The 55,465-nt window shown below is 64.3% G+C and carries 57 protein-coding genes and 1 tRNA gene (2 of these 58 only partly in view); 45 read left to right on the top strand and 13 right to left on the bottom strand.

Annotated features, from left to right (window positions below; all coding sequences use genetic code 11):
- A protein-coding gene (locus AB4Y82_RS10400; RefSeq protein ID WP_441603019.1) for an MASE1 domain-containing protein crosses the window boundary here: on the top strand, positions 1–1,561 show its 3' portion. Its footprint begins 35 nt before the window's first position; 1,561 of the gene's 1,596 nt are visible here — the last part of the coding sequence; its start codon lies off the left edge, out of view; the stop codon is at positions 1,559–1,561.
- Between the two features lie 31 nt (positions 1,562–1,592).
- Here AB4Y82_RS10400 and AB4Y82_RS10395 read toward each other — a convergent pair whose 3' ends face one another.
- The 3 genes from AB4Y82_RS10395 to AB4Y82_RS10385 form a co-directional block, all read right to left on the bottom strand.
- Positions 1,593–2,054, bottom strand: a complete 462-nt coding sequence (locus tag AB4Y82_RS10395; RefSeq protein ID WP_441611265.1) for a hypothetical protein — start codon at positions 2,052–2,054, stop codon at positions 1,593–1,595.
- Between the two features lie 446 nt (positions 2,055–2,500).
- Positions 2,501–2,713, bottom strand: a complete 213-nt coding sequence (locus tag AB4Y82_RS10390) for a hypothetical protein (protein ID WP_441603017.1) — start codon at positions 2,711–2,713, stop codon at positions 2,501–2,503.
- A gap of 196 nt (positions 2,714–2,909) precedes the next feature.
- Positions 2,910–3,224, bottom strand: coding sequence for a HigA family addiction module antitoxin (locus AB4Y82_RS10385; RefSeq protein WP_441603016.1), 315 nt, complete (start codon positions 3,222–3,224; stop codon positions 2,910–2,912).
- A gap of 1,097 nt (positions 3,225–4,321) precedes the next feature.
- Here AB4Y82_RS10385 and AB4Y82_RS10380 point away from each other — a divergent pair.
- The 3 genes from AB4Y82_RS10380 to AB4Y82_RS10370 all read left to right on the top strand — a co-directional run bounded on the left by AB4Y82_RS10380 (position 4,322) and on the right by AB4Y82_RS10370 (position 6,166).
- The gene (locus AB4Y82_RS10380) at positions 4,322–5,209 is read left to right on the top strand and encodes an ATP-binding protein (protein WP_441603015.1); all 888 of its coding nucleotides are present in this window, start codon (positions 4,322–4,324) and stop codon (positions 5,207–5,209) included.
- A gap of 10 nt (positions 5,210–5,219) precedes the next feature.
- Complete coding sequence (locus AB4Y82_RS10375) at positions 5,220–5,522, top strand: STAS-like domain-containing protein (RefSeq protein ID WP_441603014.1); 303 nt, start codon at positions 5,220–5,222, stop codon at positions 5,520–5,522.
- Positions 5,523–5,770: 248 nt separating this feature from the next.
- Positions 5,771–6,166, top strand: a complete 396-nt coding sequence (locus AB4Y82_RS10370) for a hypothetical protein (protein WP_441603013.1) — start codon at positions 5,771–5,773, stop codon at positions 6,164–6,166.
- Between the two features lie 148 nt (positions 6,167–6,314).
- Here AB4Y82_RS10370 and AB4Y82_RS10365 read toward each other — a convergent pair.
- From AB4Y82_RS10365 to ftsY, 5 genes are all read right to left on the bottom strand, one after another.
- Positions 6,315–6,390: transfer RNA gene (locus AB4Y82_RS10365), tRNA-Phe, on the bottom strand.
- 63 nt (positions 6,391–6,453) lie between these two features.
- Entirely contained in the window at positions 6,454–6,732 is a 279-nt protein-coding gene (locus AB4Y82_RS10360) for an oxidative damage protection protein (protein ID WP_441603012.1), read from the bottom strand.
- A 24-nt stretch (positions 6,733–6,756) separates the two neighbouring features.
- Complete coding sequence (gene mutY, locus AB4Y82_RS10355) at positions 6,757–7,788, bottom strand: A/G-specific adenine glycosylase (RefSeq protein ID WP_441603011.1); 1,032 nt, start codon at positions 7,786–7,788, stop codon at positions 6,757–6,759.
- On the bottom strand, positions 7,785–8,879 hold the full coding sequence (locus AB4Y82_RS10350; protein WP_441603010.1) for an AsmA family protein: 1,095 nt from the start codon (positions 8,877–8,879) through the stop codon (positions 7,785–7,787). The genes mutY and AB4Y82_RS10350 overlap by 4 nt, the downstream gene beginning before the upstream one ends.
- A gap of 13 nt (positions 8,880–8,892) precedes the next feature.
- Positions 8,893–10,044, bottom strand: coding sequence for a signal recognition particle-docking protein FtsY (ftsY, locus tag AB4Y82_RS10345; RefSeq protein WP_441603009.1), 1,152 nt, complete (start codon positions 10,042–10,044; stop codon positions 8,893–8,895).
- A gap of 74 nt (positions 10,045–10,118) precedes the next feature.
- On the opposite strand from ftsY, the gene rsmD reads away from it, so the two are divergent.
- The 7 genes from rsmD to AB4Y82_RS10310 all read left to right on the top strand — a co-directional run bounded on the left by rsmD (position 10,119) and on the right by AB4Y82_RS10310 (position 16,367).
- On the top strand, positions 10,119–10,679 hold the full coding sequence (gene rsmD / locus AB4Y82_RS10340) for a 16S rRNA (guanine(966)-N(2))-methyltransferase RsmD (RefSeq protein ID WP_441603156.1): 561 nt from the start codon (positions 10,119–10,121) through the stop codon (positions 10,677–10,679).
- A 203-nt stretch (positions 10,680–10,882) separates the two neighbouring features.
- A complete protein-coding gene (gene coaD, locus AB4Y82_RS10335) occupies positions 10,883–11,401 on the top strand; it encodes a pantetheine-phosphate adenylyltransferase (RefSeq protein ID WP_121883249.1) in 519 nt (172 codons plus the stop codon).
- Positions 11,402–11,653: 252 nt separating this feature from the next.
- Complete coding sequence (locus AB4Y82_RS10330; protein WP_441603008.1) at positions 11,654–12,148, top strand: hypothetical protein; 495 nt, start codon at positions 11,654–11,656, stop codon at positions 12,146–12,148.
- A 141-nt stretch (positions 12,149–12,289) separates the two neighbouring features.
- A complete protein-coding gene (locus AB4Y82_RS10325; protein WP_441603007.1) occupies positions 12,290–12,586 on the top strand; it encodes a YfhL family 4Fe-4S dicluster ferredoxin in 297 nt (98 codons plus the stop codon).
- Positions 12,583–14,310, top strand: a complete 1,728-nt coding sequence (gene ggt, locus AB4Y82_RS10320; protein ID WP_441603006.1) for a gamma-glutamyltransferase — start codon at positions 12,583–12,585, stop codon at positions 14,308–14,310. The genes AB4Y82_RS10325 and ggt overlap by 4 nt, the downstream gene beginning before the upstream one ends.
- A 159-nt stretch (positions 14,311–14,469) precedes the next feature.
- Positions 14,470–15,321: an MBL fold metallo-hydrolase gene (locus tag AB4Y82_RS10315; protein ID WP_441603005.1), complete on the top strand. Its 852-nt coding sequence runs from the start codon at positions 14,470–14,472 to the stop codon at positions 15,319–15,321.
- 29 nt (positions 15,322–15,350) lie between these two features.
- On the top strand, positions 15,351–16,367 hold the full coding sequence (locus AB4Y82_RS10310; RefSeq protein WP_441611264.1) for a TMEM43 family protein: 1,017 nt from the start codon (positions 15,351–15,353) through the stop codon (positions 16,365–16,367).
- A 779-nt stretch (positions 16,368–17,146) separates the two neighbouring features.
- Here AB4Y82_RS10310 and AB4Y82_RS10305 read toward each other — a convergent pair.
- The 5 genes from AB4Y82_RS10305 to AB4Y82_RS10285 form a co-directional block, all read right to left on the bottom strand.
- Positions 17,147–18,403, bottom strand: a complete 1,257-nt coding sequence (locus tag AB4Y82_RS10305; RefSeq protein WP_441603003.1) for an EAL and HDOD domain-containing protein — start codon at positions 18,401–18,403, stop codon at positions 17,147–17,149.
- A gap of 95 nt (positions 18,404–18,498) precedes the next feature.
- A complete protein-coding gene (locus AB4Y82_RS10300; RefSeq protein WP_441603002.1) occupies positions 18,499–18,945 on the bottom strand; it encodes a flagella synthesis protein FlgN in 447 nt (148 codons plus the stop codon).
- Entirely contained in the window at positions 18,942–19,265 is a 324-nt protein-coding gene (gene flgM / locus AB4Y82_RS10295; protein WP_441603001.1) for a flagellar biosynthesis anti-sigma factor FlgM, read from the bottom strand. Before flgM ends, AB4Y82_RS10300 begins: the two co-directional genes overlap by 4 nt.
- Before the next feature lie 83 nt (positions 19,266–19,348).
- On the bottom strand, positions 19,349–20,038 hold the full coding sequence (flgA, locus tag AB4Y82_RS10290; protein WP_441603000.1) for a flagellar basal body P-ring formation chaperone FlgA: 690 nt from the start codon (positions 20,036–20,038) through the stop codon (positions 19,349–19,351).
- Entirely contained in the window at positions 20,035–21,342 is a 1,308-nt protein-coding gene (locus AB4Y82_RS10285) for a methyl-accepting chemotaxis protein (RefSeq protein ID WP_441602999.1), read from the bottom strand. The genes flgA and AB4Y82_RS10285 overlap by 4 nt, the downstream gene beginning before the upstream one ends.
- Before the next feature lie 160 nt (positions 21,343–21,502).
- Here AB4Y82_RS10285 and AB4Y82_RS10280 point away from each other — a divergent pair, with 160 nt between their 5' ends.
- The 34 genes from AB4Y82_RS10280 to flhA form a co-directional block, all read left to right on the top strand.
- Positions 21,503–22,432, top strand: a complete 930-nt coding sequence (locus AB4Y82_RS10280; protein ID WP_441611263.1) for a chemotaxis protein — start codon at positions 21,503–21,505, stop codon at positions 22,430–22,432.
- A gap of 963 nt (positions 22,433–23,395) precedes the next feature.
- Complete coding sequence (flgB, locus tag AB4Y82_RS10275) at positions 23,396–23,797, top strand: flagellar basal body rod protein FlgB (protein ID WP_441602997.1); 402 nt, start codon at positions 23,396–23,398, stop codon at positions 23,795–23,797.
- Positions 23,797–24,225: a flagellar basal body rod protein FlgC gene (gene flgC / locus AB4Y82_RS10270; RefSeq protein ID WP_441602996.1), complete on the top strand. Its 429-nt coding sequence runs from the start codon at positions 23,797–23,799 to the stop codon at positions 24,223–24,225. Before flgB ends, flgC begins: the two co-directional genes overlap by 1 nt.
- 16 nt (positions 24,226–24,241) lie before the next feature.
- Positions 24,242–24,946 (top strand): flagellar hook assembly protein FlgD, encoded by a 705-nt coding sequence (locus tag AB4Y82_RS10265; RefSeq protein WP_441602995.1) that lies wholly within the window; start codon positions 24,242–24,244, stop codon positions 24,944–24,946.
- Between the two features lie 34 nt (positions 24,947–24,980).
- The gene (gene flgE, locus AB4Y82_RS10260) at positions 24,981–26,198 is read left to right on the top strand and encodes a flagellar hook protein FlgE (protein ID WP_441602994.1); all 1,218 of its coding nucleotides are present in this window, start codon (positions 24,981–24,983) and stop codon (positions 26,196–26,198) included.
- Between the two features lie 6 nt (positions 26,199–26,204).
- On the top strand, positions 26,205–26,945 hold the full coding sequence (flgF, locus tag AB4Y82_RS10255; RefSeq protein ID WP_441602993.1) for a flagellar basal-body rod protein FlgF: 741 nt from the start codon (positions 26,205–26,207) through the stop codon (positions 26,943–26,945).
- Between the two features lie 23 nt (positions 26,946–26,968).
- Entirely contained in the window at positions 26,969–27,754 is a 786-nt protein-coding gene (gene flgG, locus AB4Y82_RS10250) for a flagellar basal-body rod protein FlgG (RefSeq protein ID WP_046973171.1), read from the top strand.
- Between the two features lie 8 nt (positions 27,755–27,762).
- Entirely contained in the window at positions 27,763–28,446 is a 684-nt protein-coding gene (flgH, locus tag AB4Y82_RS10245) for a flagellar basal body L-ring protein FlgH (protein WP_441602992.1), read from the top strand.
- Entirely contained in the window at positions 28,446–29,615 is a 1,170-nt protein-coding gene (locus tag AB4Y82_RS10240) for a flagellar basal body P-ring protein FlgI (RefSeq protein WP_441602991.1), read from the top strand. The genes flgH and AB4Y82_RS10240 overlap by 1 nt, the downstream gene beginning before the upstream one ends.
- Before the next feature lie 13 nt (positions 29,616–29,628).
- Positions 29,629–30,615 carry a flagellar assembly peptidoglycan hydrolase FlgJ gene (flgJ, locus tag AB4Y82_RS10235; protein WP_441602990.1) on the top strand — a complete coding sequence of 329 codons (987 nt, stop codon included), beginning with the start codon at positions 29,629–29,631 and terminating at the stop codon, positions 30,613–30,615.
- 17 nt (positions 30,616–30,632) lie between these two features.
- Entirely contained in the window at positions 30,633–32,507 is a 1,875-nt protein-coding gene (gene flgK, locus AB4Y82_RS10230) for a flagellar hook-associated protein FlgK (protein WP_441602989.1), read from the top strand.
- A 6-nt stretch (positions 32,508–32,513) separates the two neighbouring features.
- Positions 32,514–33,743: a flagellar hook-associated protein FlgL gene (gene flgL, locus AB4Y82_RS10225; RefSeq protein ID WP_441611262.1), complete on the top strand. Its 1,230-nt coding sequence runs from the start codon at positions 32,514–32,516 to the stop codon at positions 33,741–33,743.
- Positions 33,744–34,000: 257 nt separating this feature from the next.
- Positions 34,001–35,428 carry a flagellin N-terminal helical domain-containing protein gene (locus AB4Y82_RS10220; protein ID WP_441602987.1) on the top strand — a complete coding sequence of 476 codons (1,428 nt, stop codon included), beginning with the start codon at positions 34,001–34,003 and terminating at the stop codon, positions 35,426–35,428.
- 195 nt (positions 35,429–35,623) lie between these two features.
- Positions 35,624–37,108, top strand: coding sequence for a flagellar filament capping protein FliD (gene fliD / locus AB4Y82_RS10215; RefSeq protein WP_441602986.1), 1,485 nt, complete (start codon positions 35,624–35,626; stop codon positions 37,106–37,108).
- Positions 37,109–37,124: 16 nt separating this feature from the next.
- Positions 37,125–37,556 carry a flagellar export chaperone FliS gene (gene fliS / locus AB4Y82_RS10210; RefSeq protein WP_441602985.1) on the top strand — a complete coding sequence of 144 codons (432 nt, stop codon included), beginning with the start codon at positions 37,125–37,127 and terminating at the stop codon, positions 37,554–37,556.
- A gap of 2 nt (positions 37,557–37,558) precedes the next feature.
- Complete coding sequence (locus tag AB4Y82_RS10205) at positions 37,559–37,852, top strand: flagellar protein FliT (protein ID WP_441611261.1); 294 nt, start codon at positions 37,559–37,561, stop codon at positions 37,850–37,852.
- A 78-nt stretch (positions 37,853–37,930) separates the two neighbouring features.
- Positions 37,931–38,488, top strand: a complete 558-nt coding sequence (locus AB4Y82_RS10200; RefSeq protein WP_441602983.1) for a PilZ domain-containing protein — start codon at positions 37,931–37,933, stop codon at positions 38,486–38,488.
- A 360-nt stretch (positions 38,489–38,848) separates the two neighbouring features.
- On the top strand, positions 38,849–40,270 hold the full coding sequence (locus tag AB4Y82_RS10195) for a sigma-54 dependent transcriptional regulator (RefSeq protein WP_441603155.1): 1,422 nt from the start codon (positions 38,849–38,851) through the stop codon (positions 40,268–40,270).
- 206 nt (positions 40,271–40,476) lie between these two features.
- Positions 40,477–40,800: a flagellar hook-basal body complex protein FliE gene (gene fliE, locus AB4Y82_RS10190; protein WP_441602982.1), complete on the top strand. Its 324-nt coding sequence runs from the start codon at positions 40,477–40,479 to the stop codon at positions 40,798–40,800.
- Positions 40,801–40,848: 48 nt separating this feature from the next.
- Entirely contained in the window at positions 40,849–42,552 is a 1,704-nt protein-coding gene (gene fliF / locus AB4Y82_RS10185) for a flagellar basal-body MS-ring/collar protein FliF (protein ID WP_441602981.1), read from the top strand.
- Between the two features lie 123 nt (positions 42,553–42,675).
- Positions 42,676–43,671: a flagellar motor switch protein FliG gene (gene fliG / locus AB4Y82_RS10180; protein WP_441603154.1), complete on the top strand. Its 996-nt coding sequence runs from the start codon at positions 42,676–42,678 to the stop codon at positions 43,669–43,671.
- On the top strand, positions 43,668–44,315 hold the full coding sequence (locus AB4Y82_RS10175) for a flagellar assembly protein FliH (protein WP_441602980.1): 648 nt from the start codon (positions 43,668–43,670) through the stop codon (positions 44,313–44,315). Before fliG ends, AB4Y82_RS10175 begins: the two co-directional genes overlap by 4 nt.
- Complete coding sequence (gene fliI / locus AB4Y82_RS10170) at positions 44,312–45,673, top strand: flagellar protein export ATPase FliI (RefSeq protein WP_441602979.1); 1,362 nt, start codon at positions 44,312–44,314, stop codon at positions 45,671–45,673. The genes AB4Y82_RS10175 and fliI overlap by 4 nt, the downstream gene beginning before the upstream one ends.
- Positions 45,670–46,104 carry a flagellar export protein FliJ gene (gene fliJ / locus AB4Y82_RS10165; protein ID WP_441602978.1) on the top strand — a complete coding sequence of 145 codons (435 nt, stop codon included), beginning with the start codon at positions 45,670–45,672 and terminating at the stop codon, positions 46,102–46,104. The genes fliI and fliJ overlap by 4 nt, the downstream gene beginning before the upstream one ends.
- A 34-nt stretch (positions 46,105–46,138) precedes the next feature.
- A complete protein-coding gene (locus AB4Y82_RS10160; protein WP_441602977.1) occupies positions 46,139–47,323 on the top strand; it encodes a flagellar hook-length control protein FliK in 1,185 nt (394 codons plus the stop codon).
- Between the two features lie 948 nt (positions 47,324–48,271).
- Positions 48,272–48,772 (top strand): flagellar basal body-associated FliL family protein, encoded by a 501-nt coding sequence (locus AB4Y82_RS10155; RefSeq protein WP_441602976.1) that lies wholly within the window; start codon positions 48,272–48,274, stop codon positions 48,770–48,772.
- Positions 48,773–48,785: 13 nt separating this feature from the next.
- A complete protein-coding gene (fliM, locus tag AB4Y82_RS10150; RefSeq protein ID WP_441602975.1) occupies positions 48,786–49,802 on the top strand; it encodes a flagellar motor switch protein FliM in 1,017 nt (338 codons plus the stop codon).
- Positions 49,799–50,137, top strand: coding sequence for a flagellar motor switch protein FliN (gene fliN, locus AB4Y82_RS10145; protein ID WP_441602974.1), 339 nt, complete (start codon positions 49,799–49,801; stop codon positions 50,135–50,137). The genes fliM and fliN overlap by 4 nt, the downstream gene beginning before the upstream one ends.
- A gap of 5 nt (positions 50,138–50,142) precedes the next feature.
- Positions 50,143–50,511, top strand: a complete 369-nt coding sequence (gene fliO, locus AB4Y82_RS10140) for a flagellar biosynthetic protein FliO (RefSeq protein ID WP_441602973.1) — start codon at positions 50,143–50,145, stop codon at positions 50,509–50,511.
- Positions 50,511–51,302 (top strand): flagellar type III secretion system pore protein FliP, encoded by a 792-nt coding sequence (fliP, locus tag AB4Y82_RS10135; protein WP_441602972.1) that lies wholly within the window; start codon positions 50,511–50,513, stop codon positions 51,300–51,302. Before fliO ends, fliP begins: the two co-directional genes overlap by 1 nt.
- Complete coding sequence (gene fliQ, locus AB4Y82_RS10130; RefSeq protein ID WP_046973101.1) at positions 51,299–51,568, top strand: flagellar biosynthesis protein FliQ; 270 nt, start codon at positions 51,299–51,301, stop codon at positions 51,566–51,568. Before fliP ends, fliQ begins: the two co-directional genes overlap by 4 nt.
- Positions 51,565–52,335 (top strand): flagellar biosynthetic protein FliR, encoded by a 771-nt coding sequence (gene fliR, locus AB4Y82_RS10125; protein ID WP_441602971.1) that lies wholly within the window; start codon positions 51,565–51,567, stop codon positions 52,333–52,335. The genes fliQ and fliR overlap by 4 nt, the downstream gene beginning before the upstream one ends.
- Before the next feature lie 10 nt (positions 52,336–52,345).
- Positions 52,346–53,482, top strand: a complete 1,137-nt coding sequence (gene flhB / locus AB4Y82_RS10120; protein ID WP_441602970.1) for a flagellar biosynthesis protein FlhB — start codon at positions 52,346–52,348, stop codon at positions 53,480–53,482.
- A 10-nt stretch (positions 53,483–53,492) separates the two neighbouring features.
- Positions 53,493–55,465: the 5' portion of a flagellar biosynthesis protein FlhA gene (flhA, locus tag AB4Y82_RS10115; protein ID WP_441602969.1), read on the top strand. Its footprint extends 118 nt past the window's final position; the window shows 1,973 of its 2,091 coding nt (coding positions 1–1,973); the start codon lies at positions 53,493–53,495; its stop codon lies beyond the right edge, outside the window.

Below are 55,465 nucleotides of genomic sequence, written 5' to 3'. Positions count from 1 at the left end.
CCGCATTGGCATCGCTGCGTCCTATGGGCTGTTGATCGCCCTTACTCGCCAGGTCACCATCACTCACTTCGTGCTGGGTGCCGGCATCCATCTGGCCGTGCTTCTGCTGGTGCGCTATCGCGACTGGCCGGCCCTGATCGTCGGTGAAACCCTGGCCTTGCTGCCCACGAGCATTGCGTGCGTGGGCGACTACGGTGTGCTGTGGGCCGTGCTGTTTACCATTCCCGGCCTGGTTTTCATGGCGCCGTTCGTCTACGTCCTGCGCGAACGCTGGCCCGTCCTGGCCGCCAGGGGCTCGCTCAACATGGGGTCACTGCTCGGGGCTGCGCTGGTGTTGTCCTTCGTGATGACCGCATGCAACCTGGCGACCATTTACTCGATCACGCTGCCGCCGGACTATCACCTGCAGGTGGATAAGCTGGCGACCAAGTGGGTGCTGGGCAACTACCTCGGCATCCTGGCGGTTACCCCGACCGTGTTGCTCGCATACCAGCTGTTGAGTGGTGCTGGCTGGCGCCAGCTGGGCACCCGACTGCTCGACAGTCGCGCGGTGCTCGACAGCATTTTCCTGGTAGTGCCCGCGCTGTTGTTGCTGGTGTGGATAGGCCTTGAGGCACCGCGCGTCCGACAGATTGCCCAGGTCGCCATGTTCCTGCCCATCGTGTGGCTGGCCATGCGCCATGGCTGGCAGGGTGCGGCCATCGGCGGCACGGCATCGAGCCTGGCCGTGATGGCCTTGATGCCAGCCGCCGACGATCAGCAGACCATGCAGGCAGAGGCGATCGTTGCCTTGGCGATCTCCTCGATGCTGCTGCTGGGCGCGCGCATCGGCGCATTGCACCAGCACGCTGAGCAAGAGCGCATGGATGTGCGCATGGCCTTGGCGCTGGCCCAGCGCAACGTGCATATCGGCGAGATGCAGCTACGCACGACGTCACTCGCGCTGGAGCAGATTCGCGAGACGGTGCAGGCCAGCTTCTCGATGATGATGGGGCGCCTGCGCCACCTGCAGCCGACCATCGAAGACCGCAGCTATCACCGCCAGGCGCTGGTGGCACAGGATCAGTTGTTCCGCCTCGCCGACAGCCTTTATCCGGTGTCGTGGCGCGAGCGTGGCTTGCCGGCCGCCCTGCGCGAAGGCGCCATACCGCGTGCGCTGGATGAAACGGGCGTGGGTTACTGGTGTGACCTGCGTGGCCCGCTGAGTCGGCTATCGCAGACCCTGCATTTGGCCATCTATCGCCTCGTGGTCGAGGTCGTGGCCGATGCCTGCGCCAAGCGCAACCTCAGCGAAGTGGTCGTTCGCGTGCGCTGCGGTGAAAAGCTGGGGCGTCGCTGGGTGCTGATCAGCATCATTTTTCGCGATACCGCCGAAACGTCTTCGCAGGTGCGTTGGGACGAACTGCTGCCCCGCGTGATGCGTTCGACCAGCGGCATGGGCTGGGCGGGAATTCGTGATCGCGCCATGACCTTTGAAGGTGATGCCCGCGAACATCAGATCGCCAATGGCCGCCGGGTCAGCCTGCTGATGCTCGACCCGATCACGATCAGCGGCATTTGACACGCCGCTGATCGCTGGGTTTTCCCGCACTTTACTGAATGTGCGTGCTGCAGACTTCCGGGTTGCAGGTGCTGGCTGCGGCCTTCAGCTGCAGGGTGCCGTCGCTCAGCGGCGTGGCAGTCACCGTCGTGGCGGTGTCCTGGTAGACCGTGGCCGGAGCCGTGGTCGGGGTGGCCGTGGTGACTACAGCCGGGCCCTGCTGCGGTGTGGTGACCAACTGCGAGAAGCGACCCATCGGCAGCGTGATGAACTGGCCGCCCGCCGAGCCGACGGCGCCGAGCACGTTGCCGTTCGCATCATTGATCTGCACGAACTGGATGCCGCCAATGGTGAATACATAGGCGTGGAAGTTCGGATTGCTGCTGACGTCGGACGCATTGGGCCACGACTGGCCGAGGCCGGTGGCGGGCGGCTGGTCGGCGAAGGCAGCTCCAGACGTAGCCAGAGCGAGCACGCCAAAGAGGCATGCGCGACGCGAGAGGGCTTTCAACATAACGGACCCCTTTGTTGGTGATGTGCTCAGACATTGAGCAACGGTGGCGAATGTAGCACCAAGTTTGTCGCATCCCCCGTGACTAGTGGCCGATTCGGCACAACACTTGCCGGTAGCGCGAAAACGGAACAATGCCAGGCATGCGCTTGAGTGGACGACCGCAGATGCGGTCGGCACGCTTCTTCGTTCTGTCGAGGCTGATGGCATAAAAGATCGCGGTTAAAATGTGAACTTAGTCACATTTTGTCGCCCGACGGGCACGCTGGGCAAATGACTGCGAAGACATCTTTTAACCGGACGACTGAAGCGCCGATGCAATCCCTAATGGATGCTTCCGTCAGAACAGTTCGACAAAGCGCTCCCAACTGATGACCGCGCCAAACTCACGGACGAACTTGTCGTGACTGGTTTCGATCTGGGCTGAGCCACATTCCGGGCGTACTCCCCTAAGGGGCGGGCGCTCCGTGGAAGTTCAGCATGCTCTCGAGCCTATCCGCGACCCACTCCTGCTCGTGAGCAGGCGCGCCATCGAGAATGGTGTCCGCCTCGCCGGCAAAGGCAGGCCAGAAGTCCGCAGGATCGGGATGGGTATCGAGAAGCCCAGGAAGATAGGCCTCAATGCGGTTCAGAGCTTTCTGGAGCTGGGCGCGAGTGTCCATGGGCGAAACGTATTCCGCGTCCTTCTCACAACTTGAGACCGGAAACTCTCACCGATGGTGCCGACGCGTTGGCCGTGCTTTCACTGAGGCACATCAGAATTCGAGAGCAAATGAGAGCAAACGTGGCGGAGGTAGTTAATTCGAACAATGGCGGCGGGACTTAACCACCTCCGCTCCATTTGTCGTGCGTCTGTCGTTAATCAACAAGAGGACGATAAGCGCGCACGACAGGCTTCGCCCTTTCCAAATCGTACCGCGCCTGAAGTGCCAGCCAGTAGAAGGCAGTGGTGTCGAAAGCGAGGGAAAGGCGGATGGCGATCTTTGGAGTGATCGGGTGAGTGTCGGCGATGAAGGCTTTGATGTGGTGGGCAGGTATGCCGGCGCGACGCGCGAGTTGGGCGGGGTTGAGTGCGTTGGGGATCAGGTAGGCGTGCAGCAGGATGTCGCCGGGGGCTCGCAGCGGTTGCGAGGGGTCGACTTCCGAGTGCGGGGTGAGCTGGATCAGTTCCATGGTGGTTCCTCCCTGTCGGACACGGCCGCGCAGCGGATAGGCGCTTACAGCGCTCCGTGTCAGTGAATGCTTGGCAGCTTCGTCGGTGATCGTCCGAATGCGGCGCATCGCCATGCCGGCCGATGCGCCCTAACGGCGATCATCGGAGGCGTGTGGTGTTCACTCGAGGCTCGTCACCGAGCAGGCGGGCGTATTGCTGCAGGCAGTAGACGGCTGTGCCCAGGCTGGCGGTGACGGCCGCGGGAAGCGGCCACTGCAGTGGTCTTCCGGGGAATTCCCGCGCCTGTGCTTGGCGGCACTGCTCGCTGTCGACACGCAGGCGCGTGAGGGCAAGCACCGCCAGAGCGACATCGCCCCAAGTGCCGCGATGCGGGTGTCGGGCCATGCCACCGCCGTGGATGACGGGACGTGAGGCGGAGGAGTGAGGGTGTCGTCAGGGGGAACGGACGAGCGAATGCGTACCGTATGATCGCGGGTAGCCATGATCAACTCCGATAAGTTGTTGATGGTTAGCGGATCGTGGGTGTTGATAGCACTCGCGGCCCGCGCTTCATGACTTGGTAGTCATGGTCATTCGCGAGGCCGTGCAACACGGCAGCGCGAATGACTGACCCTAACAAGCAAGGCTGGCATCGTCTGTCAGGGTTGGGCGCGATGATGTCCGCGTGGCCGCAGGCGAGCGTGAGGGCTTGAGTCTGACAAAATGTCAGCGCCCTTCCGTTGAAAGCAGAAGAGGGAATGCAACCTTCAGAGCAAACGCGACGGATGCAGTAGCTTCGAACAAGGGCGGCGGGACTTTTATCTCCTCCCGTTTGTCGGGCGCTAAAACGGGACCAGGGGATCGCGCACATGAAGGGCGGTCAATTAACTAGGTTGGAGATGGGCTTGGCGCGGTTGGGCCTTTCCCCTTCCGACGCGCCTCGGGTCCAAGCTCAGAGGGCGCCGGAGCCCAATGAGTTCGATGACTTTGCCTGACCATCTACCTTTGGTAATAGGGCGCCAAGGCACGCGGATGATGGGCAGCGAGTCAGTAGCCCTGTACGCTTCCCATCGCTACGCGATGGCGTTGCGAGGGATGCAAAGGACCCTGACTAAGCGTGCGACTTGATTTCCCCACCTGCAACGGCACTTATGTCTCGTACGATCAGCTCGCTCATGTGTGGGCGAGGGCGATGCGAGCCCCCTACGGTGAGCAGATCATCTTCGACTTCTCCAGGTGTTTGAAGCTGGGTCCCATCGGAATGGTCCTTCTTGCCGGGCTCTATCGAATCCTGCGGGGTAGAGGCGTACCGGTATGGGTCGACATCTCCACAATGGATGACTCAATCTACCTGCGGTTTGTGGCAAGTGGCTGCGCTCAGCACATGCTCTCCGGCATGCCCGCCCCGTCAGGTGCACTGTTTCGGCATGACCTAGTTGATAACCATGATTCGATCATTGAGTTTTTGAAAGATGAATGGCTGGCACCTGCTAGTCTGACCATGAGCCCAGCGCTGCGGAATGCGTTCATCAGCCGTCTATGGGAAATCTATGCCAATGCTTTCGAGCATGGCGACTCCCAGTACGGCGTGTACACCTGCGGCGAGCTTGCGTCCGATAAAACGCTTTTGCTAACCGTGGCAGACTTCGGGAGAGGCATTCCGGCGAACGCCGCGTCGAAGCTCGCCCGCCAATGGGTCAATGGCAGCGACGCAATGGCCTGGGCCTTTACGCGAGGAACCACGACGGCAGTTCATGAACGGTACGCTCGGGGCCTTGGCCTTGATCTGATAAAAGATTTTGTCAAAATCAACGACGGGGCCGTCGAGGTTTATAGCCATCATGGTCACGGAAGTGTCACCCGTTCTATGGAAGAGTTTCGGCACCTGATGTTTTCCATTTCCGCGACGATTGTCCACTTGAAGATTCGCTGCGACAACATGCACTACATGTTCGTGGAAGAGCTTTCGCAAGAACTGCCGGTTAGCGGAGCTCCGATATTTTGAGAGGTGGCTTATGAAGATTTCAGTGATCAACATTGCGGGCCGAAACGCGGTGTCATCGAAAGATGGTGAGGCGCTATACAACCTGATCATGCACAACATTGCCGACGGTCACATCGAACTGGATTTTTCCGGTGTCGAAGTGTTTTCCACGCCGTTTTTCAATCTTGGGATTGGCCGTTTGCTCGCTCGTCTATCGACCGATGAGCTCAACAAGAAATTAGAGTTTCAGCACCTTTCGCCGCTCGGCTTTCAGACCCTTCGTCGCGTCATCGATAACGCCAAAAAGCACTACGCAGCGCCTGCACCTAATTAACGGAATCATCTTCGGTGAATGCACGGATCGCGAACCGCCCGGTTAGAGCTAGGGTGTACGACATCAGGGACGCGAATATCACGCTCCCGCCGGAAGTCCTGGTCGACACCAACGCATGGCTTTGCACCCAGTACAGCCGGTTCTCGCTGCCTAGCGTTCGACCAGAAACGCCTGACTATTCAGACTTCATAGCGCGCTGCCTAAACGAAAACTGTGTCTTGCGGCGTAGCTCTTTTACGCTGCCCGAGATGAGCCACATCATAGAGAAGGAGGAGGTTGGCTTTTCAAACGCCAACTCTGGACGAAGGATCTCGGTGAAGGACTCGCGGTACGACATCAGGCTACGGCGCAAAGTGCTCGTCGAGATAGTGACGACTTGGCGAGGTGTTGAGTCCGCCAGTCAGGCGTCGCCCGGACTAAACATTACTGCGGGAACGCCGACTGTCATGTTGCGGGATATTGGTCAGTACAAGCTTGATGGCTATGACCTTTTTCTTTTGCAGGAAGCGCGGGCCACCGGCACCCTGGCTGTCCTGACGCATGACTTTGACTATTTGTCCGTACCCGACCTCTGCGTGTTCACTGCGAATGCCGCAGGCATCGATGCTGCTCGACAGGCAGGCCGCTTGCGTACGATCTGGTAGTAATCATTACCCTGATCCGTCGCCCCAAGTAGTAGCAACCTCGGCGGCAACGCTCGGCAACTGCCTACAAACGGCAACCGAGCGGCTATAAGCGCACGCTCGCGCAAAAGAAAAAGGGCCTGCATCGCTGCAAGCCCTTGAAATTCAATGGTGGCCGGGGACGGAATCGAACCGCCGACACGGGGATTTTCAATCCCCTGCTCTACCAACTGAGCTACCCGGCCATGCCAGCGTGCGTCGAAGACGCCGCGTGGAGCCGTGCATTAAATCCGAAGCAGGGCGGCTCGTCAAGACTCTGTGGGCGGGGCGACGTAGCCTTCAGGCTGCTTCACGTCGCCGCCGAACAGGAATTTTTCCATTTCGGCGCTCAGGAACTGGCGTGACTTGGGATCGAGCGGATTGAGGCGGTATTCGTTGAGCAGCATGGTCTGGTGGGCCAGCCATTGTTGCCAGGCCTCTTTGGAAATCTCCGCATAAATGCGCTGGCCCAGCGGGCCGGGCCAGGGTGCGAAATCCAGGCCTTCGGCCTCGTGGCCCAGCTTGGCGCAGTGAACGATACGACTCATGCGTTGTGACTCATCGGTAGTGATTCAGAGGTTCTGCAGCAGGGTGCGCACCGGGGCGGGCAGGCCTAGGGCCGCTCGCTCGCCGGGATCGCACCAGCGCAGGCTGGCATTATCGGCGATGCGCTGAAGCGCCGTCGCCTCGTCGAACAATAACGGCTCGACCTTGAGCCGATAGTGGCTGAAAACGTGCACGAATGGTGGCAGCGCATGCGCATCATCGATCCGCGCCAGGGACTCGGCGGTGCGCCACGCGTGATCGTGATCGCTTGCTTCGGGAAGACTCCACAAGCCGGACCACACACCTTGCGCGCCGCGGCGTTCGAGCAATACGCGTCCAGCGGCGTCGCGCAGGATCAGCATGACCGTGTCGCGCGTGGGTATCGCTTTGGTGGGTTTGGCGCTGGGCAGTTGCGCGGTGAGATGGTCACGCTTGGCGACGCAGTCCGCTGCAAGCGGGCACTGATCGCACAGCGCCTTGGAGCGCACGCACACGGTGGCTCCAAGATCCATGATCGCTTGTGTGTAGTCGGCGGTGCGCAGGGCTGGGGTCAATGCATCGGCGTGTTGCCAGAGCGTCTTTTCGATGGCGCTTTGGCCTGGATGCCCGTGGATGCCCAGATACCGCGTGAGCACGCGTTTGACGTTGCCATCGAGGATGGCAAAACGCAGTCCATGAGCCTGCGCGAGGATCGCGCCCGCGGTGGAGCGGCCGATGCCCGGTAGATCAGCCAGTGCATCGAAATCGCGCGGCAATTCGCCCTGGTGCTTCTCCACGCAGATCTGCGCGGCGCGTTGCAGGAAGCGTGCTCGACGGTAGTAGCCAAGGCCGGACCATAGCGCGAGCACGGTATCTTCTTCGGCGGAGGCAAGATCGCGCAGCGTCGGCAGCGCGGCAACAAAACGCTGGAAGTACGGAATGACCGTGACCACCTGTGTCTGCTGCAACATCACCTCCGACAACCACACGCGATAAGCGTCGCGTGGGTGCTGCCAGGGCAGATCCTTGCGGCCGTGTTCGTCGAACCAGGCCAGCAATGCAGCAGCAAATGGATTCATGGCGACTTGCGCGTGGGCTTGGGCGGCGCGGGTTTCGCTGCTGCCGGTTTGGGCGGTGTCGCTGTGCTTGCCGCAGGAGCAGGCACATCGGTGCCTGCCTGGATGGTGAGGCCTTCCACGCTGATGTCGCCGGCCTCGATGCTGGCCACTTCCGCATGTCCGTTGCCGGGCGGAACGGTGAGTCGCGGACCGTCGTCGTGATCGAGCTGCGACCACCAGCTGGCCAGAGCCAAAGGCGGGATATGCAGGTCGGCGTGATTGTCTGGACCATCCAGCTTCAGCGCTAGCATCAGTGGATCGCTCTGGTCGGCGGGCGTCAGTTGGATCACTGCGTCGTATTCACCCGCATTGGCGTGGTCTAGCTTGCCGGTCAGTTGCGCGGATGCATCGGCGGCACCGCGCCAACGTGCGTCACCCGTGAGGTGCAGGGTGAGCGTGGTGCTGTGCGCTACGTACAGCGCGATGTTCTGCAGCAGCAGCGAACCATTCTTGATGCTGGGCGTCACCGATAGCCGCAACTGGGTGGGAATGCCCTGCGCATCCTTCGCCGTGATGGTGAGCGGAAACGCATGATTGGCGGCGAGGCGGCCCGCATCGAGCTCCACATCGCCGAGCAACAGCTGGTTGCCGCGCACCAGGCTGCCGCGCGTGATATGCACGCCGGCATCGATGCTCGGTATCGCCGCAGGCACCGCGGACGGTCCGGAGGGCAGGTCGTCCAGCCATGATTGCAAGGCATCGAGGTCGACGCGCGGTGAGTCGATCTGCATCTGCGAAATCACGGTTTCGCCGTGCAGCAGCGTGCGCCACGGCAGCGCGAGCGTGCCGCGCGCCGCCAGCAGGATGGGCATGTTGGCGTTGCGCGCGGTGAGCGTGATGCCTTCGAGCTCGAGCGCGGGACGTGGGAACAGCGCTGGCGTGGCGGGGCTGGCGAGACTCAGCTCAAGGCCGGCGTCCTGCGCCTGTTGCTGCAGCATCGCGGTGATGCGTTCGGGTTGCAGCAGCACGTGTACCGCGATTAGCGCGACAGCCACGAGCAGCAGCGTGGCGCTGCTGAGCACGATAAGGGCGAGGCGGAGCCAGCGCGGCACCCGTCAGCGCTCCTCAGCCTTGACCCAGGCTGGCGGGAAGCAGGCCGTCGACATAAGCCTCGGCATCGAACACGCGCAGATCGGTGGCGGTTTCGCCCAGGCCCACGTAGCGGATGGGCAGGCCGAATTCACGCGCCAGTGCAAACACCACGCCGCCCTTGGCGGTGCCGTCGAGCTTGGTCACCACCAAGCCGCTGACGCCGACGATCTGGCGGAACTGGCGCACCTGGCTCACGGCGTTCTGGCCGGTGGTGCCGTCGATCACCATCAGCACCTCGTGCGGCGCAGCGGTGTCGATTTTCTTGAGCACGCGGGCAATCTTGCCCAGTTCGTCCATCAGGCCGCCCTGCGTGTGCAGGCGGCCGGCGGTGTCGGCGATCAGCACATCGGCGTTGCGCGAACGCGCGGCCTGCAGTGCATCGAAGATCACACTGGCGGCGTCGGCGTCCTGGCCCTGCGAAATCACCGGCACCTTGTTGCGCTCGCCCCAGGTCTTGAGCTGTTCCACGGCAGCAGCGCGGAAGGTGTCGCCGGCGGCGAGCATCACCTGGCGACCCTCATCGCGATAACGACGCGCGAGCTTGCCGATGGTGGTGGTCTTGCCGACGCCGTTGATGCCTACGGTGAGGATCACGTACGGCTTGAGGCCGCCGACTTCCAGCGGCGTTTCGACCGGACGCAGCATCGCAATCAGCGACTGGCGCAGCGCGGCAAGCAGCGCACTGGCATCGGCGAACTCGCGCTTATGCATGCGCTTGCGCAGATCCTCCACCAGGGTCGTGCTCGCTTCGACGCCGACGTCGGCGGTGATAAGCGTGGTTTCCAGCTCGTCCAGCAGGTCGTCGTCCAGCTTGGGATGACGGATGAAGAGGGAAGTGAGGCTGCGTGCGAACCCGCTGCCGGAAAGGCGTTCGCGCCAGCTGCGCTTGGCCGGAGCGGCAGCGGCTTCGACGACGGCGGCAAGTTCGCTGGCGACGTCTTCGGCGGGCGCATCGGGTGCGGGCGGCGTTTCGGCCAGCGCTTCGTCCAGGGTGGGACTGGCGTGGTCGAGCGAGACGGCATCCGTGTCGTGCGCAAAGCCGGCTGCCGGAGCGATCTCGTCCGCAGGCGCGGTCGACTGGCCCGGTGCGGCGTCAGCGGGTTTCTTCTTCCAGAACTTGAGCATTGCGGCAGGGATTCAAAGACAATGGCCCGCATGCTACCACCCCCTTCCAAACTCACCGCTGAGCCATGGCGCCCATGAAGGGCGCGAGCGGGCGCATCCGCATCATTGGCGGACAGTTGCGCAATTCTCGCCTCGATGTGCCCGATCTGCCCGGCCTGCGCCCCACGCCGGAGCGCGTGCGCGAGACCCTGTTCAACTGGCTGGCGCCGGTGATCGATGGGGCACGCTGCCTGGATTTGTGTGCTGGGACCGGGGCGCTGGGCGTGGAGGCGCTGTCGCGTGGCGCGGCTGGCGTGCAGTTTGTCGAGCGTGATGCACGGGCCGCCCAGGCGTTGCGGGACAATCTGGCGCGCCTGAAGGCCAGCGGTGGGCAGGTCGCCGCGATCGACGCGCAGGTCTATCTCCAGGGCGCTGCGCAGCCGTTTGGGGTGGTGTTTCTTGACCCGCCGTTTGCGCTCGATTTGTGGGCTCCCCTGACCCGGCAGTTGGAGCAGGGTGGGTGGCTGACGGCGTCGGCGTGGGTCTATGTGGAGTCGCCTCGGCAGGCGGCGCCGGTGGTTCCCGCCAACTGGACCGTGCATCGGCAGGGGACGGCGGGCGACGTGCTCTACACGCTTTATCGACGCGGGGCTTGATGCATGCTCTGCGCGACCATCCGGCGGAAACGGTACACCGCGGCGTGGCGGTCGCGCACAAGGTGCGCTCCCACAAGGGTGAGGCGGGCCTGTGGTGCCTTGGGCCCATGGATTTCCGGGTTTAGGAAACAGGCTAGGCGGATGCCTCGAACGGGCCTAAGCTAGCCGCCCCTCTGCTGACGGTGACTCGTCACGTGAACAAGCTGCCGGTCAACCAGCGCCTCGCCGTTTACCCGGGTACCTTCGATCCCATCACCAACGGCCATGCCGATCTGGTGGCGCGTGCTGCGCCGCTGTTCGAGCGCATCATCGTGGCGGTGGCCGACAGCCCCAACAAGGGCCGGGGGCCGGGCTTCAGCCTCAACGAGCGCATCGCCCTGGCGCGACTGGCGCTGGCCGACCTGAGGAATGTGGAAGTGCGGGGCTTCGATGGCTTGCTGGCGCATTTCGTCGAGGAAGTGGGCGCCGGCGTGATCATCCGCGGCCTGCGCGCCGTCTCGGATTTCGAATACGAATTCCAGCTCGCCAGCATGAACCGCCACCTCATTCCCCAGGCCGAGACGCTGTTTCTTACGCCGGCCGAGCAGTACAGCTTCATCTCCTCGACCCTGGTGCGCGAGATCGGCCGTCTGGGCGGCGATATTTCCGGTTTCGTGCACCCCGCCGTGCAGCAGGCGATGCGCCAGCGCTGGCACCGCGACCGTGCGGCCTCGGACGACTGAGCACCCCGTAAACCCGCAGTGCAACACGTCTGACGGTGTCCGGAGCGGGCATCGTCGTGTATCCTCGCCCGCATCCTGCGGACAGGACAGTCGCTCGCCGCGGATCAGGGGTAGGCAAGGTTTTGCTGGTGGCACGGCTGCCAAGAAACCGGTTGATTCCCCCGGTCCAACAAGGCTCTGTCGCATGACGGCCGAAAGGTCGGTTATCCAACGGATCCCATGACCAGATTTCATCATTCCAGGGTGACCACCATGTACAAGTACGCTCTTCTCGCCGCCATCGCGATCACCGGCATCACCGCCTGCAGCCAGCAGGACGAGTCCGCCCAGCAGCCGACCGAGCAGGTCGCCGCCGTAACCAAGCCGACCGATCCGAACGATTCCAAGGCGTGGAACGCCTACCTCGGCCAGATCGTCCAGAAGAACATGCAGGGCATGACGGCCGACCGTCCGTTCCCGTACCTGGTGCCGGGCGGCGATACCGAAGACGCCAACGCGCTGCGCCAGCGCCAGCTCGAGCAGGTGCAGGACACCGTGGCCCGCGGCGTGCTGCCGGGCAATATGCTGGTGTTCGCCGGTCCCGATTCGTCCAAGACCTCGCAGTTCGTGACCGATGCCTTCAAGGACGCCAAGGCCGGCTCCTTCAAGGACGTGATCGTGCTGGTGATCGGCGACGCCGGTGACAAGGACAAGGTGACCTCGGCGCTGCAGCCGACCGGCGCCACCATCCGTTACGTGAACATGTAAGTTCCGGATTCCGGAGCGGTTTCGAAGCCCGCGGTGCGAAAGTGCCGCGGGCTTTTGTTTTTCCAGTGCGCATCCATCTTGATGGTTCCAACCGCCGGATCTTGCGGCGCACCATCCGCGCCCACCATGTAAACTCAGCGAATGTCCCTGAAAATCCTCGATACCTGCGTCAATTGCGACGTCTGCGAACCGGTTTGTCCGAACAAGGCGATCTCGCTGGGCGAGGAGTACTACGTGATCGATCCGTCGCTGTGCACGGAGTGCATCGGTCACTACGACGAACCGCAATGCGTGGATGTGTGCCCGGTCGAGTGCATCATCGTCGACCCCGAGCACACCGAAACCCACGATCAGCTCGACCTCAAGTACCGTTTCCTGATGGCGCAAGGCGATAGCGCGGCACCATCGGGCCATGTATCCCCAAAGGACGACGCATGAAGCACCCGTTGAACTGGCGCGTGACGCTGCTGGCCCTGCTTGTTTCCTCCAGCGTTGCATACGCCGACAGCCGCCCCGCCGTTGCTCCCGCCACCACCGCTCCCGCGCACGTCATCACGCAGCGTCCCGGCCACGCCGGCATCGCCAGCGCGAATTTCCACGCCACTGACGCCGGCCTCGAAGTGCTGGCCAAGGGGGGCAATGCGTTCGACGCGGCCATCGCGGTGGCTTCCACGCTGTCCATCGTGGAGCCGGAAAGCTCAGGCATCGGCGGCGGATTCATGGCGGTGCTGCATCGCGCCTCCGACGGCAAGGACATCTTCATCGATGCGCGCGAAACCGCGCCGGCAGCGGTGAACACCAAGGACTACCTCAACAAGGACGGCTCGCCCAATCGCGACACCGCCTTGAACGGGCCGCTTTCCGCCGGCATTCCCGGCGAGCCCGCCGGCCTCGCGTGGCTGGCCAAGCACTACGGCAAGCTGCCGCTGAAGGATTCGCTGACGCCGGCCATCCGCCTGGCGCGCGACGGCTTCCAGCCCGATGCCCGCCTGATCAACGCGATCAGCGAACGCCAGCAGGACATCCAGCGCTGGCCTGCGTCAGTGGCCAAGTACCTGCCGAACGGCAAGCCGCCCGTCGCCGGTCAGGCATGGCGCGATCCGGACCAGGCCCGCACGCTGGAAGTGCTGGGCGAGCAGGGTGCCGATGGTTTCTATCGCGGCGAGATCGGCAAGAAGATGGTCGACGCCGTGCGCGCGGCCGGTGGCAACTGGACGGCTAAAGACCTGGAGAGCTACCAGGTGAAGGAACGCACGCCGATCACGGTGGACTATCGCGGCTATCGCGTGGTCACCGCGCCGCCGTCCTCGTCGGGTGGCGTGGCGGTGGCGGAGATCCTCAACATCCTCTCTGGCTACGACCTGAGCAAGCTCGATGAGGCCCATCGCACGCATCTGGTGATCGAAGCCATGCGTCGCGCGTTCCGGGACCATAACGACTATCTGGGCGACCCGGACTTCGTGAAGATGCCGCTGGACATGCTGTTGTCGCCTTATTACGCGGCCGGTCTGCGCATGACCATCCTGCCCGACAAGGCCACGCCCTCGTCGATGCTGCCGGGCAGCACCGGTGTGGATCCGGGCATGCACACCACGCATTTCTCGGTGATCGACAAGGACGGCAATATCGCCTCGATCACCTCGACGGTGAACTACACCATGGGCTCCACCTTCGTTGCCGCTGGCACCGGCGTGCTGCTCAACGACGAGATGGACGACTTCGCGCTGGTGCCCAACAAGCCCAACGTCTACGGCCTGCTGGGCAGCGAGGCGAATGCGCCGGCTCCGGGCAAGCGCATGCTGTCGTCGATGACGCCGAGCATCGTGTTCGGCGCCGATCGCGTCGGCGTGATCGGTTCGCCGGGCGGTTCGACCATCATCACCCAGGTGCTGGAAGGCATCCTGGCCTTCATGGATGGCAAGAATGCCGAGGGCATTGCCGCGCAGAAGCGCTACCACCACCAGTACATGCCTGATCGCGTGGATGTGGAGCCGGGCACCTTCGATCCGGCCACCGCCGACGCGCTCAGGCAGATGGGCCACGAGCTGAAGGAACGCAGCCCCTGGGGCTACATGAACGTGGTCACGTGGGATCTGAAGACCAACAAGCTCGATGCGGCCAGCGATCCGCGCCGCGAGTCGGGTCTGGGCAAGGTGCAGTAACGATGGAACTGTGGTCTCTCACCGGCAATTCGCAGCAGCTTGATGGCGGCGCCATGTTTGTTCGGCCCATCCATGGGCCTCACCCCGCGCTTTGCGCGGGGCCGCCTGCGGCGTCCGGATTCGCTCCCGGCGAATCCGTGGCAACGCGAGGTATTTGATATGGAACTCTGGTCGCTTACTGGCAACTCCCAGCAGCTTGATGGTGGCGCCATGTTTGGCAACGCTCCGCGGGCGCTGTGGTCACGCTGGATCAAGCCCGATGCGGAAAACCGCATTCCGCTTGCATGCCGCTGCCTGCTGGTGAAAGACCTCGACGGCAAGAACGTGCTGTTCGAAACCGGCATCGGTGCGTTCTTCGAGCCTGCGTTGCGCGAGCGCTACGGTGTGGTGGAAGAGCGTCATGTGCTGCTCGATTCATTGGCGGAAGCCGGGCTCACGCACGAAGACATCGACGCCGTGGTGTTGTCGCATCTGCACTTCGACCACGCTGGCGGCTTGCTTGCTGCGTGGGAAGAGGGGCAGTCGCCGCGCCTGCTGTTTCCGAAGGCTGCCTATATCGTCGGCGCCGAACATTGGCGTCGCGCGCTGCAACCGCATGCGCGCGATCGTGCCTCGTTCGTGCCGGAGTTGCAGCCGCTGCTAGAGGCAAGCGGTCGTCTGGAGCTGGTCGAAGGCGAGCATTCCAAGGCACTGGGTGAGGCCGTTCGCTTCAGCTATTCGGACGGCCACACGCCCGGACTGATGTTGGCGGAAGTGGCCGGCGTGGTGTTCTGCGCCGATCTCATCCCGGGGCGCTTTTGGGTGCACCTGCCTATTACGATGGGCTACGACCGCTATCCGGAAAAATTGATCGAGGAGAAGCGCGCGTTTCTGGACGACAAGTTGGCCCGCGACGTGCGCCTGTTTTTCACCCACGACCACGACTGTGCCGTGGCGCGTGTGGTGCGGGACGAGCGGGGCCGTTACGGTACGGCTGACGAACAAGTAGCGATGCGGGGACAGGCGGCCTGACCAGTCGTCCACAGGGGGAGGGGATCACCATGCAGCCTTGGTTGCGACGCGTTTTGGGTGTGCTGCTTTTGTTGGCGGGTGCGGGTCTGGTCGCGATGACCGAGCAGGGGCTGCTCGACAATCGCCATGCCTCCGATCGCCACGGCGGACAGATTTTCGACCTTGGCGGCGGCGATTCGTCGACCGCAGGTCATCACGGCAACCTGGTGCGCGTCAGCGGCGCCGTGCGCGTGATCGAGGAGCCCTCTGATCCCGAGTTCGGACAACGCGCGCATGCGCCGGTGCTGATTCGGCACGTCGAGATGTTCCAGTGGCGCGAGCTGCGCATGGGCGGCGACGTGCACTACGAACAGGACTGGGTCGATCGTCCGGTCGATTCGCGGCGTTTTGCGCAGACCTCGGGCCATGTGAATCCCGAACGCTTTCCGATCGAAGGCAGGCAGTTCGATGCCGGCCAGGCCCGCGTGGGCAACTATGTGCTGTCCGCACCGCTGCTGAATGCGCTGCTTGGCGGCGAGCTGATCGAGCCGAACATCAAGACGTTGCCGACGAATCTGGCGGCGAGCTTTGCGCCTAACGGCAACTACTTCACCACCAGCGAGCATCCCGATCATCCGCAGCTGGGCGATTTGCGCGTCAGCTGGGAGGCGGTGCCGGCGCAGGTGGTCACGGTGTTCGCCCAGATCGATGGCGATCAGCTGGTTCCCTCGGCCAGCGCCACTGACGGCAAGGGTTTCGACGTGCAGATCGGCGAGCGATCGCTGGTCGACGTGGTTCCCGATGTTCCTGCGCCACCGTCGTTCGTATGGGCACGCCGGATCGGCGGATTGCTGCTGGCGATGCTGGGCGCGCTGCTGTTGCTCCCCGAGCGTCCCCGCACGCATCACGATGCCTTGCTCGCGGTCGGCAGCGGTGCGCTGCTGATTTCCGCGGTGGCTTGTGTGATGTGGCTGGGGACGGATATGGCGGTGGGGGCGATGTGGTTTGGGGTGGCGTTGGTGGGGATGGGGGTGGCGGTTTGGAGGTTGCGGGTGACGGCTGCCTGAGCGTTGCTCCCTCTCCCCCGCGGGGAGAGGGTTGGGGTGAGGGGCCAACCTTGCCTCGCGGTGCGGAATCGCCCCTGTCTTCTTTTTGCTCGCCATTACTGCGATGGCGCGAGGCGCTTCTCGATAACCGAACGGCTGGTCACTCACTGACTACGCGCTGGGTCGTCACGACCTCGCCATCTGGCTCGCCTGCCGCGGGCTTCCGTCCTCCTGCCGGAGGCCGGGTCACTTTTCTTTGCTTGCCCAAAGAAAAGTAACCAAAAGAAAGGGCCCCCCGGATGACGCGCCTTCCGGGCTACGCCCTCCAGGTGCGCGGTCGGGTTACGGGGTTTTTCGACAGGACATCCCTGTCCTGTCGAAAAACTGGCCGCATCCATGCGGCCACCCTGCGGGCTTTCCTCCACCCGCCCGCCGCGTCATACGGGGACCCCGGGAGCCAAGAGCCAAGAGCCAAGAGCCAAGAGCCAAGAGCCAGATTAAGAGCCAGACAACGCCCGGTCTTGCCGGGTATCTTTCTGTAGGAGCGCACTTGTGCGCGACCAGCCGACGGAGCGGTACATCCCGGCGCTGCGGTCGCGCACAAGTGCGCTCCTACAAGAGGGCGCTTACGCCGTGGGGCGCGAATTGAAGGTTGCTGCTGGGCTATTTGTGGGAGCGCACCCTGTGCGCGACAAGCCTACGGAGCGGTATACCCATGCGTGGCAGTCGCGCACAGGGTGCGCTCCCACAGACGAGCGGGCGTCAACCTTGGCGCAGCGAGAAAACCAGGATTAGCAAGCTCAATTGGGTCGCTGGTCCGCGAACGCGTAAACGTGATCGGCCCACTGTGTGGCTTCGAGATAGATCGCTGCCATGCGGCGAATGACTTGTGGCTGCACTTCGCCACCGCGAAGGTTGCCTGCTTCCCACGCGCGGATCTGATCGAGCAGCGTCGCGAACGGTCCCTTGTTCTCCAGCAGTGCGCTGCTGATTTCGCGGGCGAGCGGCAGGTGCCACAGGACGAAATCCATCGGGGCTTCCATCATCGCGTCGAGCAGCGAGAAGAGGCCGGCGGTGAAGGCCATTTCGCGTTGTTCGGCGGGCATGTGCTGGGCGAGCTTTTCGCACATGTGGGCGCGGATGAGCGCGGCGCGCAGCAGTTCCGGCGGACGGTCGCCGGTGCCGCTCAGCGCCATCGTGTAGATCCAGTTACGCAAGCGCGCGGCGCCGAAGAAGATGGCCGCCTGCTGCACGGATTTGAGCTGGCGCGGCAATGCGAAGTACGCGGAGTTCACGCAGCCCAGCAGCTTGTAGCTGAGGATGGCGTCGTCGCGCACGATCTGGCCTAGTTCGACCGGGCCCGGATTGCCTTCCTGCAAGGCCTTCATCAGGCGCAGCAGACTCAGGCGGCTGGCGGAGAGCACCGGCACGGCGACGGGTTCGGGCTTGAGCAGGAACTGGCCCTGGATCGCCTGCAACGGCAGCGATTCGCAGCGGTGATAGGTGTCGTGATCGTCGACGTGGCCGGCGACCACATGGGTGCCGCGCGCGTGCAGGTATTCGCTGCGCGAGCGCAGCGTGGCCGGGTCGAGCTTGCTGGCGTCCAGGCGCACGAACTGCACGATCTTGAGCAGGGGTTCCACGGCGGGATTGAATTCCAGCGTGGTGTCGCCGGCATCGAGCATCAGCGGGCAACCGCGCTGCGCCATGCGTGCCAGGCGTTCGACCAGGGCGGCATCGGCGGCGGCCTCGGGCTGCAGCAGCACGCCGAAGCGTGGCTGGTGCTGCAGCACGTCGGTTTCTTCCATCAGCAATTCGTGCGTGAGCCTGAGGAACGTGCGGTTGCCGCGCACCAGGCGCGCGAGCGCGCCATCGGTGATGGTGGCGAGCGCGCGACGCATCAGCGTGGCTTCGTCCTCCGCATCGTCCTGGAAGACGATCTCGTAGGCGAACAGTTCGCGCTTGCTGTCCAGCATGGGCAGACGGATCACCGGCAGCGCTTGTTCGCTGGCGGTGGAGGCGTCCGAGGCGGAGGGGATGGCCGCAGCTTCGCTCATGATCAGTCGATGTGGTGACGATGGTGGAGAGGAGCGGCAACTGCCGCCTGCAAACAACCGCGCGTGCTGGAAGGCTGGACGCGCGTCATAACGTCTTAAGCCTCGGCCAAAGACTGTGAGCGCAGGCTCGTGCGCAGATCACCGGTGCGGCCGTACACGCTCGCTTCGGCTTCGTTACCGGTCAGTACGGCCAACGCCTTGCGCACTTGCTGCAGGCGCAGGCCGACGAGATAACCGTTGCGCTGGTTGAGCTGCTGGCAGGCACGCAGCGACTGCAGAATCTCTTGCCAGCGGGGAGCCAGTGTGCGGCTGGCTTCCGGCGCGCCCTGGCTGAGCTGCACGCGTTCGCTGTCGAGCTGCTCCAGTCGCACCATCAATTCGTGCTTGCTGGCGCCGGCCTGATTGAGCGTATCGACGTCGGCTGTTTCCAGGGCGGTGCGCTCGGTGGTGAGCGCATCCATCAATTGGCCCACTGCCAGCCGCATCTCGTCCACCGCGGCGGTCAGCGCATGGTCCAGTTCGGCTTGCAGTGACGGGCTCATGACTTGCCGTTGAGCTGGTTTTCGAGGGACATCATGCGATCGGCAATCTTGCCCGCATCGACCTTGTAGGTGCCGCTGGCCAGCTGCTGGCGGATGTGCTCGACTTTCTTCGTGTCCATGGTGGCACCGCTGTTCGTGCGGGATGCTTCCTGCAAGGCACGCGCGGAGTCGGTCAGCTGGACGCGGTCGTTTGCGCCCGTGCTGCTGCCGGTGGCCTCGCTGGCCGTGGTGCTGGTCGCGCCCTGCGTGGAGCCGCTGGCCTGGCCCGTGGCGGGCTGGGGAAGCTTGGGCAAGCCGTTGTTGGAGATCGTGGTATTCATGGGTCCGTTCTCTTGGATATCTGGCCCTGTTGCTTACAGGATCGGCCAGGGGGCCGCAAACTTTAATCGCTCGTGCACTGCAGTCAGGGTAGCGCCAGGACTTCCCCCGGGGCCGTCACCATGGCGTCGATCACCTTGCCGGAACTGCCGTTGCGCACCTTCAGGCGCGAACCGCTGTCCCCGCCACCCAGCGCGACGCCGCTGGCGCGGACTTCGATCCCATCCAGCCGGGACACCAGTTGCACCTGGTCGCCCGCCTTCACCGCGCTGCGCCCGCCCAGTGCCGCCGGCGTGACCACCGAGCCGGCGCCCAGGGCGCGCGAGAGCGTACGCCCCTGCAGCTCTGCCATGTCGTTGACATAGCCATAGCCCAGGCGGGTGATGTCGCGCTCCTCGCTGCGCACGTCGTCGGCGCGAACGCCGTCACCGCGCTGCAGTGGATGAGTCAGCACCAGCACCTGGCGAAACACCTGCAATTGCACGGGCACGTGCAGAGTCCAGCCATCCGGGCCCGGGCACCTTACCAGCACGTTCATGCGTGGCATCAGACGAGCGCCTGCCTGCAGGCCCGCCGTCAGCGAGGCCGGGCAGGGCGCGAGCTGCAGCGCGTGCGTATCAAGTTCAGCGGCTTGCGCCACGACGCGGCTGCCGGGCGTCTCGTACTGGCCACGCAGCCATTGCTCGGCCGCCGTACGCGCCGCCTGTGCCGGCTCCGTCGCATGGACGGGCAGCACGAGGGCGCCGAGCAGCAGGGCGGCCAGAGGATGCTTCATAAATCGGCGAGCAGTGCGTTCAGTTGGGTCAGCAGCGTTTCGCGCTCGCCTTCGAGCTGTCGCATCAGCTGGCCCGCCTGATCGAGCTGGCCATCGCATAGCAGGGTGGCAAACGTGCTGCCTTGCTCGCGCATGCGCGCGCCAGCGGCCGAGAGTGCGCCGGCGGCGGCGTTGCTGGAGCGGCCTGCAGTGAGGCGGTCGAGCGTGCGGCTGAGGGCCTGGGTGTCGAACCAGCGGCGATCGAGCGCGGCCGGCTCCTGCAGCGCCAGCTCCATCGCCTGGCGCAGGCCTTGGGCGGCTTCGCGCACGGTGAGGCTGAGGCTGGCCGGATCTTCGCCACTTTCGCTCTCCAGCCAGTCCAGCGCGAGGCGATGGCCGAGCAGGGCGCCGCGGCTCAATGCTTCGGACTGGCGGGTGGCTTCCGCCGAACGACGATGCCACGCGCCCAGCGCGGCTTGCGCCGCGACGGCGCGGGCGTGGTGGACGTCCTGATTCTTCTGCATGTTGCCGATGCGCTCGCCGATCTGGCGCAGCGCCTCGCCGCTGTCGCGCAGCGAGGTTTCGGTCTGGCTGAGGCCGCCCTGCGCGCGGTCGAGGCGCTGCAGGCCTTGCTGCACATCGCCATCCAGCTGCAGCGAGAAATCACCGATGGAGCCGGTGACCGTTTCGATCTCGTTGGTGGCCAGGCTGGTTTTCTCGGCCAGCTGTTTCACTTCGTCGGCCACGACGGCAAAGCCGCGACCAGCTTCGCCAGCGCGGGCGGCTTCGATGGCGGCATTCAATGCCACCAGGTTGGTCTGGTGGGCGATTTCCTGCACCACGCTGGTGAGCTTGCGGATCTGCGCCACTTGTTCGGCGAGCTTGCTCTGGTTGCGGTTCATGGCCGACAGCGCCGTGCGCAGCAGGCGCAGCTGGCCGTCGAGCTCGCTCACGCTGCGCTCGCTGGTCTCGCCGGTCTGGCGTGCATAGTCCAGGCCGGTGCCAATCTGTTGGAGGGATGTCGAGATTCCGGCACTGCCGTCCGTCAAACGGCCGACGTCGTCGCGGCTCTCCTGCGCCGACTGGTGCATGGACGCCTGCTCGCGCGCCAGCTGCTGCGATGCACCCAGCACCAGGCCCAGCTGCTCCATCGTCTGCATGGCCACGGCCACGGGCGGCCTGGCAGTGAGAACGGCCGCCAGCAGCGGCGCCAATGCCTGCGCTGCGCGCGGATGGCGGGCCGTCAGCTGTGCGACCTGGGCGCGATCACCCGCCGCGGCAGCGCGGGCAAGTTCGGCGAGGTGCTGGCTCCAGATCAGACTCATGGGTGGATCTTTCCTTACTTTAGGGTCGCCTCCGGCATCGGCGGCGAACGTCGGAACTTGAGAAGCAAGCGACGTGCCATGGCGATGTTGCTGCTCAAGCCGATGCGCCGGCGGCCGATACGCGGGAGATAAAGCGGCTGGGCCGCGGCGAGGAATCCGCATGAGCGCGTGGATGGACAAGGTGGAGCAGCAGACCCGGCTGGCGGGTCACAACCGCGTGGCCATGCTGTTGTTCCGGATGGGCGATGAGCAGCTGTTCGGCATCAATGTGTTCAAGGTGAGGGAGGTCATGCGCCGTCCGCCGATGGAACGCATGCCTGATGCGCATCCGCTGATTGCCGGCAGTTGCGATTACCGTGGCACCACCATTCCCGTCATCGACCTGGCGGTGGCGCTGGGTTACCCGTCTTTGCGTGATGTGAGCTCGGCACACCTTATGGTTACGGAGTTCAGTCGCAGCGTGCAGGGCTTTCTGGTGGCCGAGCCGCAGCGGCTGGTTCACTGCGATGGCGAATCACTGGCTGCGCCGTCGGCAGCGCTGGGCTTTGGCAGTCGCGTCAATGCCGTGACTCGCGTGGACGGCTTCTTGGTCGCCGTGGTCGACGTGGAGCATGTGCTGGCCACGCTCAATGCCAACACCACCGAATTGTCCGCGCCGATGCAGCGCATCGCGCGCGTACATGATCTGCAGCCGCGGCGGGTGATGGTGGTGGACGATTCGCTGGTGGCGCGCAACCAGCTGGTGAATCTGTTCCGCCAGATGGATGTGGAATGCGTGGTCGCCCAGGACGGACGTGAGGCGCTGGAGCGGCTGGAGGCGCTGGCGGAAACGCCTGGCGAGGAAAGCGTGACCCTGGTGGTGTCGGATATCGAGATGCCGCGGATGGATGGTTACGCGTTGACGCGGGCGATTCGCGAAACGGCGTCGCTGCGGTCGCTGAAGGTGGTGTTGCACAGTTCGATCAGCGGGATCTTCAATGAGGCGATGGTGCGCGAGGTGAATGCGGATCGCTTTGTGGCGAAGTTTCAGCCGGATTTGTTGGCGCAGACGGTGTTGGAGTTGATGCCGGAGAGGTTTGAGGGGTTTTGAGGGTTTGTTGGGGTGTCGCCAACGCTCCGATCTGCGCGTCTTGCTCCCTCTCCCCTCTGGGGAGAGGGTTGGGGTGAGGGGCCAATCTAGCCTCACCCTCCGCAGCTACCCCGGTCCTCTCTTGCTCGTCATCCCGGCGTAGGCTGGGATTCACTAGCGAAAGTCCCCGGTTGTTGCCCTATCGCCAGCGTGCCGCCTACGCGGCGGGCGTTTCGTCTGCCTGCCGGCAGCCGAGTTACTTTCTCTTGCTTGCCCAAGAGAAAGTAACCAAAGAGAAGGGCCCCCCCGGACGACGCGCCTTCCGGGCCTTTGGCCCTCCAGGTGCGCGTGCGGGTTACGGGGTTTTTCGACAGGACATCCCTGTCCTGTCGAAAAACTGGCCGCATCCATGCGGCCACCCTTCGGGCTGTTCCTCCACCCGCCCGCCGCGTCATACGGGGACCCCGGTGGCAGAGCCAGATCAAGAGCCCAATACCCGGCGTTGCGGGGCCGAGCAGGTCTTTTGTAGGAGCGCACTTGTGCGCGACCAACCGGAGCGATGCACCGCGGCGCCGCGGTCGCGCACAAGTGCGCTCCTACAGAGGGGTTCGTACGTTGTAGGCCGCGTGTTAGATGCCACGATCCGCTCTTTGTAGGAGCGCACCCTGTGCGCGACAAACCTACGGAGCGGTGCACTGCAGCGTGGCTGTCGCGCACAGGGTGCGCTCCCACAGACAGGCAGGGTGCGGCGATGGCTGGAGGGCTGGGTCGCTCGAAAGTGCTCCGCTGAGACCCTCCCGAGCCCCCGCGTCAGGAAGCCGCTACCGCCCGCGTCGAAATTCCGACTCCCACCCGAAAACCCACTCCAAGGCCTTGCGCAAAATCCGCGTAAACCCAGCAACGGTGCGGCCTCCCAGCCGTCTCCTGAACCGTGGCACGCAAATTGCTCAAACCGTCCCGCGGCCTCCGCCGCAGGAGTGAGTGATGAGTTCGATCAACGACAACCTGTTCGGATTGCACACGCAGGCGCTTGATACGTGGCAGCGGCGCAGTGAAGTGTTGGCGAGCAATCTGGCCAATGCGGACACGCCGGGATACCTCGCGCGCGATGTCGACTTCAAGAAGGCCATGGCCAATGCGAGCGGCAACAGCAACACGCTGGCCATGACGATTACGCAGCCGGGGCAGATCAATCCGCAGGCGCAGTCGGCGCAACAACTTGCGTATCGCACGCCCACGCAGCCCTCGATGGACGGCAATACGGTGGACACGCAGGTGGAGCAGGCGAACTTCGCCGCTAACGGCGTGCATTACCAGGCAAGCCTGTCCTTTATCACGGCGCAGATCCACATGCTGCGCACGGCCATCACCGGAGGCCAGAGCTGATGTCCTTGTTCAAGATCTTTGATGTCTCCGGTTCGGGCATGGCGGCGCAGTCGCTGCGGCTCAACACGGTGGCGTCCAACCTTGCCAATGCCGACAGCGTGTCGAGCACGCCCGAGGGCGCGTATCGCGCGAAGGAGCCGTTGTTCTCGGCGGTGCAGCGCGCGATGGGCGGCGCCAAGAACGCCGATGCGGACAGTTCCGTGGGCGTGCAGGTGAAGGGCGTGACCGAGAGCCAGGCCGATGTGCAGGCTCGTTACGAGCCGGGCAACCCGATGGCGGACGACACGGGTTACGTCTATGGCAGCAACGTCAATCCCATCGATGAGCTGGTGAACATGATCACGGCGTCGCGCTCGTACCAGAACAACGTCGAGGCGATGAATACCACCAAGCAGCTGATGCTCAAGACACTCGACCTCGGCAAGTAAGCCGGCAGGAAACCCCATGTCCACGATTCCAAGCAGCACCAGCAATACCAATACGAACAACTCGAGCAGTTCCAGTTCGAGCAGCTCGTCGAACGTGAACTCGGCGCTGTCGAGCACGATGACGCAGGCTGATTTCCTCAAGTTGATGACGGCCCAGCTGCAGGCGCAGGACCCGACCAACCCGGTCGACAACTCGCAGTTCGTTTCGCAGATGGCGCAGTTCAGCCAGTTGTCGGCCACGCAGCAGCTCGATACCGACCTGCAGACGATGAGCAGCAATGTCACGTCGAACATGCAGACCTCGCAGGTGCTCAGCTCGGCGAACCTGGTGAACCGTGATGTGCTGGTACCGGCCGGCTCGGCCGCCTTTGACGGCACCGACGCGATAAAGGGCGCCATCAATGTGACCGCCGCGAGCAGCCCGACGGTGCAGGTGCTCGATGGCAGCGGCAACGTGATACGCACGATTGCCCTGGGTGCACAAAGCGCGGGCCTGGCGCAGTTCAGCTGGGACGGCAAGGACGACAGCGGCAATACGGTGGCCAAGGGCACTTATACGCTGCAGGCGAGCAGTGGCTCGGGCAGCGCCAGCACCTCGTTGGACACCTATGTCTCCGGCACGGTGACGGGCGTGGGTTATGGCGGCAGCACGCTGGGCACGTACTTGCAGGTATCGGGCGTGGGCGGCGTGCCGCTCAGTCAGGTGGCACAGATTCTCTGACGCTACACGCGTCCACTCACACGAGGAATAGAACATGGCACTCAACACGGCGCTCAGCGGCATCAACGCTGCCCAGTCCGATCTCAACGTCATCGCCAACAACATCGCCAATGCGAACACCACCGGCTTCAAAGGTTCGCGTGCGGAGTTCGCGGACATCTTCGCGGTGACCGGCCTCAATCTCAATTCCACTGCGGTGGGCAGCGGCGTCACGCTGCAGGACGTGGCGCAGCAGTTCAATCAGGGCGACCTGCAGACCACCGGCAACAGCCTGGACCTGGCCATCAATGGCAATGGCTTTTTCGCGGTGAACAACGGCAGCGGCGTGCAGTACACGCGCGCCGGCGATTTCATCAAGAACTCCAACGGCTTCATCACTTCGCCGGATGGTTCGCGCCTGCAGATCTACCCGCCCAACGGCAATGGCGGCTTCGACATGAGCACGCTGTCCGACTTCAGCTGGCAGACCGCGCAGAGCAGCGCCACGGCGACCTCGTCGATCACCTTGTCGTCGAACCTGCCGGCCAGCGCCACCGTGCCGACGAATCCGTTCAGCACCACCGATTCGACCAGCTACAACAACGCGGCGCCGGTCACCGTGTACGACTCGCAGGGCGGTTCGCATCAGGCCACGATCTACTACGTGAAGACCGGCACCAACACCTGGAACGCCAATCTCTATGTGGACGGCCAGAGCGCCGGCACGCAGCCGATGACGTTCGACAGCACCGGCAAGCTCACCACGCCGACCACCGGCACGCTGGCCTTCAACCCGGTCAATCTGGGCAACGGTTCCTCGCCGCTGACGCTGTCGCTCAACGTGACCAATATCACCCAGTTCGGTACAGACTACTCGGCCGCCCCGATCATCCAGAACGGCTTCGAAGCAGGCACCTTGTCGGGTCTGGACATCGACGAAAAGGGTGTGGTCACGGCGACCTATTCGAACAACCAGAGCACGCAGATCGGCCAGGTGGCCATCGCCAACTTCGCCAACGTGCAGGGCCTGCGCCAGCTGGGCAATACCACCTGGGTGGCGAGCACCGATTCGGGCCCGGCCACGATGGGTACGGCGAACTCGGGTGAGTTCGGCACCATCGAGTCCGGCGAGCTGGAAAGCTCCAATACGGCTGACACCACCGCGCAGCTGGTCGACATGATCCAGGCCCAGCGCAACTACCAGGCCAATGCGCAGGTGTTGTCGACCGACAACACGCTGGCGTCGTCCTTGTTCAACGCCGTCTCGCGCTGATAAGCCATGGACCGTTCCGTCTACGTAGCGATGACCGGGGCGACGCAGATCATGCGCGCCCAGGACGCGGTGAGCCACAACCTGGCCAACGCGTCCACGGTCGGCTTCAAGAGCCAGATGTCCGCGTTCCAGAGCGTGCCGGTACTTGGCGATGGCACGCCGGCGCGCATCAACGCGGTAACGCATGGCATTGGGCAGAGCAGCGCGCAGGGTTCGCCGGTCAACACCGGGCGTTCGCTGGATATTTCGGTGCGCGGTCCGGGTTTCATCGCGGTGCAGGCGCCAGACGGTTCGGAAGGCTATACGCGTGCGGGCGATCTTCAGCTCACCGCGGACGGCGGGTTGACCGATTCGCGCGGCAATCCGGTGATGGGCAGTTCCGGGCCCATCACCATTCCGCCTTCCACGGATATCAGCGTGGGCTCGGACGGCACCATCTCTACCGTGCCGCAAGGGCAGGGCCCGAATTCTGTATCGCAGATCGATCGCATCAAGCTGGTCAACCCGGACGTTGCGCAGATGACGCAGGCCGGCGACGGCCTGATGCATATGAGCGACGGCAGCACGGCCGCCGCCGACGAGAACATCACCATCGCCTCGGGCGAGCTGGAAGGCAGCAACGTCAATGCATCGGCGGAGCTGGTGAAGATGATCGCGCTTTCGCGCCAGTACGACATGCAGGTGAAGTCCATCAAGACCTCCGAGGACAACGCCGATTCCAGCCTCAAGCTGCTGCAGTCCAACTAAGCCTGACTTACACGGAGTAACCGATGTTTTCTTCCCTGTGGATTGCCAAGACCGGCCTGGACGCGCAGCAGACGCGCATGGACGTGATCTCCAACAACCTGGCCAACGCCAACACCACCGCGTTCAAGAGTTCGCGTGCGGCGTTCCAGGACCTGATGTACCAGAACAAGGGCCAACCCGGATCGCAGACCACCGAGCAGACGCTCAACCCGTCGGGCCTGATGCTGGGCACCGGCGTGAAAGTGGTGGGCAACGAAAAGCTGTTCACCGAAGGCAACCTGACCCAGACCGGCGGCTCGATGGATGTGGCCATCCAGGGGCGCGGCTTCCTGCAGGTGAGCATGCCCGATGGCAGCGTGGCGTATACGCGCGACGGTGCGCTGCATACCGATCCCAATGGCCAGCTGGTGACGGCGGACGGCTATCCGCTGGAGCCGGCCATCACCATGCCGCCGGGCGTGCAGAACATCACCATCGGCACGGACGGCACGGTCTCGGCAACCACCACCTCGTCCGCGACGCCGCAGACGCTGGGCACGCTGCAACTGGCCGACTTCATCAACCCCGCCGGCCTGCAGCCGCTGGGCCAGAACCTTTATGTGGAAACCGCCTCGAGCGGCGCGCCGCAGACCGGCCAGCCTGCCCTCAACGGCATGGGCTCGCTGCTGCAGGGTTCGCTGGAGTCGTCCAACGTCAACGTGGTGGCCGAGATGGTCAACATGATTGAAACCCAGCGCACCTACGAAATGAATTCCAAGGCGATCAGCAGCACCGACCAGATGCTGCAAGACCTGACCGACAAGATGTGAGAACTCCCATGCTGTCCTTCCGCTTCCTCAACCGACTCAGTGTCGTGGTGGCCGTCGCCGTGCTCGCCGGCTGCGTCATGCCGCAGCCGCGCGACGCCAACCAGTGGGCGGCAACCATGCCGGCGGAACAACCCGTGGCGCCGCCGACCGATGGCTCGATCTACCACGCCGAGCAAGGCATGGAGTTGTTCAACGATGCGCGCGCGCATCGCGTGGGCGACATCCTTACCATCTCGCTGGTGGAGAGCACGCAGGCGTCGAAGAAGGCCAGCACCAGCACCAGCAAGAAAGACACCGCCAGCATCGATGCGCCGACCATTCTCGGTCAGGGCCTGAGCATCGGCGGCAAGGTGGCCAATACCACCACCAATGGCGACCGCAGCTTCGACGGCAGCGGCGACAGCAGCCAGAGCAACCAGCTGACCGGCTCGATCACGGTGACCGTCGCGCAGCGCCTATCCAACGGCAACCTGCTGGTGCGTGGCGAGAAGATGCTCACCATCAACCAGGGCCAGGAGCTGATCCGCATCTCCGGCATCGTGCGCCCGCAGGACATCCTGCAGGACAACAGCGTGCCGTCCACGCGCGTGGCAGCCGCACAGATCGCCTATACCGGCAAGGGTTCGCTGGCCGATGCGAATACGCAGGGCTGGTTGTCGCGCTTCTTCAGCTCCAAGTGGATGCCGTACTGATGAACATCCGTCGCCTGCTCCCGCGCGTCTCGCTCGTTCGTATCCGCGAACGTGTCGCATCGGCGCTAAGCAGCACGGCCATCGTGCTGTGCGCCTGCCTCTCGGTGAACCAACCGCTACATGCGGACAAGATCCGCGACCTCACCCAGGTCGCCGGCGTGCGCAGCAATCAGTTGATCGGTTATGGCCTGGTGGTAGGCCTGGATGGCAGTGGCGACCAGACCACGCAGGCGCCGTTCACCACGCAGAGTCTGGAAAACATGCTGGTGCAGTTCGGCATCACGGTGCCGGCCAATGTGCGTCCGCAGTTGAAGAACGCAGCAGCCGTCACGGTCACCGCACAGCTGCCGCCGTTCGCCAAGCCGGGGCAGGCGATCGATGTCACGGTGGCGTCGATCGGCAATGCCAAGAGCATTCGCGGCGGCGAATTGTTGATGACGCCGCTGCGCGGTGCCGACGGCAATGTCTATGCGATGGCGCAGGGCAGTGTGGTGGTGGGTGGCATCAGCGCGCAGGGCAAGAGTGGTTCCAGTGTGCAGGTGAATATTTCCGCCAGCGGTCGCGTGCCTAATGGCGCGACGGTCGAGCGTGCTGTGGCTTCCGCGTTTTCCAACGGCGGCGACCTCGTGCTCAATCTCAACACGGCCGACTTCACCACGGCGACGCGCGTGGCAGAAGCGGTCAATCGGACCTACGGCGCCGGCACCGCGAGTGCGCTCGATGGTGGCTCGGTGAGCGTGCGTGGTCCGCTCGACCCGGCCCAGCGCGTGGCATGGCTGGGCGCGATCCAGGGCATCGAAGTGACGCCGGGCGATGCGCCCGCGCGCGTGGTAGTCAACTCTCGCACCGGCACCGTGGTGATCGGACAGGAAGTGCGCGTGACGCCTGCCGCCGTGGCGCACGGCTCGATCCAGGTGACGATTTCCGAGAATCCGCAGGTATCGCAGCCGGCGCCCTTCAGCAAGGGTGGGCAGACGGTGGTGGTGCCGCAAAGCGACGTGCAGGTCAGCGAGGACGGCGGCCACATGTTCAAGTTCGGCCCAGGTACGAATCTCGACACCATCGTGCGTGCGGTAAATCAGGTGGGCGCCTCGCCCAGCGATCTGATCTCCATCCTGCAGGCGCTCAAGCAGGCGGGTGCGCTGCATGCGGAGCTGGTGGTGATCTGATGGAGATGATCTGATGGCGATCTCCGGCGACGCTGCCAGCAGTCTCAATACCTGGACCGATCTGTCCGGGTTCGCCGCGCTGCGCCAGAGCGCGCAGAGCGACGCCAAGGCGGCACTGCCGGCGGTAGCCAAGCAGTTCGAGTCGATCTTCACCCAGATGATGCTCAAGTCGATGCGCGACGCGAGCAGCGGCGACGGCTTGTTCGACAGCGATGCCGGCAACCAGTGGCGCGACATGTTCGACCAGCAGTTGTCGGTGCAGCTGTCGCAGGGCGGCAATGGCATCGGCATCGCGCAGATGCTGGTGCGCCAGTTGGGCGGCGCACTCGGCGGCAAGTCGGATGGCACGACCGGCGACGCCAGTGGCAGCAAGACAGCCGGTGCGGCAGGCCTGGACGACAGCTGGCAGAAGCGCCTCAGCGACATCGCAGGTTCGGCGCGGCAGGTCGGCGAGAAGGTGCTCAAGCTGATGCCGGCCGATGCGGAAGATTTCGTGCGCCAACTGGCACCTTATGCGCAAAAAGCTGCGGAGAAACTCGGTGTATCGGTACGCGCGGTGTTGGCGCAGGCCGCGCTGGAAACGCAGTGGGGCCAGCACATGCCGGCGCATTCCAACGGCAATACCAGCAACAACCTGTTCGGCATGAAGGCCGGGCAGAGCTGGGGCGGCGAAAAGGTCAGCGTGCCCACGCTGGAATTCGAAGACGGCGTAGCGGTGCATCGCCGCGCGCAGTTCCGCTCCTACGACAACCCGGGCCAGTCGTTCGACGACTACGCCCAACTGATTGCCGACAACCCGCGTTATGCCAAGGCGCTCAACCATGGCGAAGACGTGGTGGGCTTCGCCCGCGGACTGGCCAGCGGTGGTTATGCGACCGATCCGTCCTATGCGCAAAAAATCGTGGCCATCGCCAATAGTCCCCAGATGCGTGACGCACTCGACGCCATCGGGCAAGCCGCCCTCAAGAAAGTCGGCGTCGCGCCGAACCCCTCCCAGTGATTGCTCCGGAATGACATATGTCTAACCTTCTCAGCATTGGTACCTCAGGGCTGAACGCCGCACAGGTGGCGTTGACCACCGTGGGCAACAACATCAGCAACGTCAACACGGCGGGCTATAGCCGTCAGACGGTGCTGCAGACCGAGGCCATCTCGCAGGCCGGCGGCAACTACACCATCGGCAGCGGCGTCAATGTGCAGGCGGTGCAGCGCGCCTACAGCGACTTCCTCACCACCGCGTTGTGGACGTCCAATTCCAGCCTGCAGCGCGCCACCACGTACAACAGCCTGGCCACCACGCTCAACAGTTCGCTCTCGGCCAGCGGCAACCTGCAGACTGCGCTGGATAACTTCTATGGCGCGTTCAGCACGGTCGCCAATACGCCGGGCGTTGCCTCGAGCCGTCAGTCGCTGCTGGGCAGCGCCGGCCAGGCCGTCACGGTGTTCAATACGCTGGGCCAGCAGCTCGCGGCGCAGCAGAGCCAGGTGAATGCGCAGATTTCGACCACGGTCGACAGCATCAACAACGTCTCGGCCAATATCGCCAGCGTGAACGCGCAGATCCATGCGGCGGGCAACAATGTTCCCAACGACCTGCTCGACCAGCGCGACAACCTGGTGCAGACGCTGTCGGGTTACCTGGGCGTGTCTGCCTATACGCAGAGTGACGGCACCGTCAGCGTGTATACCTCGAGCGGCGCGGCACTGGTCACCGGCGACAAATCGTTTGCGCTCAAGACCGGCAACAATCAGTACGACGCCTCGCGCACCGAAGTGCTCGACAACACCGGCACCGTGGTCAGCAGCAAATTGAGCGGCGGCTCGCTGGGTGCGTTGCTCGATTACCGCGGCAACGTGCTCGACAGCGTGCAGAACCAGCTCGGCCAGGCGGCCGTGGCGCTGTCCACCAGCGTCAACACGCAGCAGTCCAAGGGTCTGGATCAATACGGCAAGCGGGGCGGGCCGATGTTCAGCGTACCGTCGCCGGCCGTGCTGCCCAGCAATCTCAACAAGGGCACCGCCAGCGTGTCGGCGAGCATCAGCGACGTGTCGCAGCTCACCGGCTCGGACTATGTGCTGAGCTACGACGGCAGCAACTGGAGCATGGCGACTACCGCCGGCCAGAGCGTGCCGATGACGGCCAACCCGGATGGCACGTATTCCGCCGACGGCATGACGCTGACGCTGTCCGGCACGGCGCAGGCGGGCGACACGTTCCAGCTGCAGCCGACGCGCCAGGCATCCACCGGCCTCGCGCTCACCATGACTGATCCCAACGGCATTGCTGCCGCAGCCGCGTTGAATGCGACGGCGGCCAAGGCCAATACCGGCAACGGCGCGATCGGCTCGGTGACGGTGACCGATCCCACCAATGCTGCCCTGCTCAGCGGCGCCACTGTCAGTTTTCCGACGTCCGGCAGCTATCAGGTGACCGACGGCTCGGGCAACGTGCTTGCCAGCGGCAGCTATGCGCCGGGGCAGACCATCAGCGCCAATGGCTGGAGCGTGACACCGTCGGGCACACCGGCAGCAAGCGACAGCTTCAGCATCGGCGCCAACACCAACGGCCTCAACGACACCAGCAATGCGCTTGCGCTGGCCGGCCTGGCGGACAAGGGTGTGCTGGCCGGCGGCACGCAGTCGGTGATCGATGCGTACGGCACGCTGACCACCAACATCGGCACGGTGGGCAGCCAGGCAGGAAGCAACCTCACCACGCAGACCAGCCTGTTCAACCAGGCCATGTCCGCGCAGCAAAGCGTTTCGGGCGTGAACCTCGATGAAGAGGCGTCCAACATGGTCAAGTACCAGCAGGCCTACCAGGCCTCCGCGCAGGTGATCTCCACCGCGCAAACCATCTTCAGCAGCTTGCTCACCGCGATCCAGGGATAACCGTCCATGCGCCTTTCAACGAGCTGGATGTATCAGCAGTCGCTCAGCACCATGCTCAGCCAGCAGAGCGCGCTGGCCGCGACGCAGAACGAAGTCAGCACCGGCAATCGCATCAACCTGGCCTCCGACGATCCGGCCGGTGCCGGTCAGGTGGTGAGCCTCAATCATGTGATCGCGGCGAACGAGCAGTATTCGAACTCCATCGATACGGCGAACACCCGACTGAACACCGAGGCGAGCACGCTCAGCTCAGTCAACAGCGTGCTCGACAATGCACGCACGCTGGCCTTGCAGGCGGTCAACGGCACCTTGTCGGCGAGCGACCGCAACAGCATCGCCAGCCAGCTCAGCCAGATGCGCGACCAGCTCCTTCAACTGGCCAACACCACCGACAGCAACGGCAACGCACTGTTTGCCGGCACCAGCACGACCAAGACGCCGTTCCAGTCGGACGCCAATGGCGTGGTGACTTACGGCGGCAACGATGCACAGCAACGCTCGGCAGTGGGCGCAGGCCTGCAGGTCGCCAGCAGCGATCCGGGCTCGGGCCTGTTCATGACTATTCCCATGGGCAATGGCACGTTCGAAGCCAGTGCAGGCAGCGCCAACACCGGCACCCTGGTGGTGGGCAGCAACAGCGTTACTGATCTCAATGCGTGGAATAGCGCCGCGTCCAGCAGCGGCGGCGGCTACACCATCACCTTCGGCACCGGCGGCACGTGGTCGGCGACCGATGCCAACGGCAACGCCGTGCTCGACAGCAGCGGCAACCCGGTCACTGGCACGTATACCGATGGCGGCTCGATCAGCTTCAACGGCATGACCATGGCGATGAGCGGCACGCCTGCCGCCGGCGACACAGTGTCGGTTACATCCGGTGGCCAGCAGGACATCTTCAGCACGCTCACCAACATGATCAATGCGCTGCAGAGCGGCAGCACCACCGATACGCAGCTCACCAATGTGATGAGTCGCCAGATCGAGTCGATCGACCAGACGCAGTCGGCGATCAGCTCGGTGCAGGTCTCCATCGGTGGACGCCTGGACACGCTGCAACAGCAGCAGGGCGCCTATCAGGATCTCAGCGTCACCTACAAGAGCGCACTGTCGGATGTGCAGGGCGCCGATGCGTATACCGCCATCAGCAATCTGTCGCTGCAGCAGACGGCGTTGCAGGCATCGCAGCAGATGTTTGCGCAGGTGAAGTCGATGAGCCTGTTCAACTATCTGAAGTAATCGCAGCAAGCTGCGCGCAAGGCAAACATCGCAAGAACGAGAGGAGGGCTACGCAACGTTGAATGGTTGATGGGACGGCAGAAAGGCGGGCAAGGCCCGATCCAGTGCGCTCCATCACGAATTGGCATCGAACACGGCTCAAGTAATCGCAGGACGGGCCGAAAAGTTCACTGAGGCGGATGGCATCCCACGCGGAACCTGATCGCCGGCACGCATACAGCCAATTCAACCGGTCACCGGTTACGTAGGAGAAATCCATGTCTCTCGTTATCAATACCAATATCTCGTCGCTGAACGCGCAGAACAACCTGACCAAGTCGCAGAGCGCGCTGTCCACCGCCACGCAGCGTCTGTCCTCGGGTCTGAAGATCAACAGCGCCGCCGACAACGCCGCCGGCTTCGCCATCTCGCAGCGCTACACCACGCAGATCGGCGGCCTCGGCCAGGCCAGCGCCAACGCGTCGGACGCCATCAACCTGGCGCAGACCGCAGGTTCGGCTCTGGACCAGGTCACCGCCAACCTGCAGGCGATCCGCGACCTCGCGGTGCAGTCGGCCAACGGTACCTACACCGATTCGGACCGCGCCTCGATCGACCAGGAAGTGCAGCAGCGCCTGGCTGAAATCACCCGTATCGCCAACCAGACCACGTTCAACGGTTCGAACGTGCTGGACGGCTCGATGAAGACGAAGAGCTTCCAGATCGGCGCCGACGTCGGCCAGACCATCTCGGTGAGCCTGGGCACCAGCGTGAAGTCGAGCGCCATGGGCCAGGTTGCCGAAGTGGCCTCGGGCGACATCAGCAATGCGTTCAAGGGCTATACGCTCGCCGCTGGCGCGCTGAACGTGTCCGTCGACGGCGGCACCACCAACGTTGCCGTTGCTGCTGGCACCTACCACAGCGCCGGTGACCTGGCTGCCGCCATCAACACGGCTGCGGGCAGCTCGGTGGCGTCGGTTGACAGCACGACGGGCGAACTGAAGATCAACAACGGCGGCGCCGCTGCCCTGACCTTCACCGGCGCAGCTGCCACCACGCTCGGCCTGCCGGCCTCGACCGCCGCTGCCGGCACCGGTGCCTCCACGGGCGTCGTGGCCGCCACGGGCGATCTGTCGAAGGAAGGCCTGACCATCAATGGCACGGCCATCGACCTGAGCAGCGCCAAGAGCCTGCAGGACGTGTCCGACGCCATCAACGCGGCCGGTATCACGGGCGTCAGCGCGGCAGTGAATGGTGCCGGCAACGGCATCAACTTCTACTCCGCCGGTGCGCTGACGGTTGGCGACACCAAGGGTCAGATCGTCGGCGCGTCCGCTACGGACGTGAACGCCGGTGCGACCTACACCCAGGGCACCTCGGCCGCGACCGGTGGCTCGCTCGCCACGGGTAGCGTGGGCACGGTGGATTCGGCCAACGACCTGATCTCCCGCGTCGACGTCGCCCTGAAGACGGTCAGCGATTTCGCTGCCCAGCTGGGTGCGGTGCAGAACCGCTTCCAGTCGACCATCTCCACGGTGGCCGCTCAGACCACCAACCTGCAGGCTTCGCAGTCGACCATCCAGGACGCGGATTTCGCGGCCGAGACGGCCAACCTCAGCAAGGCGCAGGTGCTTCAGCAGGCGGGTATCTCGGTGCTGGCCCAGGCCAACTCCAACCCGCAGCAGGTTCTCAAGCTGTTGCAGTAACGGACGCAGGCCCGGATGCGACTCCTCCCGAGTCGCATCCACCGCGGCCGGATCTACCACCAGGCGGGTTGCCCCTCGCAGCCCGCCCGGTGTTTCGGGAGCTTCCGGCAAAGTCTTCATGCGTGAAGATTTTGCCGGGGGCTCGAAAACTTCCGCCACGGCGGAATCACTTCGGGAAACGGACAAGGTAGTGCGATGACCACGACTAGCAGCACCAGCGGTAGCAGCCTCAGCGCGTTGCTCAATTCGCTCACGTCGGCCACCAGCGGCTCCGGCAGTTCATCCTCGTCGAGCGGTTCATCGTCCGCCGGCAGCGGCACGCTCAGCGCCGCAGGCATCGGCTCGGGCCTGAACGTCGATTCGATCGTCACGGCGCTGGTGAATGCACGCAAGGCCGCATCGCAACAGCAGATCACCACGCGCACCAACCAGACGAACAGCCTGCTGGGCGGCCTGTCGTCGTTGAATTCGGCGCTGGGCGGCATCCAGACCGCGCTGGCGACGCTCAGCGCCGCCAGCACGTTCAGCAGCTACAACGCGACGCTGACCGCGCAGGGCAGCAGTAGCAGCATCGGCACCGCGACGACGATGTCGAGCGCGCATCCGGGCACCTACACCATCGCCGTAAGCCAGCTGGCCACGGCGCAGAAGCGTGCCAGCAGCCCGGTGACTTCGGGTACGGCAGTCGGCGCAGGCACGTTGAACATCACGGTCGGTTCGACCACCATGAACCTGGCCGTGTCGGCCACCGATTCGCTGTCGAGCATCGCCACGGCGATCAATAATTCCTCGTCCAATCCGGGTGTGACGGCCACCATCGTCAACGGCACGAATGGCCAGCAGCTGATGCTGAGCTCGACCAAGACGGGCGTGGCCAACGGCTTCACCGTCAGCGCCAACGCCACCAGCAGCAGCGGCCTCACCAGTCTCGCCAATACGCTCAACACACCGGGCGGTAACGAGGCGCAGGACGCCAAGCTCACGCTGGACGGCATCGCCGTCACCAGTCCCACCAATTCCGTCAGCGGCATGATGGACGGTGTGACGCTCAACCTCACCGGCACCGGCACCAACACGCTGACCGTGGCGCAGGACAATACCGCCGCCACCAACGCGATCCAGGGCTTGGTGGACGCGTACAACAGCTATGCGTCCACCGTAACGTCGCTGTCGAGCTTCGACACCACCGGCGCCAATCCTCCCGGCGTGCTGCTGGGCGACAACACGCTCACCTCGGTGCAGCGCCAGATCGCCTCCGTGTTGAGCAATTCGGTCAAGGGCAACGGCATCGGCACGCTGGCCAATGTCGGCATCACGCGCAATGCCGACGGCACCATGAGCCTGGATAAAGACAAGCTTGCCGCGGCCTTCCAGAGCAATCCCTCGGCAGTGAAGGACTTGTTCACCGGTCCCAACGGCTATGGCACCACGCTCAACACGGCGATCAATTCGTACACGCAGAGTGGCGGCATCATCGGCACGCGGATGGACAGCCTCAACAATACGTTGACGCAGCTGGGCCAGCAGCAGACCTCGCTGGACAACCGCATGGCCACGTACCAGACGCAGTTGCAGCAGCAGTACACCGCGCTCGATACGCTGATGTCCTCGCTCAACAACACCAGCACGTATCTCACCACGGCGCTTGCGCAGCTGACCAACTCCAGCTCCAAGAACTGACCTCCGGGGATCGACCATGACCTACGGCTACATGCGCAACGCCAGTGCGCTCTATCAGGAAACCAGCGCGCGCGGCAGCGTGGAAGGTGCCGACCGTCACCAGCTGACCAATATGCTGTTCGATGGCGTGATCGACCGTATCAACCAGGCGCGTGGCGCGATCCGTCGCGGCGATGTGCCGGCCAAGGGCATGCACTTCAGCCGCGCACACGCGATCGTCACCGAACTGCGCGGCAGCCTCGATCATGCGCAGGGCGGGGCGCTGGCGGGCCGGCTCGATGCGCTTTACGACTACGTGAGTCGTCGCCTGCTGCACGCGCAGCTCAATAACGACGAGCGTGCGATCGACGAAGTAGTGGATCTGCTCACCCCGGTGCGCGATGCCTGGCGCCAGATCCGCCATGATTTCCTGGCAAAACAGGGCAGCCAGCCCAGCGCGGCGGCATGAACATGGACGACGCGACGCGCGCGGTGGCGCTTGAGCTCAGCGAACGCATGCTGGCAGCCGCCCGTGAAGGCGACTGGAACGCCGTGGCGACGCTGGAGACCGAGCGCAGCGAGCAGATCGCCCGCTTGCCCATGACCGAAGCCCAGTCGCTGCCCGTGCTCAAGACCTTGCTGGCGCATACCGAAGAAGTGCGCGAATTGGCTCGACAGCAGCGCGATCGCCTGGGCGAGGATCTGGGCCAGCATCAGCATCGCCATCGCGCGCTCAGCGCCTATCTGCGCGCCGGCGTCGAATAAGCCCGGCGCCACCCGGCAGCAAGCGCGCATAATCGGGCACGGCCGCGACGTTCACCGGCCCAGCGCAACGAGGGAATCATGCAAGACGCATCCTGGCAGCAGTTTTCCGAGCGGGTGGCCTATGACGACGGCCTGCACGTGAGCTGTGCGGCCTTGACCGAGCCACTGGGCGAGCTGCAGCGCATGGCCATGCGCGATCGCAATCTCAGCGTGCTTGGCACCTTGGCCGTGTTCAACGAGCGCCGCAGCGAGGCACTGGACGAAGAGAGCCAGCTTGGCCAGGACATGCAGCGCCTGGACAGCAAGCTCAACGTGCTGATGGCCATGCTGGACCAGTTGCTTCAGCGCGACGCGCAGCTGCCGCCCCGTGTGCGTGTCAGCTTCAACGCGATTGGCGCGTTATTGCCCAAGTCCTTGTGGCCGGCTGCGCAAGAGCATGCTTTGGTGCGTCTGCACTTCGACGGATGCCTGGCCTTGCCGCTGGAACTTGCCGCGCAAGTCGTGCAAGAGCGTGATGCATATCACATTTTTGTTGCCTTCGAATCGATGGATGAGGCGACATGTGACGCGATTGAGCGACTCGTGTTCCGCCATCACCGACGTAAAGTGGCAGAGCGCCGAGCGACCGCGACGTAGACTGCGAACCCGGTTCACAATCGTAATGTGATCGCTATCACGCTACGGAAACCCGACACGAACGTTCTTTGACGCACATCTCGAAAGGGTGTCGCACAGGGTCACCATCCCGAGCATTGCGCCTCGGGATTTTTTTTTAGCGATTTCAGTGGTCTGTGGCGTACCGCTGCGTAGTTTCCTGGCAACGTTTACATCAGGTGACGCTCACCGGCAGGCGTGAAGTCCCACGCCGCGTCGAAAAAACGTGATTGGCTGGCCTTCTTCTTGCTCATTCCTACTCGCGGACGGCGACGGATTGTCGTCAGCGAGCAGGTGCAATCCAGGGGGACACCAATGAAGCAGCACGCACGAGAACATCACATGGGCAAGTTCGACGTACTGGTGATCGAGTCCGATCACCGCAGGGCGGAGTCGGTCGTTTCGGCGCTGGAATTTCTCGGCTATCGCCCGCAGCGCGGCGAAGAGTGCGAGATGGTGGACGAAGCGACGCACGCATGGCGCGCCGTGTATGTGGGCAATGTATGGGATGAAGCCGAAGCCGAACGTCAGTTCGCGCGGCTGGGCACTGCGTCCAATCAGGCAATGGTGTTGATGGCCGCCGATTCCGAATGGCTGCCGCGCCTGGGCAATGACGCCGCCGCCGACAACAGCCGTGTCGGCATCATCGAATTCCCGCTGCGCTACGACCAACTCTCGCAGACGCTTCGTGGCCCGCAGGCGCAGACGCCGCGTCGTCCGGAGTTGAAGCTGGTGGGCAGCTCCGGTCCGATGGCCCGTGTCAACGCATTGGTTCGCCAGGTAGCTCCGTTCGATTCCAGCGTCCTGGTGCTGGGCGAATCGGGTACCGGCAAGGAAATGGTCGCGCGCAGCATCCACGAGTGTTCCTCGCGTCGCGACAAGCCGTTCGTGGCGATCAACTGCGGCGCCATTCCCGCCGAATTGCTGGAAAGCGAACTGTTCGGTCACGAGAAGGGCGCATTCACCGGCGCCATCAGTACCCGCAAGGGTCGCTTCGAGCTGGCCGAGGGCGGCACGCTGTTCCTGGATGAAATCGGCGACATGAGCTTGCCGATGCAGGTGAAACTTCTGCGCGTGCTGCAGGAGCGTGTGTTCGAGCGCGTGGGCAGCAATCGCACCCAGCGTTGCGACGTGCGCATCATCGCCGCGACGCATCGCAACCTGGAAGCCGCCATCGCCGATGGCCAGTTCCGCGAAGACCTTTACTACCGCCTGAGCGTGTTCCCGCTGGAAATGCCCGCGCTGCGCGAGCACCTGGACGACCTCTCGGAGCTGGTGGGCGAATTCAACCAGCGCCTGTCGCGTCGTGGCCTGGGCAGCGTGCGCTTCAGCGCCGGCGCCATGCATGCGCTGCATAACTATGCGTGGCCGGGCAACGTGCGCGAGCTTTACAACCTGGTCGAGCGTCTTTCCATTCTTTATCCGCACAGCGAAGTGCGCGTCAGCGACCTGCCGGAAAAATATCGCGGCCAGCAGATCGTGGAGGAAGTGCGAGGCGCGGCGTTGCTGTCGCTGATGACCGGTCACTCCACCGTGCTGCCCGAGCCGATGGCCGTGGTGGCCAGCGATTCGCTGGTGATGCTGCCCGAGGGGGGCCTGGATCTTAAGGATCACCTTGCCGACATCGAGGTGGGTCTGATCCGTCAAGCGCTTGACGTTACCGGCGGCGTGGTGGCCCACGCGGCAAAACTGCTGCGCATGCAGCGCACGACCCTGGTGGAAAAGCTGCGCAAGTACGGTCTGCAGCCGAGTTTGCAGGCCTAAGTGCGGGAGTGAGTCGGGAGGAGTGAGAGGCGGAAGAGGGCAGGCTTTGCCCTGCTCACGCCACGCACTCCGCTTCACTCACTTCCGGAAAGCGGAACTGCGTCACGCTTTCTCTCACTGCTCACCACGCGCCACTCACTTCCGGCTTCGTGGCACACGTCGTGCAGTAACACCCTCGATAACTCTTTACGCGTTGGAATTCCGTCATGAGTCAGATCGACGTCAACAACCTGCTGTCGCAGATGCGCCAGCTCTCCTTGCAGACCAAGCCGGCGGAGCAGTCCTTTACCGCGGCAGCGCCAGGGCAGACCGATTTTGCCAGCCTGCTCAAGAAATCGATTTCGTCGGTGGCCGATGCGCAGACCGACGCCGGCATGCAGGCAGCGAGTTTCGAACGCGGCGATGACGGCGCCGACCTCGGTCGCACCATGGTCGCCATCAACAAGGCCGATCTGTCGTTGAACACGTTGACCCAGGTGAGAAACAAGCTGGTCGACGCTTACAACAACATCATGAACATGCCGGTCTGACCGGTCCATTGACGACGTTTCTGCGTCCCCCAAGCAAGAGCAGTCTTCATGGCCGATAACGCCCTCGCGACCACCGACGAAAGCCCCGGTTCTCGCCTGGACCTCAAGCAGCTTGCGCGCACCCCGGCAACACGACAGTTGTTGCTGCTGGTGGGTGTGGCCGGCGCCGTTGCCCTTGGCGTTGCCGTGGTGCTGTGGTCGCGCGGCCCCAACTACGGCCTGCTATACGCCGGTCTGGAACAAAAGGATGCCGCCGCCGTCACGCAGGCGCTGCAGGCCTCCAATACGCCGTACACCTTGGGCGCTGATGGCAACTCCATCATGGTGCCCGCTTCCGATCTGGCGGCCATTCGCCTCAAGCTCGCCGCGCAGGGCCTGCCGCAGGGCAGCTCCGCCACTGCTGCCGCACCCGGTGCCGATTCGCCGTTTGGCATGAGCGATCTGGCCGAGCGCACGCGTTACCAGCAAATGCTGGAAACCGATCTGGGCAGCACCATCGCGGGTCTGCAATCGGTGCGCGCAGCGCGCGTGCATCTGGCGCTGCCCAAGCCGTCGGCCTTCATCCGCGACAACAAGGAAGCGAGCGCCTCGGTGCTGGTGACGCTGTATGCCGGTCGCCAGCTCGATGCGAGCCAGGTGGCGGCGATCGTCCACCTGGTGGCGTCGAGTGTCCCCAATCTCGATCCCAAGCAGGTGTCGGTGGTCGATCAGGCGGGCCAGCTGCTCACCACCACCGATGCGGGCAGCGCCAGCGCCATCGGCGATACGCGTCTGCGTCTGGCCACGCGCATCGAGAACACCTATGCGCAGCGCATCGAAGAACTGCTGACGCCGCTGGTGGGCCCGGGCAAAGTGCGCGCGCAAGTCTATGCGGATCTGGATTTCAGCGAGACCGAGAAGGCGACGGAGACGTTCGACCACGAACATCCCGCGCTGCGCAGCGAGCAGACCAATAGCGAACAGCACACCGGCGAAGCGAACGACGCTTCGATTCCTGGCGCGTTGAGCAACCAGCCGCCAAATACCGTGGCGCAGCCGACCGCAGCAAAGCCTGCCGCGGGCAAGAATGGGGCAGGCAAGACAGCCGCGACCGCGCAGAGCAACGGCCCCAGTCAAAACTCCAGCAGCGCCACGCGCAATTACGAACTGGATCGCACCATCAGCCACGTCAGCGATCCGGCGGGTCGCCTCGCGCGTCTCACCGTGGCCGTGGTGGTCGACAACAAACTGGTGCCCGGCGACAAGGGCGGCAACAAGAGCGTGCCGTTCACCCCGCAGGAACTGGAACACCTCACCACGCTTGCGCGCAACGCCGTGGGTTACAACGAGGCGCGCGGCGACAGCGTCAGCGTGATCAATCAGGCCTTCCACCAGGACCCGAGCAACGATGTGGCCACGCCGGCACAGCCGTTCTGGGAACGTCCGGGCATGCTCGACCTGATCAAGCAGGCGGCCGGCATCCTGGTGGCACTGCTGGTGGCGTTCGGCCTGCTGCGGCCGTTGCTGCGCGGCTTGTCGCGCGCGCCGTCCACCAGTCGCGAGCTTGCCCTGGCCGGTGCCATGCCCATGGACACGCCGACCATTTCGGTGCGCGTGGACGACAAGGACGAGGGCGACGACGTGCTCAAGCTCGGCGTGCCGCCGCAACTGGCGTACGAGCAACGCATTGGCCTGGCCCGCCGCATGGTCGGCGAAAATCCCAAGCAGGTGGCGCAGGTGGTCAAGAGCTGGGTGGGCGAAGATGGCGGCTAAGCGCGAATTCGCACGACGTCCGCATGGCCAGCGTCGACATCGCATGTCGTCGCTGGCTCCTCAGCGGCAGGCGACGGTGAAACAAGTCAGCGGGCAGAACGCATCATGAAAGCAGAAACGCCAATCGGCGGCGCGCAGCGTGCCGCCATCCTGCTGCTCACCCTGGGCGAACAGGACGCGGCCGAGGTGCTCAGGCATCTGAGCGCACGCGACGTGCAGGCGGTGGGTTCGGCCATGGCCAGCCTCACCAATGTCACCCGTGAGCAGGTGGAAATGGTGCTCGCACGCCTCAATGAAGACATGGGGCGGCACACCTCGCTGGGCGTCGGCACTGAGGAATACATCCGCAAGATCCTGGTCAATGCACTGGGCGAGAACAAGGCGGGCGGCCTGATCGATCGCATCCTGCTTGGTCGCTCCAGCAAGGGCCTGGAGTCGCTCAAGTGGATGGAGAGCCGCGCCATCGCCGAGATGATCGGCCAGGAACATCCGCAGATCATCGCGCTGGTGCTGGCTCATCTGGAACCGGATCAGGCGGCCGAAGTGATCGGTTACCTGGCGCCGCGCGTGCGCAGCGATGCAGTGATGCGTATCGCCACGCTCGACGGCGTGCAGCCGCATGCGTTGAACGAGCTGGACGAAATCATGGAGCGCCAGTTCGCCGGCGGCAACACCAAGAAGCTCAAATCCGCGAGCGTCGGTGGCCTCAAGGCTGCGGCCAATATTCTCAACGCGATGGAAACCAGCCGCGAAAACGAGTTGATGGCGGCCATCCGTACCCACGACTCGGGCCTGAGCGGCCGCATCGAAGAATTGATGTTCGTGTTCGAAGACCTCGGTGACCTCGACGACCGCAGCATGCAGACCCTGTTGCGTGAAGTGCCGACCGCCCGCCTGGTCACTGCGCTCAAGGGCGCCGAGCCCGGCGTGCGCGAAAAGATCTTCGCCAATATGTCCAAGCGCGCGGCCGACATGCTGCGCGACGACCTGGAAGTATCCGGTCCGGTTCGCCTCAGCGAAGTGGATTCGGCGCAGAAGGAAGTGCTCGCCATCGCGCGCAAGCTGGCCGATTCGGGTGCCATCAATCTCTCCGGCACCGGTGACGAGCTGGTCGCATGAATGCCGTGATGAACCGCGACAAGTTGCTGCCCTTTGAACGCTGGCTCCCGCCCGAAGTGGGCGAGCCGGTGGCAGTCGAGCCGACGCCAGAGCCGGTGCAGCAGCCAACCGTGCGCGAGCTGGAATCGATCGAGCAGCAAGCGCGCGAAGAGGGCTATGCCGCGGGCCTCGCCCAGGGCATGGCCGAGGCGCAGCAGGTCTTGCACGAACGCATGCAGCGACTGGACGCCTTGCTGGAATCGGCCGCCCGTCCCCTGCGCAGCATGGACGAACTGGTGGAACTGGAACTGACCCGCCTGGCCATGACGGTGGCGCGCCAGGTGTTGGCGCACGAGTTGCGCACCACCCCCGACCTGGTGGTGGAAGCCGTGCGCCAGGCGGCGCTGGCGCTGCCTTCGGCCAGCGGCAACCTGCGCGTGCGCCTGCATCCGGATGATCTGGCCTTGCTGCGTTCGCTCGAGATGGTGGAGTCGCACTGGCAACTGCTGCCCGACAACAGCCTGCAGCGCGGCGATTGCCTGTTGGAAAGCGAGCGCTCGCGTCTCGACGCCCGCGTTGAAACACGGCTCGCCGCGGTCGTGGATGCCGTGCTCGGCGCCGAAGCCGAAGGCATCGACGAAGATGCCGACGAGGTGCGTGGATGAACGCGCCCAGCCCGTCGCGTGCCGCCTTGTGGCAGGAGCGACTGGCCCGTCGTCGGCAACGCGCCATCGGCGCGCGCACGCTGACCGTGGAAGGGCGTCTGCGCCGCGTCGTCGGCCTTACGCTGGAAGCGGAAGGCTGCGAGGCGCCCCTGGGTGCGCGCTGCCTGGTCACCACGGCTGATGGCAGCGAACTGGAAACCGAAGTGGTCGGCTTCGCCGATGAACGCCTCTTGCTGATGCCTGTCACCGAAATGCATGGCGTGCTGCCCAACGCCCGCGTGCGTCCATGCGCGCATACCAGCGGCCTGCCGGTGGGCATGGCTTTGCTGGGCCGGGTGGTGGGTGCCGACGGCGTGCCGCTCGATGGCCTTGGCCCGCTCGATGTGGACGAGCACGCCCTGCTCAAGAACGAACCGATCAACCCGATGGCGCGCAAGCCCATCGATACGCCGCTCGATACTGGCGTGCGCGCGATCAACTCGCTGCTCACGGTTGGCCGCGGCCAGCGCCTTGGCCTGTTCGCCGGTTCGGGCGTCGGCAAGTCGACCCTGCTTGGCATGATGACGCGCTACACCGACGCCGACGTGGTGGTGGTGGGCCTGATCGGCGAGCGCGGCCGCGAAGTGAAGGAATTCGTCGAACACACGCTGGGCGCCGAAGGGCGCGCGCGTGCCGTGATCGTCGCCGCGCCGGCGGATGCGCCGCCGCTCAAGCGACTGCGCGGGGCGCAGTACGCCACCGCGATCGCCGAGTGGTTCCGCGATCGCGGCCAGCGCGTGCTGCTGCTGATGGATTCGATCACGCGCTATGCGCAGGCGCAGCGCGAGATCGCGCTGGCGATCGGCGAGCCGCCGGCCACCAAGGGTTATCCGCCGTCGGTGTTTGCGATGCTGCCGGCCTTGGTCGAGCGTGCAGGCAACGATGCCGAAGGGCGTGGTTCCATCACCGCGTTCTACACCGTGCTCACCGAAGGCGACGACTATCGCCACGATCCGATTGCGGATGCCTCGCGCGCGATTCTCGACGGTCATATCGTGCTGTCGCGCGACCTGGCCGAAGCCGGCCACTATCCCGCCATCGATATCGAAGCATCGATCAGCCGCGTGATGCCGGCGGTCGTGAAGCGCGAACACCTGCGTTCCGCCCAGCGTTTTCGCCAGGTCTATTCGGCGTATCGCCAGCAGCGCGATCTGATCACGGTGGGTGCTTACCAGAAAGGGTCCGACCCGCAGGTGGATCACGCCATCGCCATGTGGCCGCGCTTGCGCGACTTCCTGCAGCAAGAGGTGGACGCGCCGACCACGCTCAACGACGCCATTGGCGCACTTGAAATGCTGACCGCCGGAGGCACGCCGTGACATCCCGCGCAAACCGCCTGCAACCTGCCGCCGACCTCGCGCACGACCGTCAGGAAACGGCCATGCAGCGCCTGGCCGAGCAGCAGCAAAAGCTCGCCAAGGCCGAGCAGCAGCTGGAAGAGCTGCAGAAATACCGCGCCGAGTACGCCGAGGCGCAGGGCGGGGTGAGCGTGAGCGCCTTGCTCAACCGGCGTCAGTTCGTGGAGCGCATCGACCAGGTCATCGCGCAACAGATCAACGAAGTGGCGCGCCAACGCCGCGTCCTTGATGGCGCGCGCAACCAGTGGCGCGAAGCCCACGCCCGCGAGCAGGCGCTGGGCAGTGTGATCGATCGCTACCGCGAACAGGAACGCAAGAGCGAGGACCGCCGCGAACAGGCCGAGGTCGACGAACGCAATCAGTACCGCCGGCCGGCGAGGGGGCTCTCGTGAGCACCGCCATCAACGCATTCCAGGAGATCATCGTATGACCTCGTCCATTGCCGCGGTGGTGAATCTGCCGCCGACGAACGCGCCTGTCAGCGATACGACGAGCGCATCGTCCAGCGATCCGAACAAGGATTTCAGCAAGCCCTTGCAGCATGCCCGTCAGCAGTTGGCGCAGCAGAGCGACCCGTCACGGCCCGTGCACGGCCGGCACGCATCGGCAAAGGCCAGCTCCTCGACTCCATCGCAGTCACCCGCCAAGAGCAAGCAGGACGACAAGGACGACGACAAGTCGGCCTCTGACGCGCCCGCCGCTGCCGCCGCGATGCTCGCCTTGCTGGGCCAGAGCGTGCCGGCTTCGGCGGCTGCCAGTGCGGTCCCGGCGGCGGCTGACGGTGAAGATGCGACGGACGCTCTCACTGCCGCGGCTGCATCCGTTGTGACGCCGGCCACCGTCGCACTGCTCGGTGCTGCGCAAGCAGCGGGGCAGGCAAAGGCAGGCGGCGCGGCTGACCTGGACAAGGGCTTGGGTGGGATTGAGGACAAAAGCCTTTCCATGGCGACGCAGGACGTGGGCGACGGCAATGACGCCGTGGCCGCGCCGGCGACCGATACCACGCCGACCACGCAGGGCGACGCATTCAGCACGGCCTTGCAGGCATTGACGGCGTCTTCGAGCCAAGGCAATCACAGCGATGACTCGGTCGATGCACTGAAGAATCTCACTGCCCAGGCGATGTCGCAGCAACCGCAGACTTCGTCGAACGTGGCGACCGCGCCCGCTCCGCATGCGCTCACGATGCAATCGAGCGTGGGGTCGCCTTCGTTCGGGCAGGAACTGAGCCAGCAAGTGACCTGGCTGGGCGGCCAGGACGTCAAGGAGGCACGCATCCGCCTGCATCCTGAGGACCTTGGCGAGCTTGATGTGAAGGTGAGCGTGAAGCAGGACCATGTGGACGTGGCCTTCATCGCGCAACACCCGCAGGCCGTGCACGCCGTGCAGCAGACGCTGAGCCAGCTTGATTCGATGCTGGCGCACCATGGTTTGACCTTGGGGCAGGCGCAGGTGGGGCAGGGCAATACAGGGCAGGGCTCTTCTCAGGCCGGGACGTCGGGTGGTTCCTCTTCCGGGTCTGAGAGTGGGGTGGCTGAGGGTGTGGGTGAGTTGGCTTGGATGGCGGCGCCGGTGATGAAGGTGGTGGGGTTGGTGGATATGTTTGCGTAGTCGCTTTTTTCTCCCTCTCCCTTTTGGGGAGAGGGTTGGGGTGAGGGGCCAACCTAGCCTCGTAGTTTGGAAGTGCCGCAGTCCTCTTTTGATCGTCATCCCGGCGGAGGCGGGAGGGGCTCGTCGGCTGCCGAATGGCTGGTCATCCAGTTTCGTCGGTCTCCGGTTGTCGCCTTACCGCCAGCGTGCCGCCTACGCGGCGGGCGTTTCGTCTGCCTGCCGGCAGCCGAGTTACTTTTCTTTGCTTGCCCAAAGAAAAGTAACCAAAAGAAAGGGCCCCCCGGATGACGCGCCTTCCGGGCTGCGCCCTCCAGGTGCGCGGTCGGGTTACGGGGTTTTTCGACAGGACATCCCTGTCCTGTCGAAAAACTGGCCGCATCCATGCGGCCACCCTTCGGGCTTTCCTCCACCCGCCCGCCGCGTCATACGGAGACCCCTAGGGCAAGAGCCACATCAAGAGCCGAACAACGCCCTGGCGTCGCGGGCCGGCAGCTTTTTTGTAGGAGCGCACTTGTGCGCGACCAGCCTACGGAGCGGAGCACCCAGCGCCGCGGTCGCGCACAAGTGCGCTCCTACAAGGGTGCGCTTGCCGTGGATCTTGGATTAAAGGTTGCGGGTCGCCCTTTGTGGGAGCGCACCCTGTGCGCGACAAACCTACGGAGCGGTACACCCCAACGTGGCTGTCGCGCACAGGGTGCGCTCCCACAGGTGAGCGGGCACGGTCAAACGCAGACGGGTCGCCCACGCGACAAGCTTCCGACCACCGCCACCACCCCGTCACGCCCAATCCCCGACACGCGTCAAGAAAGCGCCGCGATTCCGTCGCGATCCCTCGCAAACCCAGTCGCAGCAACGTCTCCCGCCGATGGCATGCCGTTTGCAGATAACGGACATGTGCCGCCCGTGGCGGGTGGCCGATGACTGAACTTTGATAGGGATTGATTTCGCATGGCTCAGAACGAGCAAGCAGAAGCGGCGGCCGCAGCGCCCAAGAAGGGATCGAACAAGCTCGTGCTGATGATGGGCGTGGCGTTGCTCGCCATGGCCGGTGTGACTGGTTACCTGGTGATGAACTCTCGCAGCAGTGCGCATGGTGCGGAGGGCGATGAGCCGAAGGTAGCGCTGTCCAAGCAGGAGCAGTACCTCATGCTGGATCCGCCGTTTGTCGTCAATTTCAAGGACGACCAGTCCATGCGCTTCCTGCAGGTGGGTGTGAGCCTGATGTCGCATGATGCGGCGGCGCTGGCGGCGGCCAAGGATGCCGATCCGGTGATCCGCAATGCGCTGGTGATGCTGTTCAGCAGCCAGGACTACTCGATTCTCAGCGACGCCGCGGGCAAGCAGAAACTGCAGGCGCAGGCGCTGGACGCGGTGCGCAAGATCATCGAGAAGCGCCTGGGGCGTCCGGGCGTGGAAGCGCTGTACTTCACCAGCTTCGTGATGCAGTGACGGGACAGCGGCGATGAGCGACCTGCTTTCACAGGAAGAAATCGATGCCCTGCTCGACGGCGTGGAAGGTGGCGCCGTCGAAACGGGCAATGACGAGCCCTTGCCGCCCGATGCGGTGATCTCGTACGACTTCACCCAGCAGGACCGCATCGTGCGCGGTCGCCTGCCCACGCTGGAAATGGTCAACGATCGCTTTGCGCGCTTCTTCCGCACGGCCGTGTTCGGCGTGCTGCGCAAGACCTGCGAAGTGTCGGTGCTCGGCGTGAAGATGATGAAGTTCGCCGAGTACGTGCATGCGCTGGCCGTGCCCAGCAACCTCAACCTGGTGCGCATCAAGCCACTGCGCGGGACCGCGCTGGTGGTGATGGAGCCGCGCCTGGTGTTCACCGTGATCGACAACTTCTTCGGTGGCGACGGCCGTTTCCATGCGCGCATCGAGGGCCGCGATTTCACGCCAACCGAAAACCGCGTCATCCAGATCATGCTGACCGAGCTGTTTGCCTCGATGGTGGAAGCGTGGGCGCCGGTGCTGCCGCTCAACTTCGAATACCTCAATTCCGAAATCAACCCGCAGTTCGCCAATATCGTCAGCCCCACCGAAACGGTGGTGGTGTCCAAATTCCATATCGAACTCGACGGCGGTGGCGGCGAAGTGCATCTGACCCTGCCGTACGCCATGGTCGAGCCGATCCGCACCTTGCTCGACGCCGGCGTGCAGAGCGACCGCGTCGATCGCGATCACCGCTGGGCCGAAACGCTGCAGGACGAAGTGCTGGATGCGGAAGTGGAGCTCAGCTCGCTGCTGCTCGAAACGCGCCTGAGCATCGGCGAATTCCTGCGCCTCCGTCCGGGCGACGTGCTGCCGATCCAGCTGCCGGAATTCAGCACGGTATTCGCCGAAGACGTGCCCGTGTTCCGTGGCCGCTACGGCCAGCACAACGGCCGTACTGCCGTCCGCTTCCATGCCCAGACGGGGCGCCGCGAAGTGCGCCTGTCGACCGAAACCACCCTGGAGATTGACCTCGCATGACCCCCAATGACGCCGCCAGCGCTACCCAGCGCGTCGAATTCGATCAGCTGAGCGCCCCGCTGGGCGAAGGCTCCGAAGTCAACCTCGACATGATTCTCGATGTACCGGTCACGCTCGCCATGGAAGTGGGCCGCACCCGCATCAGCATCCGCAACCTGTTGCAGCTCAACCAGGGCTCTGTGGTGGAACTGGATCGCTCCGCCGGCGAACCGCTGGACGTGTTCGTCAACGGCACGCTGGTGGCGCACGGTGAAGTGGTGGTGATCAACGACCGCTTCGGTATCCGTCTCACCGACGTGATCAGTCCGGCCGAGCGCGTGCGCAAGTTGCGGTGAGCACGATGATGGCCCTGGTCCTTCCCGTTGCCGCTGCGCCCGAGATCAATGTCGGTGGCGAGCTGGTGCGCGTGGTGTTGAGTCTCGCGGCGATCATTGCGCTGATCTTCGTGGCCGGCTGGTTCAGCCGTCGGCTGCAGGCACGCACGACGCCGGGCGGGCGCCGCATGCGCTGCGTGGAAACCATGGCGGTGGGTGCGCGCGATCGCCTGATGCTGGTGGAGGCAGACGGCAAGCGTCTGCTGATCGGCATGGGGCAGGGCGGCATGCGCACGCTGCACGTTTATGAAGGCGTGGCGCCCGCGCCGGAAGCCAGTCCGCAACCGCCGATCGCGCCGTTCGGCGACGTGCTGGCCCGCTGGAAGCGCAAGTGATGAAGCACGCTCGTTGGATTCTCCTGGTCTTGCTGATGCTGTGTCCGATGCTGCTGTGGGCGGCGCCGGCCATGCCCGCGATGCCTTCCATGCTGCAGATGCCGTCGTCGCCGGCCGGTATTCCGGTGCTGACCGTGCAGAACGCGCCGGGCGGCGCCCAGAACTGGACGCTCTCGTTGCAGCTGCTGGCGCTGATGACGGTGCTGACGTTGCTGCCGGCCGTGCTGCTGATGATGACGTCATTCACGCGCATCATGATCGTGTTGAGTTTCCTGCGTCAGGCGCTTGGCACGAGTTCCACGCCGTCCAACCAGATCCTGCTGGGCCTGTCGCTGTTCCTCACGCTGTTCGTGATGTCGCCGGTACTCAATCGCGCCTATGCCGATGGCGTGAAGCCGTATATGGACGGCCAGATGACGGCCGAGCAGGCGGTGCCTGCCGCCGCCGCACCGTTCAAGCATTTCATGCTCGACCAGACACGCGATGCGGATCTGCAGTTGTTTACGCACCTGGCCAATGAGCAGCCGTACGCCAGCAAGGAAGACGTGCCGTTTCGCGTCGCCATGCCGGCCTTTGTCACCAGTGAGCTGAAGACCTCGTTCCAGATGGGCTTCCTGCTGTTCATTCCGTTCCTGATCATCGACCTGGTGGTGGCCAGCGTGCTGATGTCGATGGGCATGATGATGGTGTCGCCCACCATCATCTCGCTGCCGTTCAAGATCATGCTGTTTGTGCTGGTGGATGGGTGGACCTTGCTGCTGGGTACGCTGGCGGGAAGTTTTTACTCATGACGCCTGAGTCAGTCATCGAATTCGGCCAGCACGCGCTCTACGTCGCCATGATGGTGGCCGCACCCCTGCTGCTCACCGCACTGCTGGTAGGCCTGATCATCGGTGTGGTGCAAGCCGCCACGCAGATCAACGAAATGACCTTGAGCTTCATCCCCAAGGTCGTCGCCATGGCCGCGGTCGCGCTGATCGCCGGCCCCTGGATGCTGCGCACGCTGGTGCAGTTCACGCGCCAGTTGATCGAGAGTCTGCCCGGGGCAGTGAAGTGACCACGGTGCAGCTCGCCCAGTTGCAGGGGCTGATTGGCTCGCTGTTGTGGGCGATGGCGCGCGTGGGTGGGCTGTGCCTGGTCGCGCCGGTGTTCGGCGACTCGGTGCTGCCGCAGCGCTTTCGCCTTGCCATCATGTTGATGCTGACCGTGGTGCTGGCGCCGCTCGCGCCGACCACGATCGATCCGATGACGGCCGACGGCATCACCACCATGGTGGCGCAGTTGTTGATGGGCGCATCGATCGGCTTCGTGTTGAAACTGGCTTTCGAAGCGGTGTCGCTCGGCGGCCAGTTGGTCGGACAGAGCATGAGCCTGGGCTTTGCCGAAACCGTGGACCCGCGTGGCGGTGGCAGTTCGCCGGTGCTCAGCCAGTTTTATCTGTTGATGGTGATGCTGCTGTTCCTCGCCATGAACGGGCATCTGCGTTTGATTTCGCTGCTGGCCGACAGTTTTCACAGTTTGCCGCCGGGGCAGGCAGTGATCGATCCCAAGGGCTTGTATGCCGTGGTCGCATTCGCCACCCATTTGTTTGGTGGCGCCGTGCGCGTGGCGCTGCCGGCGATGACTTCGTTGTTGATGGTCAATATCGGTTTTGCCGCGATCAGTCGCGCGGCGCCGTCCATGAATCTGTTCGCGGTAGGTTTCCCGATCACGGTGACCCTGGGTTTCGTCGCGCTATGGCTGTCGCTGCACACCTTGCCGGGTGCCTTCCAGTCCCTGCAGAACACCGCATGGACGTTGATGCACGAGCTGGCGGGCGGTTGAGGGATACGCCATGGCAGAGAACGACGATCAGGAACGCACTGAACAACCATCCGAAAAGCGCCTGCGCGAATCGCGCGAAAAGGGCGATGTCCCCCGATCGCGCGATTTGTCAGGTGCCGTGGTGGTGCTTGCCGGCGTGTCCGCGCTGATGAATGGCGGCGCAGCGGCCATGGAACACGTCAGGCGCATCTATGGACTGGGGCTGACCTACGATCGCGCTGCGCTGTTTTCCGAGCAACTGCCCGGACGCGCGCTCTCGATGGCGATGCACGAGGCGATGTCGCTGTTTGCCCCGGTGGCGCTGGCCACCATGCTGGCCGCGCTCGCGGCGCCGCTGTTGCTGGGCGGACTCAATTTCAGTGCCGAAGCGCTTGAGCCCAAGTTCGAGCGGCTTGATCCGATCAAGGGTCTCGGCCGCATCTTCGCCATGCGCGGCCTGGTGGAGCTGGCCAAGTCGCTGCTCAAGCTGCTGCTGATCGGCGGCATCCTGGTGATGGTGCTGAAAAACTGGCAGGACGACCTGATGGCGACCGGCGTCGGTGAAGTGCGCGCCGGCACCTTCAAGGCCATGAGTCTGCTGGGGCATGGCGCGCTGTTGTTCGGCTCCATCCTCGCATTGATTGGTGGCGCGGACGCGCTGTACCAGAAGTTCGACCACAACAAGCGCCTGCGCATGACGCGCCAGGAACTGAAGGACGAATCGAAGGAAAGCGACGGCAACCCCGAGCTCAAGGGCCGCATCCGCCAACTGCAGTTCCAGATGGCGCGCAAGCGCATGATGCAGGAGCTGCCCAAGGCAGACGTGCTGGTCACCAACCCTTCGCACTTTGCCGTGGCCCTGCGCTACGACGAAGGCCGCATGGGCGCGCCACGCGTGATCGCCAAGGGCATGGACGAACTGGCGCTGCAGATCCGCCTGGTCGCTTCCAGCCATCGCATCCCCACCGTGGAAGCGCCGCCGCTGGCCCGCGCGCTGTATGCCACGACCCAGATCGATCGCGAGATTCCCTCGGCGCTGTACGTCGCCGTGGCGCAGGTGCTCGCCTATGTCTTCCAGCTCAAGCAGGCGGTGTCGCGCGGTGATGCGCCGCCGTCGGCGCCGCAACCCGATGTTGATCCGGACCTGATGGGTCCCTACAAGTTCTGACGGAACAGTGATGGCAAACACGACTGCCCTAGGCAATCTCAAGATGCTCGGACGCCGCGGCCTCGGTGCGCCGGTGATCATGCTCGCCGCGCTGGCGATGCTGATGCTGCCGCTGCCGCCGTTCCTGCTGGACATGCTCTTCAGCTTCAACATCGCGTTGTCGCTGGTGATCCTGCTGGCGGTGATCTACGTGATGCGCCCGCTGGAATTCGCCGCGTTTCCCACCGTGGTGCTGATGGCGACCTTGCTGCGCCTCGCGCTCAACATCGCCTCCACGCGCGTGGTGCTGCTCAATGGCCACGACGGCCCTGGCGCCGCGGGCAAGGTGATCGAAGCTTTCGGCGAGTTCGTCATCGGCGGCAATTTCGCGGTGGGCCTGGTGGTGTTCGCCATCCTCACCATCATCAACTTCGTGGTGGTGACCAAGGGTGCCACCCGCGTGTCCGAAGTGACCGCGCGCTTCACCCTCGATGCGATGCCCGGCAAGCAGATGGCGATCGACGCCGATCTCAATGCCGGCCTGCTCAACCAGGAACAGGCGCGCGACCGTCGCCAGGAAGTGCGCGAGGAAGCGGACTTCTACGGCTCGATGGACGGCGCCTCCAAGTTCGTGCGCGGCGACGCCACCGCCGGCATTTTGATTCTGATCATCAACATCGTCGGCGGCTTCTTCGTCGGCATCTTCCAGCACGGGCTTTCCGCCGGTGAAGCCGCCAAGACTTATACGCTGCTCACCATCGGCGACGGCCTGGTGGCGCAGGTACCGTCGCTGATGCTGTCCATCGCCACCGCGGTGATCGTGACGCGCGTGTCCAAGTCCACCGACATGGGCAAGCAGCTCGTCGGCCAACTGTTCGGCCAGCCGCGTGCGCTCGCCGTGGCGGGCGTGGTGCTGGGCGTGATGGGACTGATCCCGGGCATGCCCAATATCGCCTTCCTGCTGCTGGGCGGCACGTGTGGCGGTGCGGCGTGGCTGATGATCAAGCGCGATCGCGAAGCGGTTGAGCGCGTGGCGAAAGCTGCCGCCGAGGTGCCGCCGCCGGCCGCGCCGACGGAACGTCTCGAACTGGGTTGGGAAGATGTCGCCAGCGTCGATCCGCTGGGCCTGGAAGTAGGTTATCGGCTGATTCCGCTGGTGGACACGCACCAGGGCGGCGAGCTGATGGGCCGCATCAAGTCGGTGCGCCGCAAGCTCTCGCAGGAGCTGGGCTTCCTGGTGCCGCCGGTGCATATCCGCGACAACCTCGATCTTGGTCCCAACACCTATCGCATCAGCCTGATGGGCGTGCCCATGGGCGAGTCCGAGGTGCACAACGATCGGCTGCTCGCGATCAACCCCGGTCGCGTGCAGGAGGGGCTGCAAGGCATCGCCACGCGCGATCCGGCGTTTGGCCTGGAAGCGCTGTGGATCGAACCGGGCCAGCGCGAAACGGCGCAGAGTCTGGGCTACACCGTGGTCGATCCGGCCACCGTGGTCGCCACGCATCTGTCGCACATCCTGCAGAGCCACGCGCACGAACTGCTCGGCCATCAGGACGTGCAGCAGCTGCTCGATCGCCTCGCGCAGACCACGCCCAAGCTGGTGGAAGACCTGGTGCCCAAGCGCCTGTCGCTGGGCGTGGTGGTCAAGGTCATGCAAAACCTGCTGGCCGAGCGGGTGCCGATCCGCAATATGCGTTCCATCGTCGAATCCTTGGCGGAGCACGCCAACCAGAGTCAGGATCCCGGCGCCCTCAGCGCTGCCGTACGCGTGGCGCTCGGTCGCCAGATCGTCCAGGAGATCTCCGGGCTCGGTACCGAGATCCCGGTCATCACGCTGGCGCCGGAGCTGGAGCAGATCCTGCTGGGATCGCTCGCAAATGGCGGCGTAGCGGGCGCCGCGGTGGAGCCAGGCCTCGCCGACCGCCTGCAACAAGGCGTTGCCGACGCTGCGCGCAAGCAGGAAATGAGCGGCGAACCGGCCGTTTTGCTGGTCGCGCCGCA

It is taken from the genome of Dyella sp. 2YAF14 (assembly GCF_052114725.1).
GTDB lineage: Bacteria > Pseudomonadota > Gammaproteobacteria > Xanthomonadales > Rhodanobacteraceae > Dyella.
This window is presented reverse-complemented; position numbering and strand designations above follow the sequence as displayed.

Excerpts from the sequence above, each read along its gene's own strand:
- AB4Y82_RS10395 (WP_441611265.1), bottom strand. The coding sequence starts at position 2,054 with ATGTTGAAAGCCCTCTCGCGTCGCGCATGCCTCTTTGGCGTGCTCGCT.
- AB4Y82_RS10390 (WP_441603017.1), bottom strand. The coding sequence starts at position 2,713 with ATGGACACTCGCGCCCAGCTCCAGAAAGCTCTGAACCGCATTGAGGCC.
- AB4Y82_RS10385 (WP_441603016.1), bottom strand. The coding sequence starts at position 3,224 with ATGGAACTGATCCAGCTCACCCCGCACTCGGAAGTCGACCCCTCGCAA.
- AB4Y82_RS10375 (WP_441603014.1), top strand. The coding sequence starts at position 5,220 with ATGAAGATTTCAGTGATCAACATTGCGGGCCGAAACGCGGTGTCATCG.
- AB4Y82_RS10370 (WP_441603013.1), top strand. The coding sequence starts at position 5,771 with ATGAGCCACATCATAGAGAAGGAGGAGGTTGGCTTTTCAAACGCCAAC.
- AB4Y82_RS10360 (WP_441603012.1), bottom strand. The coding sequence starts at position 6,732 with ATGAGTCGTATCGTTCACTGCGCCAAGCTGGGCCACGAGGCCGAAGGC.
- mutY (WP_441603011.1), bottom strand. The coding sequence starts at position 7,788 with ATGAATCCATTTGCTGCTGCATTGCTGGCCTGGTTCGACGAACACGGC.
- ftsY (WP_441603009.1), bottom strand. The coding sequence starts at position 10,044 with ATGCTCAAGTTCTGGAAGAAGAAACCCGCTGACGCCGCACCGGGCCAG.
- rsmD (WP_441603156.1), top strand. The coding sequence starts at position 10,119 with ATGAAGGGCGCGAGCGGGCGCATCCGCATCATTGGCGGACAGTTGCGC.
- AB4Y82_RS10330 (WP_441603008.1), top strand. The coding sequence starts at position 11,654 with ATGTACAAGTACGCTCTTCTCGCCGCCATCGCGATCACCGGCATCACC.
- AB4Y82_RS10325 (WP_441603007.1), top strand. The coding sequence starts at position 12,290 with ATGTCCCTGAAAATCCTCGATACCTGCGTCAATTGCGACGTCTGCGAA.
- ggt (WP_441603006.1), top strand. The coding sequence starts at position 12,583 with ATGAAGCACCCGTTGAACTGGCGCGTGACGCTGCTGGCCCTGCTTGTT.
- AB4Y82_RS10315 (WP_441603005.1), top strand. The coding sequence starts at position 14,470 with ATGGAACTCTGGTCGCTTACTGGCAACTCCCAGCAGCTTGATGGTGGC.
- AB4Y82_RS10310 (WP_441611264.1), top strand. The coding sequence starts at position 15,351 with ATGCAGCCTTGGTTGCGACGCGTTTTGGGTGTGCTGCTTTTGTTGGCG.
- AB4Y82_RS10305 (WP_441603003.1), bottom strand. The coding sequence starts at position 18,403 with ATGAGCGAAGCTGCGGCCATCCCCTCCGCCTCGGACGCCTCCACCGCC.
- AB4Y82_RS10300 (WP_441603002.1), bottom strand. The coding sequence starts at position 18,945 with ATGAGCCCGTCACTGCAAGCCGAACTGGACCATGCGCTGACCGCCGCG.
- flgM (WP_441603001.1), bottom strand. The coding sequence starts at position 19,265 with ATGAATACCACGATCTCCAACAACGGCTTGCCCAAGCTTCCCCAGCCC.
- flgA (WP_441603000.1), bottom strand. The coding sequence starts at position 20,038 with ATGAAGCATCCTCTGGCCGCCCTGCTGCTCGGCGCCCTCGTGCTGCCC.
- AB4Y82_RS10285 (WP_441602999.1), bottom strand. The coding sequence starts at position 21,342 with ATGAGTCTGATCTGGAGCCAGCACCTCGCCGAACTTGCCCGCGCTGCC.
- AB4Y82_RS10280 (WP_441611263.1), top strand. The coding sequence starts at position 21,503 with ATGAGCGCGTGGATGGACAAGGTGGAGCAGCAGACCCGGCTGGCGGGT.
- flgB (WP_441602997.1), top strand. The coding sequence starts at position 23,396 with ATGAGTTCGATCAACGACAACCTGTTCGGATTGCACACGCAGGCGCTT.
- flgC (WP_441602996.1), top strand. The coding sequence starts at position 23,797 with ATGTCCTTGTTCAAGATCTTTGATGTCTCCGGTTCGGGCATGGCGGCG.
- AB4Y82_RS10265 (WP_441602995.1), top strand. The coding sequence starts at position 24,242 with ATGTCCACGATTCCAAGCAGCACCAGCAATACCAATACGAACAACTCG.
- flgE (WP_441602994.1), top strand. The coding sequence starts at position 24,981 with ATGGCACTCAACACGGCGCTCAGCGGCATCAACGCTGCCCAGTCCGAT.
- flgF (WP_441602993.1), top strand. The coding sequence starts at position 26,205 with ATGGACCGTTCCGTCTACGTAGCGATGACCGGGGCGACGCAGATCATG.
- flgG (WP_046973171.1), top strand. The coding sequence starts at position 26,969 with ATGTTTTCTTCCCTGTGGATTGCCAAGACCGGCCTGGACGCGCAGCAG.
- flgH (WP_441602992.1), top strand. The coding sequence starts at position 27,763 with ATGCTGTCCTTCCGCTTCCTCAACCGACTCAGTGTCGTGGTGGCCGTC.
- AB4Y82_RS10240 (WP_441602991.1), top strand. The coding sequence starts at position 28,446 with ATGAACATCCGTCGCCTGCTCCCGCGCGTCTCGCTCGTTCGTATCCGC.
- flgJ (WP_441602990.1), top strand. The coding sequence starts at position 29,629 with ATGGCGATCTCCGGCGACGCTGCCAGCAGTCTCAATACCTGGACCGAT.
- flgK (WP_441602989.1), top strand. The coding sequence starts at position 30,633 with ATGTCTAACCTTCTCAGCATTGGTACCTCAGGGCTGAACGCCGCACAG.
- flgL (WP_441611262.1), top strand. The coding sequence starts at position 32,514 with ATGCGCCTTTCAACGAGCTGGATGTATCAGCAGTCGCTCAGCACCATG.
- AB4Y82_RS10220 (WP_441602987.1), top strand. The coding sequence starts at position 34,001 with ATGTCTCTCGTTATCAATACCAATATCTCGTCGCTGAACGCGCAGAAC.
- fliD (WP_441602986.1), top strand. The coding sequence starts at position 35,624 with ATGACCACGACTAGCAGCACCAGCGGTAGCAGCCTCAGCGCGTTGCTC.
- fliS (WP_441602985.1), top strand. The coding sequence starts at position 37,125 with ATGACCTACGGCTACATGCGCAACGCCAGTGCGCTCTATCAGGAAACC.
- AB4Y82_RS10205 (WP_441611261.1), top strand. The coding sequence starts at position 37,559 with ATGGACGACGCGACGCGCGCGGTGGCGCTTGAGCTCAGCGAACGCATG.
- AB4Y82_RS10200 (WP_441602983.1), top strand. The coding sequence starts at position 37,931 with ATGCAAGACGCATCCTGGCAGCAGTTTTCCGAGCGGGTGGCCTATGAC.
- AB4Y82_RS10195 (WP_441603155.1), top strand. The coding sequence starts at position 38,849 with ATGGGCAAGTTCGACGTACTGGTGATCGAGTCCGATCACCGCAGGGCG.
- fliE (WP_441602982.1), top strand. The coding sequence starts at position 40,477 with ATGAGTCAGATCGACGTCAACAACCTGCTGTCGCAGATGCGCCAGCTC.
- fliF (WP_441602981.1), top strand. The coding sequence starts at position 40,849 with ATGGCCGATAACGCCCTCGCGACCACCGACGAAAGCCCCGGTTCTCGC.
- AB4Y82_RS10175 (WP_441602980.1), top strand. The coding sequence starts at position 43,668 with ATGAATGCCGTGATGAACCGCGACAAGTTGCTGCCCTTTGAACGCTGG.
- fliI (WP_441602979.1), top strand. The coding sequence starts at position 44,312 with ATGAACGCGCCCAGCCCGTCGCGTGCCGCCTTGTGGCAGGAGCGACTG.
- AB4Y82_RS10160 (WP_441602977.1), top strand. The coding sequence starts at position 46,139 with ATGACCTCGTCCATTGCCGCGGTGGTGAATCTGCCGCCGACGAACGCG.
- AB4Y82_RS10155 (WP_441602976.1), top strand. The coding sequence starts at position 48,272 with ATGGCTCAGAACGAGCAAGCAGAAGCGGCGGCCGCAGCGCCCAAGAAG.
- fliM (WP_441602975.1), top strand. The coding sequence starts at position 48,786 with ATGAGCGACCTGCTTTCACAGGAAGAAATCGATGCCCTGCTCGACGGC.
- fliN (WP_441602974.1), top strand. The coding sequence starts at position 49,799 with ATGACCCCCAATGACGCCGCCAGCGCTACCCAGCGCGTCGAATTCGAT.
- fliO (WP_441602973.1), top strand. The coding sequence starts at position 50,143 with ATGATGGCCCTGGTCCTTCCCGTTGCCGCTGCGCCCGAGATCAATGTC.
- fliP (WP_441602972.1), top strand. The coding sequence starts at position 50,511 with ATGAAGCACGCTCGTTGGATTCTCCTGGTCTTGCTGATGCTGTGTCCG.
- fliQ (WP_046973101.1), top strand. The coding sequence starts at position 51,299 with ATGACGCCTGAGTCAGTCATCGAATTCGGCCAGCACGCGCTCTACGTC.
- flhB (WP_441602970.1), top strand. The coding sequence starts at position 52,346 with ATGGCAGAGAACGACGATCAGGAACGCACTGAACAACCATCCGAAAAG.